48 protein-coding genes and 1 other RNA gene (1 of these 49 cut by a window edge) are annotated in these 57,671 nt (G+C 48.1%); 20 read left to right on the plus strand and 29 right to left on the minus strand.

Translation table 11 applies throughout. The features are described 5' to 3' along the window. Positions 1–118 carry the start of a DUF3078 domain-containing protein gene (locus tag BUC30_RS12385; protein ID WP_244536630.1) on the minus strand. The gene continues 755 nt to the left of window position 1, outside the view, so the window shows 118 of its 873 coding nt (coding positions 1–118); its start codon is at positions 116–118; its stop codon lies beyond the left edge, outside the window. Between the two features lie 117 nt (positions 119–235). Between BUC30_RS12385 and BUC30_RS12390 the strand changes: the two genes are divergently transcribed. Further along, entirely contained in the window at positions 236–784 is a 549-nt protein-coding gene (locus tag BUC30_RS12390; protein ID WP_073425220.1) for a hypothetical protein, read from the plus strand. A gap of 73 nt (positions 785–857) precedes the next feature. Here the strand turns inward: BUC30_RS12390 and BUC30_RS12395 are convergent, their stop codons facing one another. Further along, a complete protein-coding gene (locus BUC30_RS12395) occupies positions 858–1,562 on the minus strand; it encodes a fibrobacter succinogenes major paralogous domain-containing protein (protein WP_073425221.1) in 705 nt (234 codons plus the stop codon). 128 nt (positions 1,563–1,690) lie between these two features. Beyond that, entirely contained in the window at positions 1,691–2,959 is a 1,269-nt protein-coding gene (locus BUC30_RS12400) for an argininosuccinate synthase (RefSeq protein WP_073425151.1), read from the minus strand. Positions 2,960–3,125: 166 nt separating this feature from the next. Here BUC30_RS12400 and BUC30_RS12405 point away from each other — a divergent pair, with 166 nt between their 5' ends. Both BUC30_RS12405 and BUC30_RS12410 read left to right on the plus strand, forming a co-directional pair. Continuing rightward, positions 3,126–4,142, plus strand: a complete 1,017-nt coding sequence (locus BUC30_RS12405; protein ID WP_073425152.1) for an MlaD family protein — start codon at positions 3,126–3,128, stop codon at positions 4,140–4,142. Continuing rightward, positions 4,143–6,236: an ATP-dependent DNA helicase RecG gene (locus BUC30_RS12410; RefSeq protein WP_073425153.1), complete on the plus strand. Its 2,094-nt coding sequence runs from the start codon at positions 4,143–4,145 to the stop codon at positions 6,234–6,236. Positions 6,237–6,239: 3 nt separating this feature from the next. On the opposite strand, the gene BUC30_RS12415 is transcribed toward BUC30_RS12410, so the two are convergent. Beyond that, positions 6,240–6,596 (minus strand): hypothetical protein, encoded by a 357-nt coding sequence (locus BUC30_RS12415; protein ID WP_073425154.1) that lies wholly within the window; start codon positions 6,594–6,596, stop codon positions 6,240–6,242. Between the two features lie 33 nt (positions 6,597–6,629). Then, positions 6,630–8,354, minus strand: coding sequence for a BamA/TamA family outer membrane protein (locus BUC30_RS12420; protein WP_244536631.1), 1,725 nt, complete (start codon positions 8,352–8,354; stop codon positions 6,630–6,632). A gap of 103 nt (positions 8,355–8,457) precedes the next feature. Between BUC30_RS12420 and rnpB the strand changes: the two genes are divergently transcribed. Then, positions 8,458–8,836, plus strand: an RNA gene (rnpB, locus tag BUC30_RS12425) — RNase P RNA component class A. A 97-nt stretch (positions 8,837–8,933) separates the two neighbouring features. Here rnpB and BUC30_RS12430 read toward each other — a convergent pair. After that, the gene (locus BUC30_RS12430; RefSeq protein WP_073425156.1) at positions 8,934–9,578 is read right to left on the minus strand and encodes an ABC transporter permease; all 645 of its coding nucleotides are present in this window, start codon (positions 9,576–9,578) and stop codon (positions 8,934–8,936) included. A 459-nt stretch (positions 9,579–10,037) separates the two neighbouring features. On the opposite strand from BUC30_RS12430, the gene BUC30_RS12435 reads away from it, so the two are divergent. Continuing rightward, complete coding sequence (locus BUC30_RS12435; RefSeq protein WP_073425157.1) at positions 10,038–10,373, plus strand: hypothetical protein; 336 nt, start codon at positions 10,038–10,040, stop codon at positions 10,371–10,373. Between the two features lie 346 nt (positions 10,374–10,719). On the opposite strand, the gene ettA is transcribed toward BUC30_RS12435, so the two are convergent. The 4 genes from ettA to BUC30_RS12460 form a co-directional block, all read right to left on the minus strand. Further along, positions 10,720–12,414, minus strand: a complete 1,695-nt coding sequence (ettA, locus tag BUC30_RS12445) for an energy-dependent translational throttle protein EttA (RefSeq protein WP_073425159.1) — start codon at positions 12,412–12,414, stop codon at positions 10,720–10,722. A gap of 54 nt (positions 12,415–12,468) precedes the next feature. Next, positions 12,469–13,098 carry a DUF4405 domain-containing protein gene (locus tag BUC30_RS12450; RefSeq protein WP_073425160.1) on the minus strand — a complete coding sequence of 210 codons (630 nt, stop codon included), beginning with the start codon at positions 13,096–13,098 and terminating at the stop codon, positions 12,469–12,471. 8 nt (positions 13,099–13,106) lie between these two features. Then, positions 13,107–13,685: a flavodoxin gene (locus BUC30_RS12455; protein ID WP_244536632.1), complete on the minus strand. Its 579-nt coding sequence runs from the start codon at positions 13,683–13,685 to the stop codon at positions 13,107–13,109. Between the two features lie 126 nt (positions 13,686–13,811). Continuing rightward, positions 13,812–14,456, minus strand: coding sequence for a CatB-related O-acetyltransferase (locus tag BUC30_RS12460; RefSeq protein WP_083555832.1), 645 nt, complete (start codon positions 14,454–14,456; stop codon positions 13,812–13,814). A gap of 314 nt (positions 14,457–14,770) precedes the next feature. Between BUC30_RS12460 and BUC30_RS12465 the strand changes: the two genes are divergently transcribed. The 4 genes from BUC30_RS12465 to recQ all read left to right on the plus strand — a co-directional run bounded on the left by BUC30_RS12465 (position 14,771) and on the right by recQ (position 20,683). Next, positions 14,771–15,772, plus strand: a complete 1,002-nt coding sequence (locus BUC30_RS12465; RefSeq protein WP_073425161.1) for a hypothetical protein — start codon at positions 14,771–14,773, stop codon at positions 15,770–15,772. Beyond that, a complete protein-coding gene (locus BUC30_RS12470; RefSeq protein WP_073425162.1) occupies positions 15,766–16,512 on the plus strand; it encodes a nucleotidyl transferase AbiEii/AbiGii toxin family protein in 747 nt (248 codons plus the stop codon). The genes BUC30_RS12465 and BUC30_RS12470 overlap by 7 nt, the downstream gene beginning before the upstream one ends. 83 nt (positions 16,513–16,595) lie before the next feature. Further along, on the plus strand, positions 16,596–18,770 hold the full coding sequence (locus BUC30_RS12475) for a DUF262 domain-containing protein (protein WP_083555836.1): 2,175 nt from the start codon (positions 16,596–16,598) through the stop codon (positions 18,768–18,770). Positions 18,771–18,841: 71 nt separating this feature from the next. After that, positions 18,842–20,683, plus strand: a complete 1,842-nt coding sequence (gene recQ / locus BUC30_RS12480; RefSeq protein WP_073425164.1) for a DNA helicase RecQ — start codon at positions 18,842–18,844, stop codon at positions 20,681–20,683. Between the two features lie 128 nt (positions 20,684–20,811). Here recQ and BUC30_RS12485 read toward each other — a convergent pair whose 3' ends face one another. Then, positions 20,812–21,327: an OmpH/Skp family outer membrane protein gene (locus BUC30_RS12485; protein ID WP_073425165.1), complete on the minus strand. Its 516-nt coding sequence runs from the start codon at positions 21,325–21,327 to the stop codon at positions 20,812–20,814. Between the two features lie 18 nt (positions 21,328–21,345). Next, on the minus strand, positions 21,346–24,087 hold the full coding sequence (locus BUC30_RS12490) for a BamA/OMP85 family outer membrane protein (RefSeq protein ID WP_244536634.1): 2,742 nt from the start codon (positions 24,085–24,087) through the stop codon (positions 21,346–21,348). A 362-nt stretch (positions 24,088–24,449) separates the two neighbouring features. On the opposite strand from BUC30_RS12490, the gene BUC30_RS12495 reads away from it, so the two are divergent. Continuing rightward, on the plus strand, positions 24,450–25,787 hold the full coding sequence (locus tag BUC30_RS12495) for a phenylacetate--CoA ligase family protein (protein WP_073425169.1): 1,338 nt from the start codon (positions 24,450–24,452) through the stop codon (positions 25,785–25,787). A gap of 14 nt (positions 25,788–25,801) precedes the next feature. Beyond that, entirely contained in the window at positions 25,802–26,227 is a 426-nt protein-coding gene (locus BUC30_RS12500; RefSeq protein ID WP_015732209.1) for an ACT domain-containing protein, read from the plus strand. Between the two features lie 145 nt (positions 26,228–26,372). On the opposite strand, the gene BUC30_RS12505 is transcribed toward BUC30_RS12500, so the two are convergent. After that, positions 26,373–29,465: a CotH kinase family protein gene (locus BUC30_RS12505; protein ID WP_244536635.1), complete on the minus strand. Its 3,093-nt coding sequence runs from the start codon at positions 29,463–29,465 to the stop codon at positions 26,373–26,375. A gap of 212 nt (positions 29,466–29,677) precedes the next feature. Between BUC30_RS12505 and BUC30_RS12510 the strand changes: the two genes are divergently transcribed. From BUC30_RS12510 to BUC30_RS12540, 6 genes are all read left to right on the plus strand, one after another. Next, positions 29,678–31,093 (plus strand): chloride channel protein, encoded by a 1,416-nt coding sequence (locus BUC30_RS12510; RefSeq protein ID WP_083555850.1) that lies wholly within the window; start codon positions 29,678–29,680, stop codon positions 31,091–31,093. 529 nt (positions 31,094–31,622) lie between these two features. Continuing rightward, positions 31,623–32,153, plus strand: coding sequence for a nitroreductase (locus tag BUC30_RS12520; protein WP_073425172.1), 531 nt, complete (start codon positions 31,623–31,625; stop codon positions 32,151–32,153). Between the two features lie 361 nt (positions 32,154–32,514). Next, positions 32,515–35,277, plus strand: coding sequence for a valine--tRNA ligase (locus BUC30_RS12525; protein ID WP_073425173.1), 2,763 nt, complete (start codon positions 32,515–32,517; stop codon positions 35,275–35,277). A gap of 52 nt (positions 35,278–35,329) precedes the next feature. Further along, the gene (locus tag BUC30_RS15915; RefSeq protein WP_139260846.1) at positions 35,330–35,485 is read left to right on the plus strand and encodes a hypothetical protein; all 156 of its coding nucleotides are present in this window, start codon (positions 35,330–35,332) and stop codon (positions 35,483–35,485) included. A gap of 144 nt (positions 35,486–35,629) precedes the next feature. Then, the gene (locus tag BUC30_RS12535) at positions 35,630–35,824 is read left to right on the plus strand and encodes a 4Fe-4S dicluster domain-containing protein (protein ID WP_073425175.1); all 195 of its coding nucleotides are present in this window, start codon (positions 35,630–35,632) and stop codon (positions 35,822–35,824) included. After that, positions 35,814–37,001 (plus strand): NAD(P)/FAD-dependent oxidoreductase, encoded by a 1,188-nt coding sequence (locus tag BUC30_RS12540; protein WP_073425176.1) that lies wholly within the window; start codon positions 35,814–35,816, stop codon positions 36,999–37,001. Before BUC30_RS12535 ends, BUC30_RS12540 begins: the two co-directional genes overlap by 11 nt. A 473-nt stretch (positions 37,002–37,474) precedes the next feature. Here BUC30_RS12540 and BUC30_RS12545 read toward each other — a convergent pair whose 3' ends face one another. The 4 genes from BUC30_RS12545 to BUC30_RS12560 form a co-directional block, all read right to left on the minus strand. Continuing rightward, a complete protein-coding gene (locus BUC30_RS12545; RefSeq protein WP_254900049.1) occupies positions 37,475–38,539 on the minus strand; it encodes a branched-chain amino acid aminotransferase in 1,065 nt (354 codons plus the stop codon). A 200-nt stretch (positions 38,540–38,739) separates the two neighbouring features. After that, positions 38,740–39,078, minus strand: a complete 339-nt coding sequence (locus tag BUC30_RS12550; RefSeq protein WP_014545428.1) for a type II toxin-antitoxin system RelE/ParE family toxin — start codon at positions 39,076–39,078, stop codon at positions 38,740–38,742. After that, positions 39,068–39,343 (minus strand): type II toxin-antitoxin system Phd/YefM family antitoxin, encoded by a 276-nt coding sequence (locus BUC30_RS12555; protein ID WP_073425179.1) that lies wholly within the window; start codon positions 39,341–39,343, stop codon positions 39,068–39,070. Before BUC30_RS12555 ends, BUC30_RS12550 begins: the two co-directional genes overlap by 11 nt. A 98-nt stretch (positions 39,344–39,441) precedes the next feature. After that, a complete protein-coding gene (locus BUC30_RS12560) occupies positions 39,442–40,446 on the minus strand; it encodes an acyltransferase family protein (protein WP_073425181.1) in 1,005 nt (334 codons plus the stop codon). Positions 40,447–40,916: 470 nt separating this feature from the next. Here BUC30_RS12560 and BUC30_RS12565 point away from each other — a divergent pair, with 470 nt between their 5' ends. After that, entirely contained in the window at positions 40,917–43,301 is a 2,385-nt protein-coding gene (locus tag BUC30_RS12565; RefSeq protein ID WP_073425186.1) for an HD domain-containing phosphohydrolase, read from the plus strand. 76 nt (positions 43,302–43,377) lie between these two features. Further along, positions 43,378–44,016, plus strand: coding sequence for a hypothetical protein (locus tag BUC30_RS12570; RefSeq protein WP_139260847.1), 639 nt, complete (start codon positions 43,378–43,380; stop codon positions 44,014–44,016). 80 nt (positions 44,017–44,096) lie between these two features. Here the strand turns inward: BUC30_RS12570 and BUC30_RS12575 are convergent, their stop codons facing one another. From BUC30_RS12575 to BUC30_RS12600, 6 genes are all read right to left on the minus strand, one after another. Then, positions 44,097–45,386, minus strand: coding sequence for a citrate synthase (locus BUC30_RS12575; protein ID WP_073425189.1), 1,290 nt, complete (start codon positions 45,384–45,386; stop codon positions 44,097–44,099). A gap of 31 nt (positions 45,387–45,417) precedes the next feature. Then, on the minus strand, positions 45,418–46,713 hold the full coding sequence (locus tag BUC30_RS12580; RefSeq protein WP_073425191.1) for an aminotransferase class I/II-fold pyridoxal phosphate-dependent enzyme: 1,296 nt from the start codon (positions 46,711–46,713) through the stop codon (positions 45,418–45,420). 198 nt (positions 46,714–46,911) lie between these two features. After that, positions 46,912–48,798: an HD-GYP domain-containing protein gene (locus BUC30_RS12585; protein ID WP_073425193.1), complete on the minus strand. Its 1,887-nt coding sequence runs from the start codon at positions 48,796–48,798 to the stop codon at positions 46,912–46,914. A gap of 48 nt (positions 48,799–48,846) precedes the next feature. Further along, positions 48,847–49,887, minus strand: coding sequence for a hypothetical protein (locus BUC30_RS12590; RefSeq protein WP_073425194.1), 1,041 nt, complete (start codon positions 49,885–49,887; stop codon positions 48,847–48,849). A gap of 17 nt (positions 49,888–49,904) precedes the next feature. After that, on the minus strand, positions 49,905–50,732 hold the full coding sequence (locus BUC30_RS12595) for a TIGR02147 family protein (protein WP_073425196.1): 828 nt from the start codon (positions 50,730–50,732) through the stop codon (positions 49,905–49,907). Between the two features lie 78 nt (positions 50,733–50,810). Continuing rightward, positions 50,811–51,989, minus strand: a complete 1,179-nt coding sequence (locus BUC30_RS12600) for a tRNA dihydrouridine synthase (protein WP_073425197.1) — start codon at positions 51,987–51,989, stop codon at positions 50,811–50,813. Between the two features lie 105 nt (positions 51,990–52,094). Between BUC30_RS12600 and BUC30_RS12605 the strand changes: the two genes are divergently transcribed. Further along, positions 52,095–52,469 (plus strand): HU family DNA-binding protein, encoded by a 375-nt coding sequence (locus tag BUC30_RS12605; protein WP_014545436.1) that lies wholly within the window; start codon positions 52,095–52,097, stop codon positions 52,467–52,469. Between the two features lie 162 nt (positions 52,470–52,631). Here BUC30_RS12605 and BUC30_RS12610 read toward each other — a convergent pair whose 3' ends face one another. From BUC30_RS12610 to BUC30_RS12635, 6 genes are read right to left on the minus strand one after another with little or no spacing between them, the layout of a single operon-like run. After that, entirely contained in the window at positions 52,632–53,336 is a 705-nt protein-coding gene (locus tag BUC30_RS12610) for a pseudouridine synthase (RefSeq protein WP_083555841.1), read from the minus strand. Next, the gene (locus BUC30_RS12615; RefSeq protein ID WP_244536636.1) at positions 53,336–54,250 is read right to left on the minus strand and encodes a hypothetical protein; all 915 of its coding nucleotides are present in this window, start codon (positions 54,248–54,250) and stop codon (positions 53,336–53,338) included. Before BUC30_RS12615 ends, BUC30_RS12610 begins: the two co-directional genes overlap by 1 nt. Before the next feature lie 47 nt (positions 54,251–54,297). Further along, the gene (locus tag BUC30_RS12620; RefSeq protein ID WP_073425200.1) at positions 54,298–54,876 is read right to left on the minus strand and encodes an MlaC/ttg2D family ABC transporter substrate-binding protein; all 579 of its coding nucleotides are present in this window, start codon (positions 54,874–54,876) and stop codon (positions 54,298–54,300) included. A gap of 18 nt (positions 54,877–54,894) precedes the next feature. Beyond that, a complete protein-coding gene (locus BUC30_RS12625) occupies positions 54,895–56,271 on the minus strand; it encodes a TolC family protein (protein ID WP_244536637.1) in 1,377 nt (458 codons plus the stop codon). A 40-nt stretch (positions 56,272–56,311) separates the two neighbouring features. Beyond that, the gene (locus BUC30_RS12630; protein ID WP_073425203.1) at positions 56,312–56,998 is read right to left on the minus strand and encodes a lytic transglycosylase domain-containing protein; all 687 of its coding nucleotides are present in this window, start codon (positions 56,996–56,998) and stop codon (positions 56,312–56,314) included. After that, on the minus strand, positions 56,988–57,662 hold the full coding sequence (locus BUC30_RS12635; protein ID WP_073425205.1) for a hypothetical protein: 675 nt from the start codon (positions 57,660–57,662) through the stop codon (positions 56,988–56,990). The genes BUC30_RS12630 and BUC30_RS12635 overlap by 11 nt, the downstream gene beginning before the upstream one ends. Positions 57,663–57,671: the final 9 nt, after the last annotated feature.

Genomic DNA, 57,671 nt, shown 5'->3' on the forward strand with positions numbered 1-57,671 from the left:
CGACCACATCAGCAGTCATGTTTTCGGGAAGCCAAGCTTCGAACATGCCCCCGTCAGCAAAAGCTGTCGATGCAGAAATGAGTGCTGCACAACCGATTGCGAATAATGACTTTTTCATATTACTTCCTTGTTTATGGTCCTTCTTTCCCATAGACCTTATTGTTTGGCTTAAAGATAACATTTTTTTATAGAAAAAACGGAGCGGTTGCAATTTTCGATTGCTATTATTACAAACATGTTACTCAAGCGCCTCGCCATAGTGTCTTTCTTGATTTTTTGCACCGGGTACGCCCTCGCAGACGAAACTGTCAACGTGAACGAGAACAAGCCCGCCATCTCTGAAAAATCGCCTTGGACATTTGAAGTAGGAATTTCAGCGGGGCGCCCCACCCCGATCATGGCAAATGCAGGTATCGGCTACAAGAACATCTTTTTCAGGGCGATGGGCGGAGGAATGCGCTTTGGCGCTGACGACTTTTGGGTCGGGTACCGTGGCGGGCTCGCCTGGGAATTTTTCCGAGAATTGCCATTTACGCTAGACCTCGGAATTGGGAGCGGATACTCTTTTGCAAAGGCGCCCAACAAGTATTTCAAGGCGCTGAACAGGGCGAACAAGGATCGCATGGTGCGCTCTTACAACTACAAGGAAACGCTCGACATTTCCGCAGAAGTGCGCGCCTGCATTTACGGGGTGTTTACGGACCTCGCAATTCCGCTACATTACTTTATGAAGCACGACGAACCGACCGTGCTTTGGCAAATCGGTTATACGTATAGGTTCTGATTAGACGAGAGAATTCTGAGATGTCCGAAATGTCTCTACATTAATTTATCACAAGCAATTATTTATCAATCGTTTAGTCTTTGACGCAACGAACTGAAAAAGCCATGAACTTGGGACGATAGTCCACATCCGCATTGTCATTCCTATTGATCAAGCGCATAGCATACGCATACTCGTCACTCTTCTCTATAGAGATCCAAAAAGTTGCTTCGTTGCCCACATAGGTATAATCACCCCCACCATCCCTGTAGCCGACAGGCAAAGCCGAGAACGCGTAATCATCCGAGCCGTTGCCGCTAGCTTTGGCAAAGTTCCAGCCACTTGTTGATTTAAGCATCTTGCCCGCAACAGAGTCGCCGCCAACAGCAGAGAACAATGTTTCAAACTCCGCTTTTGTCGGCAAGTGCCAGCCATTCGGACAAACACCACGCACCGGGGACATCGCCGAACATTCCGATTTATAGCCGCACCCCTTGCCGTTCGAGCTCCACTCGCCTGCGCTGTCCATCGCCGCAGCCCATGTGTACAGGCGACCGTACTTGGTGCAGTTGGAGGAATCGTCATTGAAACAGAATGATTTTTCCGTTTCAATGTTCAAGTTCTGAGCCATCCACGTCTGTTTTCCGATAACGACAGTCTTATAGGTTTGACCATCGCGGGAGTCCGTCAAAGTCGGTAAAGACTCCTTCCCCGAAGGGCTAGTTACAGAACTATCATCGCCGCAGGCAGCAAGGAAAAGTCCAATCCAAAGAGAAGCACAAAGAACAAATTTTTTCATATTACGAATATAAAAAAGAATTCCCACAAATGTGAGAATTCCTTAAAAGTAATGGATCCTATCGACCCTGCGGGTCGTGAGGATGACATGCGAAGTATTGATGACAGCCAAGACGGCTGTCAAGAAAATTACTTCTTGAGGCTCGGAACGCCACCGAAGTCGACGTTCGTCTTCTTGCCGAGCAAGAGGGCGCGAGTCTTGAGCGGGAGGCCGTAGCAACGGATGAAGCCAGTAGCATCCTTCTGGTCGTACATGTCAACGTCCGTGAATCCACCGAGGCCCATGTCGTACAAGCTGTACGGGCTCTTGATGCCGGCCGGGATGATGTTGCCCTTGTAAAGCTTGAGGGTAACTTCACCCGTCACAACCTTGTTCACTTCATTGAAGAAGGCGTCCATAGCCTGGCGGAGCGGAGTGAACCACTGGCCATTGTAGACAAGGTTTGCGTATGTCATAGACATCTTCTGGGCTTCGAACAAAGTTTCCTTGTCGAGCACGAGCTGCTGCAAGCATTCGTGAGCCTTGTAAAGGAGCGTGCCACCCGGAGTTTCATAAACACCGCGGCTCTTGAGGCCGACGAGGCGGTTTTCAACGATGTCCAAAAGACCGCAAGCGTTCTTGCCACCGATTTCGTTCAAGAATTCGAGAAGTTCAACAGCGCCCATCTTCTTGCCGTTGATAGCGACCGGATTGCCCTTTTCGAAGGAGATCGTCACGTGATCAGCCTTGTTCGGAGCCTTTTCATAGGTGTTGGTGTGCTTGAGGAATTCGTACTTGTGTTCCTGTTCCGGGAATTCCAAGACGCCACCTTCGTGAGAGAGGTGCCAGAGGTTGCCGTCTTCGGAGTAGATCTTCTTCTTGCTGATGCCGTTGAGCGGAATCTTGTGTGCAGCAGCGTAGTCGATAGCGTCTTCGCGGCTGTGGAATGTCCAACGCGGGTCCTTCCACGGAGCGATGACTTCGAGCTTCGGGTTGAGTGCGGCGTAGGTGAGTTCGAAACGGACCTGGTCATTACCCTTACCGGTAGCACCGTGAGCAACAGCGTAAGCGCCTTCCTTTTCGGCGATCTTAACCTGGTACTTAGCGATGAGCGGACGAGCAAAGGACGTACCGAGGAGGTAAGTGCCTTCGTACTTTGCACCGGCGCGAACGGTCGGCCAAACGTATTCTTCAAGGAATTCCTTCTTGAGGTCGAGAACGTAGCACTTGGAAGCACCCGTTGCAAGAGCCTTTTCTTCGAGAGCCTTTGCGTTCGGGAAGTCATTCTGACCGAGGTCGGCTGCGAATGCAATCACTTCGACGTCGTAGGTTTCCTTGAGCCAAGGAATGATGATGGAGGTGTCAAGTCCACCGCTGTAAGCGAGGACGACTTTCTTCTTGGATTCTGTTTTAGCCATTTTTAATGTCCTTATGGAAAATTTTAGACGTTGTAAATATAGAATAGACAAGTGGCGAGAGAACAGAGGAACGAAAAATTTTTATTAAAAAAAGCATCCCCATTTTACTTGCAACAACAACGGCTTCAGCAAAGCATTCAACTCTATTTTTTCTATTTTCGAAAACATGAAACTTTCGGACAGAGCGCTTGGTTATATTTCTTTCATTGTATTTGCCTGCATTTTTGGCGGCATCTCTTTTGGCATGTGGGCGGCGCATCAGAACGTACGCCAAACGGCGATAGTCGATTTTAACGAGCTTGGCTCTTTGCAACCCGAAGATCCCGTGGTATTGCGCGGCTACCGAGTCGGCACTATCGGAAGCGTCACCTGGCTCAAAGACCGCTCCCGCGTCGTCATCCACTTTACCGAACCGCTCAAGCTCCGCGAAGGTACACAATTCAACAACGTGAACTACGCACTCATGGGGCAACGCCGCCTCGAAATCATCCCGTCAAAGACGGGAACCCTCATGCCCGAGAACCACGTGTTCCAAGGACATTTTGAACCGGGCATAGCAGAAACGTTGCGCCTCATCGAAAACGTAAACGAACAACTCGAAGCTGTACAGAAGACGATTCTGCTGCTCGCCCAGGGAGATTCTTCGCACAAGTCCGCTCCGGAAATTTATGAAGAAGCCATGCACTCCATCGAGGACATTTTTGCCCACACCGAAAAGACGGTCGGCACGCTCGGTCCCAAGATGAACAAGCTCTTCAAGCAAATGAATTCTTCGAGCAAGGCGCTGACCAAGACCGCACTCCAAGCAGATACAGCCATCAAGACGGCTACTGCGACAGTGAACGAAAAGCTCTCGCTCGTCGACTCCGTCGTCATCTCGCTTACAGAAAATGCTAAGAAGACAAACGATGTTATCACGAGCATCGAAAACGGAATCGATTCCGAAACACTTTTGCAATCCAAGGAACTTGTAGAAAAGATCAACGACATTATCGCAAGCCTCAACAGTGCCGTGCAAGCCATCGATACGAAGAATCTTGGATTCAAGGATAAATACGGCAAGCCGATTAAGCTGATTACCTGGAAGAACATGAACATCATCGGTGATAACGCCCGCGACAAAGCTCGCAAGCGTTTAGAAGAAGCCAAGGCGCAACAAGAACAAAAGAAAGCAGGCAAGTAAATGGATTTATCGAACCTGCCCGGACTTGGTCCCAAGAGACTTGAAAAGCTGAACAAGTCCGGCTTAAGCACCATAGCCGATCTTTTATACAACATTCCGCGCACCTACCTCGACCAGACCAAGGTTTCAAAGATTGCAGACTTACACGATGGCGATCGCGCGGTCGTGATTGGGATTATCACGCGCGCAGGGATAGTCAAAGGGCGCATGTCGCGCTTTATGGCAGTCCTCACAGATGGTTCCGCCGAGATTTCGCTTTTATTTTTCCGCGGCACAAGGTTCATCGCAAACCGCGTGAAGCCGGGAACGCGTTGGCTTGTTTCAGGGACGGTCGGTTCGTACCGTGGACTGCAATTAGTGCATCCGGACATGCAGCCATTCGACGAAGGCGAAGCGTTTAACGGACAAATTCTCCCCGTCTACCCGATTAGCGAAGTTTGCCGCGAAGCCAAAATGGAACAGCGGTTCTTCCGCAATTTATACAAGACGATTTTCAACTTTCCGGGCCTCACGCTCCCGAACGCTTGCCCGCGCGAGCTCACGGACTATTTGCATTTTGCACCTGTAATGGACAACCTCCGTACGCTCCACATGCCGAAAGATTTTGATTCCATTTACAAGGCGAAGCGCGAGCTCAAGATTTTGGAGCTTTTGCCGTTTTGTCTGCGCATGGTGAAGCGCCGCGAAAATCAAAAGATTCGCGGGCATGAACGCCAGATTGATTTGGGGAACGTGATGGCAGCGAAAGCGCGCCTCCCGTTCCAACTGACCGCAGGTCAGGACGCGGCGCTGAATACAATCATTGACGGTCTCAATGGCAAAAAGCAGTTCCACGCACTGTTGCAAGGCGACGTGGGCTGCGGAAAGACCGTCGTCGCCATGCTCGCCATTATGGCGGTCTGCGGAGCAGGCGAACAATGCGCTTTGATGGTCCCGACTGACATTCTCGCACGCCAGCATTTCAAATCGCTCAAGCCGTTCTTTGATGCGGCTGGCATCCGCGTGCATTTGCTAGTCGGGGCAACACCCGCCGCCGAGAAGAAGGTGATTCTCGGTGAACTCCAGATGGGGCTCTGCAACGTCGTCATCGGAACGCATGCGCTCTTTAGCAAAGATGTTTTCTTTGCAAAACTCGGGCTCGTGATTATCGACGAACAGCACCGTTTCGGCGTAAGCCAGCGCGAAGCGCTGCTCGCCAAAGGCGACTACCCCGACATGCTCGTCATGAGCGCCACTCCGATTCCACGAAGTCTCGCAATGACGCTTTATGGCGATTTAAAAGTCATCAGCATCAAGGAAAAGCCGGCAGGCCGTAAGCCTATCAAGACGCGCCTCGTGAATACAGCAAAGCGCGAATCGATGAAGCAGTTTATTTGCAAGGAAGCCGCCGGCGGAAATCTCTGCTACTGGATTGCAAGCCGCGTGAACGCCGATGGCTCAGACAGCACCGACGAAAGCAACGCCCGCAGTGTCGATGACATCGTGAACGAAATGCGTGCCTTTATCGCCGCCTTCGGCCACACCGATGTGAGCATTGCAAAACTCAAAGTCGCAGGCGTCCACGGTCAAATGGACGATACGCAGAGAGACGAAATCATCAAGCAGTTTGCCGCAGGCGAAATCCAAATTCTCGTTGCTACAACCGTTATCGAAGTCGGCGTGAACGTCCCTGCCGCAAATCTCATGGTCATCGACCAGCCAGACCGATTCGGTCTGGCGCAGCTCCACCAGCTGCGCGGCCGCGTAGGCCGTGGCAATCAAGAAGCTTGGTGCTTCTTGATGACGCCCGAAGGCGAAGCCGCCGAAACAAGCATGGAACGCCTCTCGCAATTCGCCGCTACCGAAGACGGCTTTGAAATTGCAGAACTTGACCTGAAAACCCGCGGCGCCGGAAACCTCGAAGGCAACGAACAGAGCGGAGCCTGGGTATTCCGCTGGTTCGACTGGATTCACGACCAAGAGCTCATTTCGCAAACGCTTGAACGCGCAGAACACATATTAAAAGACGGTTCCGCATTCAACGAAACCGCCAAAGAAAAAATCCAGACCTGGTACAACGAAAAGCCCTCGGCAAACGAGGACGGCGTCCATTAAAAATTAGAGCAAGCGCGTCATCGTTCCGACAACAAGGGCAATCAAGACAACGTTCAAAAAGAACATCGCTCGGCGTACAATCAAAAAGAAAATAGACTGCCAATGGAAAATGTGGTCAGTCGGGTTGATAAGTTCCTTCGCCGCCAAGAACACATTGATACCACCCGTCATCACGAGCATCAAAGCCCCCGGGAAATAGCCCTCGTTCCATACGAGAACCGTAAGCCACGCACCTGCAATCATGGCGATAATGCCGATGATAATTTCGACACGCATAAAAATGCGCTTGACTTCGCGAGCACGCTTCCGACGATTCTCGCGAGCAGCCTCGTCTTGATTCTTTTCTTCATCCGTCGCCATGTTCAAATACCTTCAAAAAGTTTATCTACAAAATTACAATGTGTATGATGTCGTCACAGAGTAATGCGCATCGCCCTTGCGTTTTCCATTCAGTGGGAAGCTCACATCAAGCTTATTGATCAAACGGGTAATAGACTTCGTTTGAGCCAAGCGGATGCCAAAGCCCGCCACATAAATCAAATCCTTACGATTAATGTCTTTTACGCAAGCAGCCGTTTCGCCAACGCTCCCAAAAGCAACCACAACCGGAGCCAACGTCAAAATTTCAAAATCAGGGAACCAGCGCTGTTCCAAGTTTCCATAAACGCGAGCTTGCCCAGAATAATACCCCGTCGGGAAACCGACAAATCCATCAGAGCCACCAAGCGTCAACTGGTAACCAAGCTTGGCATCGTCATACAAATCCAACTGTCCCGACAGCGCCGTCGAAAAACGCGTACTCGGATGGAAGATGTATTCGCCATTTACACGGCCATAAAAGTCATGACGTTTACCATGGTCCAGATAAAACTTCATATAAGACTTAAGCGTCAAATGATGATTATCACGACCAAGATAAAGGTCTGTCCAAAAATCTAAACGGATATCGTTGTTATCGGAACCAAGTTGTTCGTAATTCTTCGAAATTTGAGCCTTGACGGAGAATCCCTTATCAATATCTTCGGTCCACCTGACATTGTGGAAATTCTTGATCCTTTCGTAACGAATATTGGAGTACATCACATAAAAACCAAGGCGGGAATCCTTGCGTTCTGGCACCCAGTCATTCGCCGCAACAGCAGAATCAATGGCATACGTCTTTTCGTCATCAACAAATTGATAGCGCCCTACATGACCATTATCAGCCGTTTCGCGCAAGTAATCATACGTTGCGCCCAAGTAGAACTTACGCTGTGTACCACCAAAAGAGCGGCTCAAACGGAAGCTCAGAGAATCGTTAATGAAGTCTTTCAGTTGCATCAACTTCACAGACTTTTTCCCATTGAACTGCTGCAACGAATCCAGACTCTTTTTCGGCAGAACTTCGACCGCGCCATGCGGCAAATCGCCATTTCCATAGATATACGTTATCCGCTTATTTTTCAAGCCCTCAAGTGTGTACGCCCACTGGTTCACGCTACGGCTGAGGAACGGCACGTACATTTTCCAACTCGCCAAATAACCATCCGTATTGTAGCTGTACAAAAGGTCTAAATGGTTGTAGCGGAAAAGGAAATGCGGGTCGCCATATTCCAACTGCCACATGTCGCGGAACTCGTCATGTCCAAAGTAAAAGCCAAGCTTTTGACCAAGCCCAAGGAAATTGCTTTCCTGAACGCCGACACCCCAAACCAGGTTGTCATAGCTCCACTCACTTCCCGAAAAACCTAAAGCAAAAGGAATCGTAAGCGTCCAGTTATCACTCGTCTGGACTGACACGACATTTTTGCCATCTTCCCCAGCAACAGAGATGCTGGCATCAGAAAGAAATTTCTGATCACGCAAAAAACGTTCCGCTTCCAAAAGCAAGTTCAAGTTGACGAGGTCACCTTTGTCAAAAAGCAAAAGCTTACTCACCGTAGATTCGCGGGTTTCGATATGCACCCAGTTCAGAATGTCATACGCCCACCGGTCGTACTTCGTATGCGCCTTGGAATCGTCAAAGGCATCGCCAATATTGTAGCGGATTTCGTCAACACGGAAAACGGCATTAGAATCGACCACATCCGCAAAGGATGCAGCCGCAAAACTCAACAAACAAAATATCAATTTTTTCACGGCAAGAATATACAATTTTAGACGATAGAAGAAAGACGAAAGACGAGAGATTTCGTCTATTTCTATACTTGCACGTTCCCGTCGCTTTTTCTACATTTTGCCGCGGGTAGCGGATGGCCGCCGGCAACGAGCAATCAAAGCTGGAGGAAAGTCCGGGCACCGCAGGGCATGATGCTGGATAACGTCCAGGCGCGGTAACGCGACAGAAAGTGCAGCAGAGAATAGACCGCCCGCAGCAATGCGGGTAAGGGTGAAACGGCGAGGTAAGAGCTCACCGCACGACTGGTGACAGGAGTGGCATGGTAAACCTCATCCGGTGCAAGACCAAGCAGGATTCCGTTCGAAAGAACCTGGTGCGGCCCGTGCCAGCTGGATATCCGGGTAGGTCGCTTGAGGCGGTCGGTAACGATTCGTCCAGAGAGATGGTCATCGCTCCGATGGCAACATTGGAGTACAGAACCCGGCTTATAACTACTCGACATGAAAGCCTCCGCCAAAAGCGGGGGCTTTCTCCTTTTTAGACAAGGGAAGGCTCCGCCCTCCCTAAAACTCACCTATTCCAAAAGCAAAGGTGTAGACTTACAAGCTAACGAACTTGCGCATGCCCGCGAAAGTGACTGCAAGGCTAACAATCACAGAAACAGCCAACACAATCAGCGGCACAAATAAATTGCTCAAAAAAGCTTCGTGACCAAGCTGTACAAGCAAAAGAAGCGGAATAATGAAAAAGAGCGTCATGTGGGTCGCTGCACGGACAGTCTTTACACGAAGCGAAACCATCAGAGAAAATGCAGTCGTCAAAAGCACCGCCGAAAGTGCTCCGAGCATTGAAGCCACCGCCGCCGTCACCGTAATTTCGGAATGCGAGAACCAGTAGCCAAGCTGCGCCAAAAGCGCAAACACTAACGGGAATGGGAGAATTGCAAACAACTTACCCCAAAAGAGTTTCGCAGGCGCAATCGGAGAAAGCTGCAAAAGTTCCAGCGAATTGCGTTCACGCTCGCCCGCAAAAGAATCACCCGCCAAGGGAGCGCCCATCGGAGCCATCAGGCAACCGAGCAAAAGCATCATGTAGCTTTCCATGCCCTGCATAATCTCGCCACCGTAACGCGACACCGCAATCGCCTGGCTCGCCGCGAGAATCACCGGCGGGATGATGAACGGAATCCAGAAACGCGGATCCCGGAATATCAGGCGAAGTTCGTGTTTAAAAACGTGGAGCATATCAGTAGGAAGTTAGAAGTCGGCTGTACAACGTCATTGCGAGTTCCCTATAAGGGGACGCGGCAATCCAGCTTAGAACTTAGCAAAAAAGAGCTCAAGCAAGGACGATTTAAATGCACGCAAAGTGCGATTTCGTTCATTTTATGCTACTAATTTTAGATTTTTCCATTTTCAGTAGCATAAATTCTACTTTATCCACAACATTTATAGATAAAAACACTTTTCGCGTGCTACAAAATTCGCATTTTGACCTTTTTTGTAGTACAAATCCAGCGGACAAGCTCAAAATCGGCCTACATTTCACTTAATTTGTCCCAAAATTATGCTACAAAAACGGAGAATTCCCCCATTTAGTAGCATATTTCTGCATTTTCCGTATCACTTTTCGCACCAATTTGCTTCAGAGTACACAAAAAAGTATATTAGCATATACTCTTAAACATAAACACACAACTTTTTATGAGCGACAATTTTAAAAACAAACTCTCCGTGTGGGCGGTTTATAGTGCCGGCGGGCTTATATTTGGGGCTTTTCTAACTCCTCTTTTCGGCTTTAAAAAAGCGCTCTACATATTCCTTGCATATTCGCTTTTTTCTGCAATAAGTATTTTCGTTTTTGGGAAATTTCCCGGACGAAGGAACATATTCAAGAAAACCGATAATATGTACATCGACGATTATTTTTCGGAAGAAGACAACCACGGCGACGAAACCGACAAATTCGACGAAATTATGGGCATAAAGGAAAAAGAAAAATCCTTTGACGAGCTCATCGCCGAAAGGAAGAAAGAATGATTTACTTACTTTCATTTTGCTTGTTCACTTTTTTGCTGATAGAAGCGCTTATTACTAAAGAAATAAAACTGAAGGGACCACGAACAACTTTAAAAGACAATCCAAATACTTACAAGCTATTTGTTATTACCTATTCCGCTTTAATTTTATTTTCTTTAATAACCTTTTTCCTAGACTTATTCGGATTGATCGAATAAAAGCTTAAAAACAAAAAGGGACTCTTTCGAGTCCCGTTTTTTTTAGAATGGCGACCCCGGCACACTTCGACAAGCTCAGTGACCTGCCGGGGATCTCTCGTCTTTCGTCTACAGCCACATTGTGGCGATCTTTCGTCTAATAGCGCGACTTAGTCACGCTTGAGCGTCTTGTACTTGATTGGCTTCGGATTGTCGGCGTCTTCGCCGAGGCGTTTACGACGATCGGCTTCGTATTCGCTCCAGTTGCCTTCGAACCACACGACCTTCGAATCACCTTCGTAAGCGAGGATGTGCGTTGCAATACGGTCGAGGAACCAGCGGTCATGCGAGATGATCACAGCGCAGCCTGCGAACTTAAGGATAGCTTGTTCCAAAGCCTGCAATGTTTCGATGTCCAAGTCGTTCGTCGGTTCGTCGAGGAACAAGAGGTTGCCCGGCTTCTGCAAGTTCTTTGCCATGAGCACGCGGTTGCGTTCACCACCAGAGAGCTGCGAGAGCTTCTTCTGCTGAGCTGCACCCGTGAAGTTAAAGAGACCGCAGTAAGCACGGCCATTCATCTTGCGGTCGCCCACCAAGATTTCGTCGTTGCCACCCGTGATGGATTCCCAAACCGTCTTGGAATCGTCCAAGCTTTCGCGGCCCTGTTCCATACTGATGATTTCGACAGTTTCGCCAATCTTGAGCGTACCGCCATCCGGCTTTTCCGTGCCCATAATCATCTTGAACAAAGTCGTTTTACCAGCACCGTTCGGACCGATGATGCCCACAATACCCGAACGCGGCAAGCTGAAGTTCAAATCGTCGAACAACACCTTTTCGCCAAAGGCCTTCTGCAAATGTTCCGCCTGAATGACGACATCGCCCAAGCGCTTGCCGTTTGCAATGTGGATTTGAGCCACCTTGATCTGTTCCTTGGAATCTTCGGCCAAGAGTTCTTCGTAAGCCTTGAGACGAGCCTTGCTCTTTGCCTGGCGAGCCTTCGGACTCTGCTTGACCCATTCCTGTTCACGAGCGAGGCGCTTCTGACGGTCAGATTCACCCTTCTCTTCGTTCTTCATGCGTTCAAGCTTCTGGTCAAGCCACTGGGCGTAATTGCCTTCCCAAGGAATGCCGCGACCGCGGTCAATTTCCAAAATCCAGTTCGTTACGTTGTCAAGGAAGTAACGGTCATGCGTCACGAGAATCACGGAGCCCTTGTATTCGCGGAGGTGGCGTTCGAGCCAAGCAACCGTTTCGGCATCCAGGTGGTTCGTCGGTTCATCCAAGAGCAACAAATCCGGTTCTTCGAGGAGCAGGCGGCAAAGAGCCACACGGCGCTTTTCACCGCCGGAAAGGTTTGTCACCGGCCAATCGCCCGGCGGGCAACGGAGAGCGTCCATTGCAATTTCAATGTTGCGGTCGAGGCTCCACAAATCCTGAGCGTCGATGATGTCCTGAAGCTTTGCCTGTTCGTCGAGGAGCTTGTTCATCTCGTCGTCTTCCATCGGTTCAGCAAACTTCATGGAAATTTCGTTGAAGCGGTCAAGCACAGCCTGCTTTTTGGCCACCGCCTGCATCACGTTTTCCTTGACGGTCAAGTTCGGGTCAAGCTGCGGTTCCTGCGGCAAGTAGCCTGCGGTGCGGCCCGGTTCAATCCAAGCTTCGCCTTGGAATTCCTTGTCGATACCCGCCATAATGCGGAGGAGCGTCGACTTACCGGCACCGTTCTGGCCGATAATACCAATCTTTGCGCCATAGTAAAAGCTCAAAGAAATGTCCTTCAGCACCTCTTTGTTAGGCGGATAGGACTTGGTCATTTTGTACATGTAGAAAACGAATTTTTCTGCTTTGTTTTGTTCGGCCATATTTTAGTGATTAATGGTTAGTGATTAGAGGTTAGCGGCCATGCCGCAGTTTAATTATGCATTCCTAATATAGAAATATCTGTTCAAAGCCTGCATTACAAGCTGCATCGAGACTGCGAATAGCGCCATAATAGCGATGTAATCCAAAGTAAATAGCAAATACCCATGCTCCAAATCCAAAGCATAGAACGGCTGCTGAAGCGTCATGTATTTCCACAAGCCTCGTTCGATAAAGGCATATATTCCATAAACGCCAAGAGCCGAGACCACACCCATCGCAACCTTTCCGCGAACAAACAGCGACAAATGGAGCCCAATGTGAAGCGAAACAAAAATCAAATACCAATGGCTCGCAAGCAGGTGCGACGTGCGGGCAAAGCTCGTACAGCTTTCAATACCAATCCACGCGAATACGTGATTTGAAAGTATTACCCCACTAATCATCAAGAAAAGCACACATAAAACAACACCGCCATTAATGACAGTCCGCACAATCCGCAGTGCATTGTACTTTCCATTGAGCAATCCCTTGATCCACGCACGATTCACAACAAGATGCGTTACCCAGAGCACGAATAAAATCACACCTAGAATTTCATGAACCAGGTCGCTATCAAAAGACTCGTCAAAAGCCTCATAAAAAAAGTTACAACCACCCATTAAAACCAGGGTGAGTGCAGCCATCGCAATATCTAAAGCACACCGAGAAATTTTAACCACTTATCCACATCCTTCTGAGCTTTTTTACGATTATTCTGAGCAATATGCCCATAGATAGAAAGACCTTTCGTCACAACAGCTCCCGTTGCAGCCTTTTTCAGTTTTGCAATGGCCGAAAGACCACTCCCCTCATGTGTCACGAACGGATGAACCAACTTTCCTTTCAGATTATACTTTTCAAGGAAAGTATACATCAGCATAGGCATATCGTTCAACCACACTGGATAACCAATATAAATTTCATCAAACTCCTCGGGATTCACTTCCACAGGCTTAATCGCCGGGCGTGCATTTTCTGCGCGATCCTTTTTCGCTGCACTGAGGCATTCATCATAGGTCCTGGGGTATTCCGTTTCTGGCATCACGCGCAAAAGCGTAGCGCCCGTCTTTTCCGCAATCATCTCGGCAATGATTTCGGTATTACCTTTGATAATTGTACCGACGCTGACGTTTTCGCCAATATGGGAAAAATAGGCGACGAGGATTTTCTTTTCGGCCGCCATGGATACACCAATGAGAAACATCAATAGAATTAAGACTATTTTACGCATGCTCCGCTCCTGTTCTCAATTTTTTACCATTAACTAAAAATAATATAAAAAAACAAGAGAAACCACACGCAATTAGAACAATATGGTATACGTTTGAGCTAAAGCACACAAAACAGCATCAATCCACTAAACATCCGCCAGAAACTGCTTAATTTTCGCCTTAACAAAATTCAAATTCGGATTTGTGATCACCGGAATGAGCGTATTAATTTCTTCGACGGACTTGTCCCACCATTTCCACTTAAGCAAAAGCATCGTCAGTTCCTCGTCGAAACGGTTGCGGATATACTGCGCCGGGTTACCCGCCACAATCGTATAAGGCTCCACATTGCTCCCCACAACGGCATTTGCACCGACAATCGCACCATCGCCAATATGCACGCCCGGCAAAATTACCGCGTTCTGCCCAATCCACACGTCGTTCCCAATCACCGTATCGCCCTTGAGCGGCAAATTTTCCTTCGCAGGAGGAGCCATATTCCAGCCTTGCAAAGTGTAAAACGGAAACGTTGAAACCGCATTCATCTGATGGTTCGCGCCATTCATCACGAACTCCACCCCTGCCGCGATTTGGCAGAATTTTCCGACAATTAACTTGTCATCATTCCACGGATACAGATGCGTCACGTGACTCTCGAAATCGCTATCGGCAATGTAGGTGAAATCGCCCACGACAATCTGCGGATTCTTGAGCGTCGGCTTCACGTAAATTTCCTTGTCGTACCCAGCAATCGGGTGGACAGTCATCGGATCAGGGAGTGTATTTGGCATAGTGACCTCCGTGGGTGAGATATGGGAAAAGGTAATAAAAAGCAAATAAACCAGTCTTTTCCGAATTGGTCGGGAATCTTCTTTTCGCGATCCATTCACAAAAAGTCATTTTATGACATTAAAGAAACATATATTAATAAAGAAGAATTCAATGAAGGACTTTATAAACTGGGATAAGAAAACAATTATTTTTAAACAATATATCAACATAAATTTTGCAAAATTAGACAAAATTCACTAATTATAACATTTTTATTAGTTATTAACATTTTAAAAAGTTATATTACTATATAAATGTTATAAAGGAGCAGATTATGTCTTTTTCCATACAGAAAGTCATTGACTCAATCAAAGGAATCTTTGAATATTTCGGTTTCGACAGTGAAGTCAAACAAGCTCAAAAACCGAAGGAACTCCCCATGTATCTGACCTCAAACCGTGATTTTTTTGATGTAAATATTTGTGGCATGAACTTTACCGCCATCGTTCCGAATAATGGCGAGACGTTCTCCGCAGAAGCGTTGTCCAAACAAATCGAGAAATACAAACAGGCTTTTTCACAACCAACAGCCTTCTTTTTCGAAAACACCACTGCGATCCAACAAAAAGCACTCATTGAAAACCGTATTCCATTTTTAGCTAATCCAACCATCGTATTTTTACCCTTTCTCGGCATCGCCATGCAACAGCGACGGAAATCGAGTTCCGAGTACTCCATACAAAAAGAAAAAATGAGTCCCCAAACGCAATTGCTCTTTTTATACATGCTTTATAAAGTCAAGGATGCATATGTATCACGCACGCAGGCGGCACAAGATTGCGGACTCAATGTCATGGCAGTTTCAAGAAGTGGCAAAGAGCTTGCTTCATACGGTTTAATAAAACAGGAAGAACACGGCAGAAGTGTCTTGATGACTTGCGCGTTAAACGGGAAGGATCTTATACAAAAAGCCATGTCCTACCTAATAAGTCCTGTGCAAAAAAATATCATTGTAAAAAAGACCGATTTAAAAGCCAATTTTCCAATCGCAGGAGAGACCGCACTTTCTTCAATGACAATGCTCGGCTCACCAAAAATAGAAACCTGTGCAAATGCAAAAAAAGAGATTTCCCCAAACATTGTGGACTATACAAAAGACGCACGGTGGCTTGCACCTGAAACATTGACGAACGTGCAAATATGGAAATACAATCCAACGCAGTTCACAAAAAATGGATGCGTGGATCCACTTTCACTTTACTTATCAATGAAGGATTCAAAAGACGAAAGAATTCAGGCTTGTCTAGACGAAATGATGGAAAAAACAAAATGGTAAACGGAATAGAAAAATTTAGAGAAAAATTTGAAAAATTCAACGACGGCTATGCAGTTATCGGCGGCACAGCTTGTTCCGTCGTTATGGAAACAGAAGGCTTGCCATTTCGCACTACAAAAGACATTGACGCAATCCTGATTGTTGATGCAGACAATTTCACCGAATTTGCGAAAGAATTTTGGAACTTTGTCAAAGAAGGCGGATACAAATGCGGCTGGAAAGGTGACGAAAACCCGCATTTTTACAGGTTTACCGAACCACATGCAGGATACCCCTCGCAGATCGAATTCTTTTCAAGAAGTGCATATCCGCTGACAATCCCCAAAGGAATAACCCCCGTGCACGTTGAAGACGATATATCCAGCCTTTCAGCAATCGTGTTGGACGATGACTATTACAGTTTACTGAAAAATGGATGCGAAAAAATGAACGGAATTCGCATTCTCAAAGCGGAATACCTAATCGTTTTTAAAATGTATGCACGAATTAATTTGGAAACAGAAAAGGAAGCAGGAAAACTGGTTAATGACAAAGATTTCAAGAAACATAAGAACGATGTTTTCCGATTATTGCAGTTGATTCCACCAGACTTAAAAGTTTCGTTGCCTGAAAAAATCAAGCGCCATATTGAACAGTTTTTGAATTCCATGCAAAACGAACCGCTTGACGAACAGGTGCTAGGAATGATTAGTAAGAGCGAAGCGTTAAGAGTGTTGAAGGAAGTGTATTTGTCTAAATAGCTAAATCATTTTTTAATATATTTTTTTACAAAAAAATCTTCACTATCTATACAAAAAATCATTGATTGCAAAGGATAAAAATCATGGCAAGAAAACCATTGGAACCTAATTTATGGACTATTGGAGACACATTCAAACACATGTATTCCGTACCTGTGTACCAACGTCCATATTCCTGGGAATCTACACAAATCAATGTAATTTTGGACGATATTTTCAAAGCTTATAAGCAACCCGAATCAGATCGTGAAGAAGGCTACTTTATAGGAAGCATCTACATACACGATAAAAATGAAAAATTAAAAGGACTAATTCAAAAGTATGAAATCATTGATGGGCAACAGAGATTAACAACCATATCGTTGCTTTTATTATCAATATATTCGCTTGCAGTCCAGTACAATATTTCAGAAACCGAACAAACATTTCTCAACATCAAAGCGGCTCTTTGGAAATATATAGATCGATCTTACGATAAACAAAATAGAGCGGTTTCGTTAAACAGCATCGAAAAGAAAAGCTTTGAGGATCTTTACAACACGTGTTTTGAAAAACCAAATAAAATACTAGACTTTTGTAACCAATATAAAACAAATAATAATTTTGAAAAACGTGTAATAGAGAATTTTAGAACTATTTACAACTACGTTGAAAAAGAATTTCCCAAGGGAAAAAATAACGACCTTCTGAATTTCGCAGATTTTCTACTAAACTTCGTACAGATTATAGCTATTGATTCAACCTGCAGCATAAGCAAGGCTTTTTCAATATTTGAATCCATAAACAGTAAAGGAAAGCCCCTAGACGAGATTGATAAAATAAAAACATATATATTCTCGGAACTAGACGAAGCATCCTATGATTACTATTTAGATCTATGGGGTAAACTGATTATCGAAACAAATGACCAATTGTACGACTATATGTACAACTACATTAAAGCGTACATTTCATTCTATCGACAAAATATTAATGTTGATAATTTCAAGTCGCTAAGTCGGAATGAAATACAAGTATATTTCAAGAAAAACAGCATTACAGAAGCTCTCAAAGCAATTCTTGACGACATGTACAAAAAAGTCAAGTTCTACAACATGCTTGGGGACGTGAACAAAGCGAATGAGCTCGTAAAAAACAATGAATTTCGATTTTATTATACAATATTCAACCAAATCAACTACAAGCATCCAAAGCCACTATTTCTCCGTTGCATAGAAGAATATGCATCAAAAAAAATATCAAAAGACAATTTAGTGAGTATCATCCGTGAAACGGTAAAATTCATGTTTGAATTCCTTACAATTAGCGACCGAGATAGCAAGGATGCAATCACAATGTTTTCAACAATAATGAATGACATATACATTCGTTCAAGCGTAAATAAAGACATTGTGATTAATGTAATTGCAAATGAAATGATTTCTAAAGCAGTCACTACAGATAGAATAAAATCCAATTTAGCAAACATGGATGCATATGAACAAAACAAGAAAATAGCCGTAGCTCTTCTAGCTCTATACGAATCCACAAGCATCGACAAAAAAGGTAAAGTCAAAATTTCCTATGACAAGGCATACACCCTACTTCATAATTACGGACAGACATTCAGCTTAGATCACCTATTGGTTCAAACACCAGCTCCGAAATCTGAATTTAAATATTATCGCGACGCCAATGATAAACTAGTCTTAAAAAAAGGACATGACTTCGAACCAGGAGTAGTTATTCCAGGAATGGAGTACGATCAATTTACCAAAATAGTATTAAACAAAATCGGAAACCTTCGTTTATGGTACAAAGATGAAAATTCTTCACGACAAAACGATGCTATACAAATAAACGCCTATACTGGATTTAATACATACAAAAAAATTCAAAATAGAAGTAAAAACATAATTGATACATTAGTCGATAAATGTTTGCCAATGTCCAACTACAATCCAAATTTAAAGCTTATTTCAGACCTAAAAGAGAACGCACTTCCTAAATTAAACAAACTTATCGAATACGGATTACTTCATATCGGCGATAAATTATACATTACAACTGAAAATAACAATTCAGAAGCTACACTATTAGACGGCTCATATGTAGAATACAAAGGGAAAAAAATGAAAATCAGTGATTGGGGTTGTAATGTTACTGGAAAGAAAAATGTAAACATCTACACAATTTCAGCACTTGTTGGAGAAGATGAAACTTTACAACAAAAAAGAATCAAATATACGATAAATCATAATGAAGAAACCCTAGGATAATTCCATATACAAATTACATCCTTTTAAAATATACACACGCTTTTCCGTACTGTACAAACAACACACCCGCTATGCCCACCGCTCACGAAATTTTAAAATCTGTTTTTGGCTACGATGCATTCCGACCCATGCAACAGGAAATCATCGAGCACGTCGTATCGCGAAAAGATGCGCTCGTGCTGATGCCCACTGGTGGCGGAAAGTCCATTTGCTACCAGATTCCTGCATTGATTTTCGATGGAATTACTGTCGTTATTTCGCCGTTGATTTCACTGATGAAAGACCAGGTGGACGCGCTGAATGCAAACGGCATCGGGGCAGATGCGCTCAACAGCAACAACGAAGAAGGCGAAAACGCGGCCATCCGAGAGCGCTGCAAAGCGGGCCAAACCAAGATTCTCTACATCTCGCCGGAGCGCTTGCAGCGGGAAATTCCGTGGTTGCAACAGCACTTGAACATTTCGCTGTTCGCTATCGACGAAGCGCATTGCATTTCGCAATGGGGGCACGATTTCCGCCCGGAATACACGCAGCTCGGCATGCTGCACCAAGCATTCCCAAGCGCAACAATCATGGCACTGACGGCAACGGCAGACAAGCTCACAAAAGAAGATATCGTCCGCCAGCTGAACTTGCGAGACTTTAGACTTTTCGTGAGTTCGTTCGACCGCCCGAATCTGAGTCTCGATGTGCGGCGCGGTTTTTCCACTCCCGAAAAGCTGAAGGCGATATTGTCCATCATTTCAAAGCACAAGCACGAATCGGGAATCATCTATTGCCTTTCGCGCAAGAGCACCGAAAAAGTTGCCGACGAACTCATCAACGCAGGCGTTTACGCAAAGGCATACCATGCGGGGCTTACCGCCGAAGAACGCAACAACGTGCAAGAGGATTTCATCAACGACAATATCGATGTCGTGTGCGCGACAATCGCATTCGGCATGGGCATCGACAAAAGCAACGTCCGTTACGTCATCCATTACAATCTCCCCAAAAGCATAGAGAGTTTTTACCAAGAAATCGGGCGCGCAGGCCGTGACGGCCTCACCTCCGAGACGGTGCTGTTCTACAATTTCCAGGACATCATCACGCTCCGCAAATTTGTAATCGAAAGCGGCCAACGAGATATCAACTCCGAGAAGCTCGACCGCATGCAGGAATATGCCGAATCGCAGGTTTGCCGTCGTCGCATTTTGCTCAACTACTTCGGCGAAAACAACAGCAGCAACTGCGGGAATTGCGACATCTGCAAACACCCACCACAGCGTTTTAACGGCACAATTCTCGTGCAAAAAGCACTCTCAGCCATAAAGCGCACAGGCGAGCACATAGGCTTTTCAATGACCGCCGACATACTCAAGGGAACGCTCAGCGACGAAATCGTCCAGAAGGGTTACGACAAACTCAAAACGTTCGGTGCCGGCAGCAAAACAACGCTCAAGCATTGGCACGACTACCTTTTGCAAATGCTGCAACTCGGTTACATCGAAATTGCCTACAACGAGAATAACCACCTTAAAATAACCGAAAGCGGTAACGAAGTCCTCTTCGGGAAGAAAACGGCAGAACTAGCCATCGCTGCAAAAGTAGAAGCCAAAGAAGACGCAAAACCGAGAAGTGGGCGCGCAACATTCAATCGCGGCGGCAATTCACGCACTACATTTACGCACACAGCCGACGACGCGGAAGACAATTCCCTTTTTGAAGCTCTGCGAAAAGTCCGCAGGCAAATCGCTGATGAAAACAACTGGCCGGCCTACGTCGTGCTCTCCGACCGCACGCTAAGAGATCTCGCCTACAAGGCGCCCACATCCATCAACGAACTGCAAGACGTATTTGGCTTTGGTGAAATGAAAATTCGAAAATTCGGGCAGCAATTCGTGGACGCCATCCGCGATTACATGAAGCAATAAAAAAATCCCGCAGCGCTCTAAACTGCGGGATGTTCTTTTTCAAGATTTAACTGGATCCTTCGACTTCGCTACGCTCCGCTCAGGATGACGGTGCATCATGCTTTCGTTCAGGATGACGCTTCCAGTAACTATCTATTATTCAGATAATTCAGCACCTTGTTCGTAAGGTCGTTTTCCTTCTTCCAGAAGAGAACGGCACCGGTAGCACGGTCAATGACCATGTCATAGCCTTCCTGCAAAGCAATTTCGTTTACTGCCTTGCGGATAAGCTGGATAATCGGGGCACTCACCTTTTCATTTTCAGTGATGAGCTCACCGTTACGGCCATAGACGCGGTCGATGAACGATTTGAGTTCCGTATCCTTCTTGTTGTACTCGGCTTCAAGTTCGCGCTTCTTTTCGTCCGAGAGCATCAGGACTTGCTTATCGAGCTTTTCCTTGATAGCGGCAAGTTCCTTCTGCAAGAGGTTCGCCTGCTGTTCCCACTTAGCCACCTGGCGGTCGTATTCTTCCTGAGCCTTCTTGGTGCCCTTGAATCCGTCAAAGATAATCTTTGAATCCACATGAGCAATGCGAAGACCATCTTCGGCAAAGCTAGCGCATGCAAAGACTACCGAAAGTAAAACGATCAACTTGCGAATCATAGAGCTCCTCCACTCAGGCTAGAATGCCTGACCAATGACAAAGTTGAATTCCATATCGCCGACACTGGTGTACGATCTACCATAGTAGTCTTCACCCGGATCAAGCGGCCATGCAAAGTCGAAACCGATAATACCAAGCATCGGGACAACCACGCGGAAACCAAAGCCGATATCCTTCTTGAGCGTTGTCGGATCCCATTCGGTAAGCGGGTTCTTCGACGGCTTTTCAATACGTGCATCCAGATCAATGCGCGGACCAAACACGTTACCAGCGTCAAAGAAGAACGGCAAGAGGTAGAATGTCTGCGGCACAAGGGCAAGCTGGAGTTCGGCACCAACATACTGGTAGCTGCGACCCAAGCGGCTGTAACCGATAGAGCCAGAGCCGTAACCACGGAGCATACCATCATAGCCAAGCACACCACCCATTCTATACAGAGTGCGGTGCTGCAACTTGTCACCGAAAATCACGCCGTATTCGTTTGTAAGGGCAATCGAGAGACGGTCGCGGAAGAGCGGGAACCACCACTTGATGGAGAGGTCAGCCTTCACGAATTCGAAGTCACTACCAAAGGCGGCGTTTGCCCACTGCACGTCGAGCACATAGCGGGAACCTTCCGTCGGGAACTGCGGCAAGTTCTTGTCGTCACGCTGGATGCGGAAGTTGAATGCCGATTCAATACCCGTGTAAACCACATAGCTATTGTCGATGTTCGGGCCCTGATCGTTCATGAGCCAGCTATAACCGATCTGACCGTAGAAGTAGTCGTCCGGCCACTTGAGGCGCTTACCGGCAAAGATGCTACCACCATAACGGGTAATGTCATGTTCGTAGGAATCTTCCATGTTCCACCAGGAGTAGCTGAGGCTTGCACCCACCGTAATCGGCTTGTCGAGGAACCACGGTTCCGTAAAGCTAATCGTCGCACTCTTCTTGTCAGCACCGTATTCGAGGTTCAAGGCAGCCTGCTGGCCATCGCCCATACAGCAGTTCGGGATGGAGATGCTTGCCGTACCGACAAAGCCATCGCTTTCGCTGTAAGAAACGCCCAAGCTGAACTGACCCGTACCCGCCTGCTTTTCTTGCACGGCAAAGTCGAGGTCCACTTCCTGTTCGCCCACGACCTTGATATCGGGCACGACCATGTCGAAGTAATTGAGCTGCATAATGTCGCGGAAGCTACGTTCCAAAGCGGACTGGCGGTAAGTATCGCCCGGGTACAGACGCACTTCGCGGCGGATCACCTTTTCGTTCGTCTTGGTATTGCCCCGCACATGCACCTTGTGGATCTGAGCCGGCAAGCCTTCATTCATCTTAAACGTGAGGTTCACGGTAGAATCGTTTTCGAACGTTCTTTCTTCATCGAACTGGGCAAAGAGGTAACCGTCTTCGCGGTAAGAATCAAGCAAAGCCTTACGGGATGCTTCGTAGACATACTGGTCAAACACGGCACCGCTATCGAGGCGGAACACATAGCCGAGCATGACATCGCTCTGGACTTCGTTACCCGTAAAGTGGAGCCCGCCCATGTAGTAACGGCGACCTTCGGTCACGTCGATGTGAACGATAATATCGCTAGAAGTCTTGATGTTATCGTACTTGTAGAGTGCCGGAATCATGTCCTCAATCATGTAACGCACAAGGAGCTTGCTTTCGTAAGCGGAGCGCTTCTTGATTTTGAGGAGGGAATCAATCTTCGGATTATTCCACTTGCGGTCTGCCACCAGGTCAATCCATTCCTTGCGGGCACTTTCGTAGCGGATAATGTCGTTCAGGAGTTTCCAAGCGCCTTCTTCATCCTTGACTTGCGGCTTGCGTCTTGCAAGCGGATACTTGTCGCCCGCCTTGCGCATGTTCCTATAATAGTGAGTCACTTCCATCGTTGGCTTGCCCGCAATCTTGTAAAGCGGGTTCGTCGAGTCGGACATAGCCTCGTTCAACTGCGTGTAAAGCGGAGCCAACTTTTCTCCAACCGGCACCATGCGTCCAAGATAGAACAGGCAGGTCGAATCCGGCAGGTATTCGGCGTGATAGTCATTAAGTTCGGCATCCAAGAAACCGAAATGGCGGAAGACGTTCAGCACGGTATCGCGGTCGGCTTCAAAAACGTTTTCCTTGAATTCACCGCCACCCCACCACTGGTTTTCTTTCGAAAGCATGTGGTCCGTGATTTCTTCGACCGGCACGTGATCATTGCCCTTGACGTCAAAGCCACGAATGCGAACCTTGGAGCCTTCGCGAATCACAAAGGTCACCTTGTTCTGGTATTCGTCCACCGGTTCTTCGCGGTAGCCCACTTCGGCAAGGAGGAACCCTTCGGAGCGGTAATGGTCGAGCATAGCCTGGCGCGTGCGTTCCAACTGCGCCTTGCTATAAACCTGACCTGTAATCATGTGGATTTTCAAACGGAGGTCATCTTCGGAGACTTCGTCGCAACCATCCAAAATAGCGGTATCAAGTGCCGGGAGTTCCTTCACTTTGAACACCAGGTCTACATAAGAATCATCATCGCCAACGTAATCCACCCAAGCGGTCACATCGTCAAAAAGACCCGAAGCATAAAGCGAACTCACAGAGTTTTGGACTTTTTCAGAAAGCGAGGTCGGGGAATAGCTTTGCCCCGTACGGATACCGATACGTCCGAGAACCGAACGTTCGTCCATGTGATGGGTACCCTCGACACGAATCTTGTTGATCTTATTCTCAACCATATACTTGTCGGAAATCTGCGACATGTCCAACAATTGGGCATTCGACATACCGACCAAAGCAAGAACAAATAAAAGCGAACGGGAACGCAGAATAGACCTACCTATAAAGCAGTTTATTTTAATTTCTGCCCAAAAATACAAAAATTACACTCCCCCGCCCACACGACTTTTTTAAAAAAGCCCAAACGGCCGACGAATAAACCGTAATGATAGAATAAGGGTTATATCGTCCCGATTTTTACACTTTTTGAAAGCGTTACGCTATGGGCTATAGAGTTCCATATATATGGATAAAGGCAAGCCGGGCAATTTCGCAAAGAAAAAGAAACGCACCTAAATTAAACGCAACGCAAGCGCATTATATATATTTAAGGCGAAAATTTTAACCTAACCCTCTATTGAAGGATACTATGCGATCTACAGCCTGGAACGACGAAGAAAACAAGATCTTGCCCGAAATGGCGCTTGATTTTATGCCCGAAGAAAAATTGCGCGAATTGCAGTTGCAGCGTTTGCGTGCAACCGTGAAGCTCGCCTACGAGAAGGTCCCGCTGTTCCACGACCGCATGGTCGAAAAGGGTGTTACGCCCGATGACATCAAGTCTTTGAAGGACATCGTGAAGATCCCGTTCTCCATGAAGAAGGACTTGCGCGACACTTATCCGTACGGTCTCTTCGCTGTCGACATGAGCGAAGTCGTGCGTCTGCATGCAAGCTCCGGCACTACCGGTAAGCCGATTGTCGTCGGTTACACCAAGGAAGACATGGAAGTCTGGGCCCAGGTCGTGAAGCGCGGCCTCCTCGCCTGCGGTTTCCGCAGCACGGACATTGTGCAGAACTTCTACGGCTACGGCCTCTTTACGGGCGGTCTCGGCATTCACGGCGGTTTCGAAGCCCTCGGCGCCACAGTCGTGCCGATTAGCGGTGGCAATACCGAACGCCAGGTGATGCTCATGAAGGACTTCGGCGTGACCGCAGTCGGTGGCACCCCGAGCTACTTTGTCCGCATTATCGACGTTGCCGAAAAGATGGGCGTCGACATTTCCAAGTTGAACGTGAAGCGCGGCATCTTCGGTGCAGAACCGTGGAGCGATGGCATGCGCGACTACATCGAAGAAAAGACGGGCATCAAGGCTTACGACATTTACGGACTTTCTGAAATTGTCGGCCCGGGCGTGGGTTGCGAATGCGAATGCCGCGACGGCATCCACATTTTCGAAGACCACTTCTACCCCGAAATCGTGGACCCGGAAACGCTCGAACCACTTCCGGACGGCGAAGAAGGCGAACTCGTCATCAGTACGCTCAGCAAGCGCGCTATGCCGATCCTCCGCTACCGCACCCGCGACATCACTGCTATTGAAAAGACCAAGTGCAAGTGCGGCCGTACCATCCGCCGTATCCGCCGCATCGGCCGCCGCAGCGACGACATGATCATCATGCGTGGCGTGAACGTGTTCCCGAGCCAGATCGAAACGGCTCTCCTCCGCGCAGAAAAGGCTTTGCCGCATTACCAGATTGTGCTCGATACCAAGAACAACATGGATACGCTCGAAGTCAAGGTCGAAGTTTCTCGCGACATGGTGAGCGACTCCATGAGCGATATGGAACAGCTCTCCAAGAAGTTCAAGCACTCCATCGAACAGATCCTTGGCATCTCCGTGATTGTCACGCTCTGCGAACCGGATTCTCTGCCGCGTAGCGAAGGCAAAGCCAAGCGCGTCATCGACAACAGAAAGAAGATTTAAGAAGGAGAAAAAAAATGAAAATTCCACAGGTTTCAGTTTTCGTTTCAAACCGCCCGGGCCGTCTCCAGGCTGTTTGCCGCTCGCTCGCTGATGCAGGCATCAACCTCCTCTCGCTCACGCTCGCCGATTCCGGCGAATTCGGCCTTATCCGCCTGATCGTGAACGATTCTGAAAAGGCTGTCAATGTCCTTGCCAAGGCTGGTCTCAGCGCAACCGTTACCGACGTTGTCGCATGCCCTGTTGCAGACAAGGTTGGCGGTCTTGCAGACCTTCTCGACGTTCTCGGCGACTTGCAGATTGACTACATGTACGCCTACCCGTCCGAATGCTCGACGGCAACGAACGTCATGATTCTTCGCTTTAGCGATACCGAAAAGGCGCTCAAGGTCTTGGAAGAAAAGAACTTCAAGACTCTCAGCACCACAGAAATGCTGGGCTAAAATCGCAAGTTGCGCAGTCTGTGCAAGTCAAACGCGCAGACGAGATGCGCGAATGCGCGGACTAAACTACGCACGCTATTGCAAACAAAAACAGCTAAACGGTTTCCCGTTTAGCTGTTTTATTATGGATTTCAGTTGAGTGAAACTACCTGAACACGGCGGTAACCGACGTGACTTCACCCGGGTTCACCTTGCGGGTCATATCCGTGACGCCATCGCTCCAGCCCGTGAACGTGCTGCCAGAATTTGCCTGAGCCGTAAGCGTGACCGGCACATCCCTGTAAAGCGAGACCGTCATCGAAGACTTATCCAGAGCAAGGCCATCCACGAGAATCGTGCCAGAGCCCTGCGCCGTAAACGTCATTTCAACCGGAGAAGAAAGCGTAAAGTACGATTCCATCTGTTCACGGACTTTCGCCTGACGCGTCTGGGCAAAGCTCTTTATCGTTTCCAAAGCGTTGCTCATGCTAGATGCATTATAGCCCCAGAATTCCTGATCGCGAGCCACTTCAGGTTCCACCTGCGACTGCAAATCGTTGATGCGCTTGAGGAGCCTATCCGCCGAGAAGTTCATCGAAAGGAGCACGCTAAAGCGGTTGATAAACGCATTCTTGAAGCCCTCGTTACTGAGCAAACGAATCATGAGAATCGTGTGCGGAGAAATAGAGCCGTTCGTCACCTGCTGTTGGCCACCGCCCATGCCTCCCATGCCGAAGCCCATTCCCATACCCATGCCACTTGTGCCGCTAGCATTCGTCACATAGCTGAACACGTTTCCGGTCTGGGTATTGTAAGACACGCCGAAGCCAAAGTCCGTATCGTACATGAACCATTTCCACTTTGTCTTCTGACTTGCGACACGCCACTTCTTCATATTGTTGTGCGGCCAGTCGCTATTGTTCAAGAACATTTCAGCCTGCATGTAATTCATGTAGTTGTCGACATCAACCTGGTCAGCAATCTTCTTGTAGTTTGCATCCGATTTCAAATCGTTGTTCTGCAACCAATCCAGCATAGATTTGTAATCCGCAGAAGAACCAACACTCGCTTCATCTGTACCGCTAGATGTTGTTGCAAGAAGGTCAATATCGTTCGGGTCATAGCCGTACTTGGTTTCATAATAGTATTCGTTATTGCGTTCGCGCAAATCGTGGATACCGTAATACTTGCCATTGTAATACACGATAACATAACGGCCACGCTGGTAATCAACGCCCAAGCCTTCCGTCATCGAAGTACCCACACGGTCGCGCACGTAATCGTCGCCGGAATTATTACCAAAGTTTCTGAGCGAGAAGGCCTTGAACTTCTTGAGTTCCGGATAATCCGGGAACAGCGTGTATTTCAGGCGCTTTTCGCCATACTCTTCGCGCAGCGTCACCGCAAAGGACTTCTTTTCTTTTGCGCGGCTGTACTGGCCAGAAATTTTGTAGTCGCCCATCACGCCAAATGCCGGAGCCTGCGGCTTGCCAGGTTCAAACATTTCCACATAAACCGGGAGTTCTCGGTTGCTCCAGAAGTTTGCGCCCTTCTTCGGGTCCATCATCGATGCATTATTACCCGTCATGTAAAGGCCGGAATCGGGGCTGAACATCGAAAGCGGATCCGTAGTCACAAAGAGTGCGGCAAGCGTGGGCTGCTTTTCGAAAACGTAAGTACGGATAATTTCTTCACTCGGATAAGAGCCACCGACATACGCACGGCAACGCAAAACCGTCGTAGCGCTAATCGTCACCGTAGTCTGCACTACCGGAGAATTTGTAGTCGGTTCAGCACCTCCCTGTTCGCAACGAGTACCTGCCGGGAATGTCGCCGTCACCGCAGACGTGTAGAAACCAGAAGGTGGAATGTTCACTTCGGCAACTTGAACTTGTTCTGCAAAGACCTCGCCTGCCGTATTGCCATAAGGCGACGGAGTTGCAAAGCCCCACTTGCCGGCACCATCACGAGACCAAGAAGCGGTCGTCGGAACAGCCCCAAAACGAACAGAATCCAGCAAAGCGCCTTCGGCATTTACAAAGTACAAAGCACCGCCATCCTTGTCCACCTTGAACGAAGCGTGCGGTTCATGGCCGCGATTGCGAGCAATGTACGACGTAATCTGAATGGTCGTCGATTCACTTCCCTGAGTTTCAGTTGCAAAAGTCGTTGCAGTCACATTATTGCGCTTGAGGTCCTTCGCATTATCATCGAGGCGAACATAGAACACCGATGACAAATCACCTGTACCGCGGAGATTCTTGCCGCTCCAATTGCTAAGCGAATCACCTTCCTTAAAGTTCACACGGATTTTGTGATTTTTGGTGATAAAGCCACGGACAACAAGCTGGTTGACCTTGCTAAGGCTAGACGCATTATTGGTCTTGACAACCACACGGGAGTAATCCCCCCCTTGGGCAACCTTCATCACAGACCCAATCTGGACAGAGCCATTTTCGCTAAAGCAGAGCGAAGACTTACCTTGCAAATTTTCGACATTGTTGCCAGATGAAGCAGCACCGGTATTGCCACCCATACCGCCCATGTTGCCGCCCCAGCCGCCGCCACCCCAGTTGCCCATTCCGCCACCGAAATCGCCAAAGTTAAAGCCGCCCATGCCACCCGATGCAGATTCAGAACTGCAATCCGAGCTCATCATATTAAGCGAATCAGAAGGCAAGACATAGTCAGGATAATTCTTGCCCGAAAGGAAAACGATCATGAAACTTTTGGCAGGAACAGTCGCATTGCCAAAGACCCAACGACGCGGATTAGACAAATCATCCGTAAGCGCATACCCATTCAAATTGACGGGAGCATCGGACGAGTTGTAAAATTCAACCCATCCCGGATCGTTACCGTCATTGTCCTTGAGATTTGCATTTGTCGGAGAAACTTCCGAGAAGAACACCGGGCTATTCCCTTCGAAATGCGGAATAACAGTAGCGGCGCTCGAAGCCGGCGGAACCTGCGCACTAGAAGAGAGAATACCTAATGCAGAAGAAGATGACTGCGCAACAGGAGACGACATTCCCGGAACACCCGCGGAGGAACCTCCCGGAATGCCAGCTGAAGAAAGTCCCGAAGCAAAAGACGAACTGGACCAACCGCCCAATTGACCGTCATTGGAATCGGAGCTAATTTCACCAATTCCCGGAGCCGCCATGCCAAAATCCGAAGGAGTCGAATCACCGCATGCGGATAAAACCAAACCAAAACTAATCCCAAATAACGCTACACCAGAAAAGTTTTTTTTCATGTCTGATCCCTTAGAATTGAGCGATACATTTTGAGCGCCACACCAATCCAATCCTTGAGTTAAGTATATATTTAGCCGCGTTGCAAAAGCCTCTTTTTTTAATTTCACGTTGTAAAAGGATTGAGCATTTGACAACACGCAAAAAAGCGGAACAAGGCGTTCCGTTTTACTATTTTTGTCGTGAAAAATTTTTAACAAAAACAGGATTTTACATGAATTTCAGCGACTTCAGCAAGGCGAGCCAACAGTTCAATCAGTTCAGCCCCGAGATGAAAGAACAGATGATGAAGATGGCAAAAGCCCGCGTTAAGGAAAAGTTACTCAAGTGGCTTGCGACACCGACATTCGTGCTGCTCGGAATTGTTCTCGGTGCAGTCATCGGCGCGCTCACCGCATGCTTCGGCGACATCAGCGACAGACTTTCTGCCATCCGCGATGCAAACCCATTGTACTTTATCCCCGCCCTCGCCATCGGCGGTGCCGCAATCGTGTTCGCTTATAAGAAATGGGGACGCTGGACGGAACGCGGCATGGACCAGGTCTTCGCCGTAGGACTCAACAAGGAATCTGACTTTCCGCTCGTCTCTATCCCGATGGCCGCTGTGAGCACTTGGCTTACGCAACTCTTCGGCGGAAGCGCAGGCCGCGAAGGTGCCGCCATGCAAATCGGCTCCGCACTCTCGTACAACATAAGTAAGAAGTTGCCGTTCGAAAACGCAGCACACATTATGCTCGTGACAGGGCTTGCCGCAGGCTTTGCAGGAATTTTCCAAGCCCCGATGGCAGCTACCGCATTTGCTTTGGAAGTTCTGCTCGTAGGGCACTTGGAGCTTGGCGCATTGCTCCCCGCCGCGGCAGCCGCATTCACCGCCTGCAAAGTATCGAGCATGCTCGGATTCCACAAGTTCAGCGTGGACTTGAGTTCGCTTCTCGATGCGAGCGGATTTTCGGCAAGCATCTTCACGAACGAAGGCGCACTCGACGGCAAGTTCCTCGTGAAGCTTGCGCTGATGGGCGTGCTCTTCGGAGTTGTCGGTGGCGGATTTGCAAAGCTCCTCGGACTCTCGCAAAACTTTTTTGCTAAGAAGTTCCCGAACAACATCAAGCGAATCGCCATTATGGGCGTTGGAATAAGCGCTTTGCTGCTCGTATTTTTCCAGGGCCGTTATGCAGGACTTGGAACAAACTTGTTGGATATGTGTTTTGCTTCTGCGAATGCTGCCGGTGATGCCGCGAATGCTGTTGGAACCGCCGCCGATTTAGGGAATGCTACGGGGAATGCCGCCGGGATTGCCGGGTATGACTGGATTCTGAAATTCGCACTCACAATCCTCACGCTCTCCGCCGGATTTATCGGCGGTGTCGTTACCCCGCTTTTCGCCATCGGCGCAACCTTCGGAATCTTCATCGCAAGCATGTTCGGAATGCCAGCCGCCCTCGCCGCAGCACTCGGCTTTGCAGCTGTGTTTGCAAGCGCTAGCAACACGCTCTGGGCCCCCATCCTCATCGCCGGCGAAATCTTCGGATTCAATTGCCTCCCCGCATTCTTCATCGTCTGCACAGTCGCCTACATTTGCAACGGCGGACAATCCATCTACAAGCAGAAGAAGATTAGGATAAAGATTTAAGAAAGACTAATGCTAAAGCGCCCCGCCAATGAGCGGGGCATTTTTGAATTCGATTTCAGCACGAAGTTCCATGACAAACTGGACAAGTTCTTCTTCGTTGATTCCTATTACTATTTCCCTAAGACTAGTCTCTGTTGTATATCCCTTGTTGTGGGTATAATCACCATTTTCTTGAATTCATTCTCATTAACCAATTCGGTATTAAGCTGAGAATCCAAAGAACCAACATAAATCTGAAATTCTGAAATTCTGAAATGGCGTTCATATAGTTTCTTTAATTTATAAATTTTTGCGGGCATAAGCAGTTAAGCCTCAAAAAAATCACACCGCCGTAAACGGCAACGATTCAGTGACACTATTTTAAAATTACTAGAATCGTACCACATCAATACATACTCCGTATAGGTATGATTTATCACACTTTTTTGCAGTCAGCTCAAGCTTTTTGTTAAAAAAAACATGTCATTTTTTTTCACTTTTTCCTATATTTTTTGTAGATTACCAAGAGACAAAATACAATAGAGGTCTTATGAACGAAACAATCAAATCCTTACTTTCACGTAGGAGCATCCGCAAATTCAAATCTGACGCCGTGAGCAAGGAGCTCATTGCACAAGTCGCCGAAGCGGGCATCTACGCCGCAAGCGGCATGGGCAAGCAGGCCGCTACCGTGGTCGCCATCACGAACAAAGGACTGCGCGACCGCATCTCCGAAATGAACCGCAAGATTGGCGGTTGGGACGAGGGTTTCGACCCGTTCTACGGAGCACCTGTAATTCTTCTCGTCCTTGCGAAAAAAGAAATTCCGACCTACCTGTACGATGGTTCGCTCGCCATGGGGAATCTCATGAACGCCGCTTACAGCCTCGGGCTCGGCAGCATCTGGATTCACCGCGCCAAAGAAGAAGTCGAAAGCGACGAGGGCAAGGAAATTCTCAAGTCACTGGGCCTGAACGCTGACGAATGGGTTGGTATAGCTCACTGCGCTTTGGGTTATGCCGACTGCGAACAGCCCGCAGCACACCCCCGCAAGGAAGGCCGCATCGTCTGGGCGGAATAATTATCTGGCGGAGTAATTCAAGCAAATTAACTTTTAGAGCTGTTGCATTTTTGCAGCAGCTTTTTTAGCCCGGGGCGTTGCGGGGCGCGGCGATTGAGCGTCCCGCTCGAAGGGGTAGCGGAAGCCGAAAGGAGATTCCCGGTCAAGCCGGGAATGACATTCGGCTGAAGCGAGGGGAAGGCGTTCCCCCTCCTACCCTTTTTAATTGCTTTTTCAATTGCAATTCTCTCGTCTCTCGTCTTTAGTCTCTCGTCTATTTTACTAAATTGGCGCCCTTCGGGCGATTTAGTACGGCTCGGTCATGACAATTCGTGCAAGCACGATTGTCGCGGCGCTCGCCTTTTACTAAATTTGGCGCATTATGGAAATGGAAACTCGTTATAATCCGAAAATTGTAGAAGACCGTTGGCACGACCAATGGAACAAGAATAATGATTTTGCCCCGAGCGGAAAGGGCGAACCGTTCTCCGTCGTCATTCCGCCTCCGAACGTTACGGGTGCTCTGCACCTCGGCCACGCTCTGAACGACACGCTGCAGGACATTCTCGTCCGCTATCGCCGTAAGACTGGTCGCGACACGCTCTGGATTCCGGGCACGGACCACGCCGGCATTGCCACGCAGGCTGTCGTCGAAAAGAGACTTTTCCAGGACGAACACAAGACACGCCACGACATTGGCCGCGACGCCCTCGTGGAACGCATTTGGAAGTGGAAGGACGAATACGAAGCCCGCATCACGAAGCAGCTCAAGAGCCTCGGCGTCAGCTGCGACTGGAGCCGTCAGCGCTTCACGCTCGACCCGGTTTGCGCAAAGGCTGTCCGCCACGCATTCTTCAACCTTTTCAAGAAGGGTCTTATCTACCGCGGCAAGCGTCTCGTGAACTGGGACACCAAGCTCCAGACGGCTGTGGCAGACGATGAAATTTATTACGAAACTGTGAAGGGTCATTTCTGGACGTTCAAGTATCCGTTGGCAGACGGTTCGGGATTCATCCCGGTTTCGACCACGCGTCCGGAAACGATTATGGGCGATACGGCTCTCGCTGTGCACCCGAACGACGAACGCTACAAGCAGTTTATCGGCAAGATGCTCAAGGTTCCGTTCGTGAACCGCGAAATTCCGGTGATTGCAGACGCAATCCTCGTCGATATGGAATTCGGTACGGGTTCCGTAAAAGTGACTCCGGCTCATGACCCGAACGACTACGCTACGGGCCTCCGCCACAAGCTCCCGATGATCAACATCATGAACGACGACGGCAGCCTCAACGAAAACGCCGGTCCGTTCCAGGGGATGAAGGGCCAGGCTGCACGTGACGCCGTGGTGAAGGGTCTCGAAGACTTGGGCCTCCTCATCAAGGTCGAAGACCACGAAATGCAGGTGGGTCACTCCGACCGTTCCAAGACTGTGATTGAACCGTACTTGAGCGACCAGTGGTTCGTGAAGATGGACGTCCTCGCCGACAACGCGATGAAGGCTGTCACGAGCGGCGAAATCAAGATTATTCCGGAACGTTATGCCAACAAGTACCTCGACTGGCTCAAGGAAAAGCGCGACTGGTGCATCAGCCGTCAGCTCTGGTGGGGCCACCGCATTCCTATTTGGCACGCCGACGAAACGACGACCGAAGAGGATTTGAACAAGGCATTCGCAGGCCGTAACGACATTTACTATTACAAGGCACAGAACGGCATCTGGCTCATCTGCTCCGAAGAAGAAAACTTGAAGGAAGATGCAGTTGCCGGTCACAAGATTGTGCAGGAAGAAGACGTGCTCGACACGTGGTTCTCCAGTGGTCTCTGGCCGCACTCCACGATGGGCTGGCCGGAACAGACGGACACGCTCAAGAAGTACTACCCGACTTCCGTGCTTGTGACGAGCCGCGACATCATTACGCTCTGGGTCGCCCGCATGGTGCTCTTCAGCCAGGAGAACATGGGCACGGTTCCGTTCCACACGGTGTACATCCACCCGAAGATTTTGGACGGCAATGGCATGACCATGAGCAAGTCCAAGGGCAATGGCGTGGACCCGATGGATATCGAAAAGAAGTACGGCACGGACGCTCTCCGCTTCGTGATGGCAAGCCTCTGCACCGACAACCAGGACGTTCGTCTCCCGGTGAAGAAGGAAAAGCAGGAAGATGGTTCTGTCATCAACACGAGCGAAAAGTTCGAAATTGGTCGTAATTTCTCGAACAAGCTCTGGAACGCTTGCCGCTTCTTGTTCCCGCACTTGGAACAGGCTGGCGCACTTTCCAAGGACATGCTCCCGATGGATTCTTCGATCTTCGCACTCGAAGACCGCTGGATTCTCTCTCGCTTGAACTCCACCATCCAGGACGCAACGAAGATGCTCGAAGAGTTCCACTTTGCTGAACTCGCCGGCTTCCTCTACCGCTTTGTCTGGGACGATGTCTGCTCCAGCTACTTGGAAATCAAGAAGGCCGTGATCAACAGCGAAACGCTCACCGCCGAAAAGAAGAACGCTATGGCCATCCTCAGCCACGTGCTCCGCGGCGTGATTGACCTGTTGCATCCGGTGATGCCGTTCATCACGGAAGAACTGAACGCAACGCTCTTCCCGGGTTCTGAACGCGTGATCAACAGCGCATGGCCGAAGGCTGACACAAGCCTCATCGACGCCAAGATCGAAGCCGCATTCAACCAGGCATTCGCTGTCGTGGAAAGCGTGCGTGGCGTGCGCGGTCGCTACAACGTAAGCCCGGCTACCAAGCTCAAGGCTGTTGTGAGCGTCGATACCGCCGAAACCGAAGCAAGCGTGAAGGACTGCCAGGCCATCATCACCGAACTCGGTGGACTTGAATCGTTCTCTGTAGCCGTGAAGGCCGCTAAGCCGAAGTTCAGCGCAAGCTCCGTGGTGCCGGGTGGCGAACTCTACATCCCGCTCGAAGGTATCCTTGACCCGGCTGCAGAAATCGCACGCCTCGAAAAGGAAATCGAAAAAGCCAAGGCATTCGCCGCTTCTATCGAGAAAAAACTTTCTAACCAAAAGTTTGTCTCAGGAGCACCGGAGGCCGTTGTCAATGCTGAACGTGTAAAGTTGGCTACTCAGCAGGATATCATCGCCAAAAACGAAGCGGCATTGAAAGAACTAAAGTAGCTCTCCAATGACAAATGCGTAGGGCGAGAGTCGCGGGCAAATTTATTTGCACATGACCGAGCCCAGCATTTGGTACTTGAGCGAAGCGAAAGTACCAAAGTTCGTCAATGGCGCTCCGGAAGCTGTCGTGAACGCCGAACGCACCAAGCTCGCTACACAGCAGGACATCATCGCTAAGAGCACAAAGGCTCTCGAAGAACTTCGCTAATAGCGAGCTCGCGCAATCGTCAAAAAAAGCTCTTTCATTTCAAGCCCCGACCAATAAGTCGGGGTTTTCTTTTTAAGCAACAAGTAACCAATAACTACTAATAATAAGCAACCGACCTCAATCTTTTTTTATATATTCACGCTTATGAAAGTTCTCGTTCACGATAGAGGTGTTTGCCTGGAATGCGCCGGCTGCGTCGGCGTGTGCCCCAAAATGGCGCTAGACATGTATGGTCTAGATTTGCAAATCGATCAGGAAAAATGCATCAAGTGCGGTCTCTGCACAAGAGCATGCCCCGCAGGCGCCCTCAAAATCCAGGAGTTGAACGATGTTCTGTAATAACGAATATGATGTCGTCGTCATTGGCGCAGGTCCCGGCGGAAGCGTAGCCGCCAGAAATCTTTCCCGTGCAGGCCACAAGGTTCTCCTTCTCGAAAAGCGCGAGAAGATTGGCTACCCTGTGCGCTGCGGCGAAGCGAGTACCAAGCTTTCGGACTTGCAGACCTACGGCCCGATTGACGAAGACTGTATCGAAACGATTATCAACGGACTTTATATTTACGGCCCGAACGGCGTGAACATCGACCTCGCGCAAAAGGGCACGGGCATCATGCTCAACCGCGAAAAGTTCGACCCGTGGCTCGCCCACCTCGCCGCAAATGACGGTGTAGAAGTCGTCACCCGCGCCCGTGCAGAATTTGTCGGAGATGTCGAAAGCGGAACCCGCCTCGTACGCGTGAAGCTCGGCGAAGGCGCCGGCGAAACGACCGGAGAAGTCCGCGCCAAGATGGTCATTGCCGCAGACGGTGTGGAAAGCCGCATCGGACGCCAAGTCGGTCTTGATTGCCTCCAGAAGCCTGCATTCACCTGCACCGGTGTCGATATCCAGGTGCAAGGAATCCTCACCAAGCCGGACTACCTCACATTCTGGCAAGGTCATGACTTTATCAACGACGGCTACATCTGGAGTTTCCCGAAGGTCAAATCCAACGTCACGAACTTCGGCGCCGGATTTTTGATTTCGAACAATCACGGTTCAAACGTCTTGGACATCACGATGGAATGGCTCTACAAGCTCTTCCCGGGAGCGCAAATCAATCACGTTGTCGGAGGCGTCATTCCCGTCTCGAGCGTTCTGAAAGATTACACGCTGGACCGCTTTGCCCTCGTTGGCGACGCCGCCCATCACACGAACCCGCTTACAGGAGGCGGCATCGCGGCCGCCATGCGCGCCGGACGGTTCTGCGCCCAGACCGTCCATGAGGGCTTCGAATGCGGTAACTTAAGCAAGGAATTCCTCAAAACGTACGAAAAGCGCTGCTACGATTACTTTGGTCGCATGCACGACTTTGAATACAAATTCCGCCGTTTCCTCTTGAACGTCAACAAGGACGAACAGACAGAACTCTACAAGGTTCTCCAGAACTTCGCAAAGCACGGCTGCAAAAAGCGCGCCTTCTTGCAAACGCCTGTTTCCTCTGCGAAAATGCTTTACAAGTTCTTAAGGTTCAAGTAGCCCGCGCGTTTCCGCACATTCCGCGCACTTGCTACGCGCACTCATACATTCCGCGCACTTGTCATGCCCCGCACCGACGTCTTTGACTACTTGCAGCTATGCAGCTTAGTAGTCATGATCCGCGTATGGGGAGGGCATCTCCTTTTCTAGCCAAAAGCCGGTTTAACCCGGCTTTTTTGCGATTTTATGCTACTAAATTGCAGTTTTCACAATTTTAGTAGCATGTTTTCTACTTTATCTATAAAATTTTAATCTGCGTTCTGCAGTTTCATGCTACTAAATTCGTTTTTTTCAACTTTTTGTAGCACGCCAAACCCAAACAACCCCGAATTTTCACCCCAAAAACTTAATTTATCTAAAAATTATGCTACTAAATTAAGGATTTTCGAGTTTTAGTAGCACATTTTTGCAAAAGCGCCCCTAAAAAAAATCCCGCAGCACTCGCCACGGGATTCTCGAAAAGACTCATCTAATTAAAGATCAACAACTTCAGTCCAGCCGAACGGATCTTCAGCTTCACCGAACTGGATTGCCGTATACTTGTTGAAAAGTTCCGTGCAAACCGGACCCGGATTCACGCCGTCACCGTAAGTGAATTCCTTGCCAGCGACCGGATCCACAATCTTCTTGATCGGGGTAATCACGGCAGCCGTACCGCATTCAGCCGTTTCGCTGAATTCAGCAAGTTCTTCGAACGGAACCTGGCGACGTTCCACAGTGTAGCCGAGGTATTCAGCCAACTGCTGCAAGCTCTTGTTCGTAATAGACGGCAAGATGGATTCGGACTTCGGGGTCACGTAGGTCTTGCCCTTGATGCCGAAGAAGTTTGCCGGACCGCATTCGTCGATATACTTCTTTTCCTTTGCATCGAGGTAAATCGTGCTGGAGTAACCGAGCTTCTTGGCTTCAGCAAGAGACTGGAGGCTAGCAGCGTAGTTGCCACCGACCTTCACCGTACCCGTACCCTGCGGAGCAGCGCGGTCGTAGTTGCGGCTGATCATCATGTCCACCGGCTTGAACCCGTCCTTGAAGTACGGACCCACCGGAGTCACAAACATCATGAGCAAATATTCATCAGCCGGCTTCACACCCACTTCCGGGCTCATACCAATCAGGAGCGGACGGATGTAGAGCGTTGCGCCATAACCATAAGGCGGAACAAAGCGCTTGTTCAATTTCACCACAGTGTGGACCATTTCGCGGAAAAGTTCAACCGGCGGAACAGCCATCAAAATTCGGTTGGCCGTATTCTGCATACGCTTAGCGTTTTCTTCGACGCGGAAAATACGGACCTTGCCATCCTTGCCCGTGTAAGCCTTGAGGCCTTCAAAACCTTCCTGGCCGTAATGCAAGCAAGTAGCGGCCATATGGATGCTGATGTCCTTGGAAGAAGATACTTCAATCTTGCCCCATTCACCATTGCGGTAGTAGCAGCGGACATTGTAATCGGTATCGTAATAACCGAAGGGGAGCGTCTTCCAATCGACAGTATTCAAATCAACTTGCATAGTATTAACCTTTTTTGCAAATGTGCATATTTAAAGGTATCATTCGGTACCGCTTGAAAAATACAATTATAAACGCCCTTTTGGCATCCCTTGTTCAAAAATTTTGCAAAAAAATGCCCCCTATAATAAAGGGGGAAGCCTCCCCCTCGCTTCAGCCTTGGCTCCGCCAAGTCTTACGCTACCCCTTCGAGCGGAGGACACCCCCGCAACACCCCCGATTACTCCAAAGCTTACATAAACGGATACATCATACGATTCCAAACAGCATCTTCTAAATCACGCCTAGAATCAACAACTGCAACCACAACAACCTTATTATTCTCCTTGCGATAGATAACACGCCATGGAGAAATCACAAGTTCACGGAACCCTCCGATTTGCAGTTTATCCAATTCATTAGGGACCTTCCCTAAATCAGGAAAACTTTCTAGAACAAGACTCTCTTTCTTTATTCTAGCAAAAGAATCTTTAGCATTCTTTTTGCTTTCCTTTGCAATATGAAAAACAATAGACCTTAAATCATTGGATGCCGATTCAGACCATTCAACCATAAATTTTTTAGAGGGCATCGAGTTCTCGCTCCAAAGCATCAAACAGGTCTTTTTGACGAATAACTTTTCCTTTTGCTATTTCAGCTTCACTTTGCGCAATAAGCTTGAAAAGTTTCAGAGCATCTTGCATTGTCTGAAAAGTTTCCGTATCGACAATCACGCCACGAGCTTCCCCATTTTGTGTAACTATGTAAGGAGCCCGAGTTTCATTCACATGATCTAACACTTTTGCCGCATTAGCCTTGATATACGATATCGGTTTGATATTTTCCAATTTCTGCATAAAACCTCAAAAGACTACATTCAGTACCAAATATAGTCCTTTAAAATGTTAAAGTCAAGGGCCCCTGCAGAGCCCTCAATCCAACCCGCAAGTTTCCTTTAGAAACGGATTTTAACCTTTTCAAGAAATTGAGCCCAAGCCATCGTCAAAACGACAACTAAAATTGGATGGATCCAACTTAATAAGCCCACATGTAAATCAATATTCAAAAGATATCTGCTACAGACAATATATAGAACGCTAGAAACTAACATATGGAATATATAAACATTCAAGGACAATTTATCTCCAACATATTCCAATGGTTTACAATATGATTTATCAGGAATTTTAATAGCCAATGTAAAAATTGCAAGAGAATAGATAATATTCCCTATACATGAAATCTTTATTGGAAAATCACAAAGCAAAGGAATTAAAGAAGCAAGACTTCCAACAACAATTACCAACAAAACGGACGAATAACGAAAAGACTTGAAAAATTTTTCTTTTGATCGAAGATAATATCCAAAAAGGAAATATGGCATCGCTCCTGTTAAAAAATTTATATGGAACATCCAAGGCAAATCTTTCGTTGCACAATATGTAGTCAAAACAATCTTAAAAACAAACAACAATGGCATAATAAAAAGAACTCTGTTCTCCTTTTTATGCTTAACAACAAAATGCCAAACAAAGTATGTTTCAGCCATAGCAATCAAATACCAAAGAGGTATTGCAAAATCAATCGTGCAGAAAACAGCATATTTAATAGGAGTCGTATATTTAAAATTTAACGACAGCCACTCTACAACAGAGCCCCGAAGAACTTGAAAAAAAACATTGTAACCCAGAAAACAGAGATAGCCAAAAGCAAATATTTTTAAAATTTTTATCATTCTTCTCTTTATAACGGCTTCATCCTTTCCAAAGGCAAAATACCCTGCAATCATAAGAAATGAAGGAACAGCAAAAGAAGCCAAAGACTTCCAAATAATGATGCCGACAACTCCCGGGAAATGAATGTGGATAAAAACCACAGCTATACAAGCAAGTCCTTTAAGTAAATTAAGAACTTCATTTCTCTTTGCGACTTGCCCCAATTGGGCTGTACTATTTTCCATATTTTTCTCCTTAAAAACAAAGAGCTAAATGCTCTTGCTTTTGCGGAGACTTTTGCCCCAATAGTCATAAAACAAAAAAGGCGTGGAGTCGTTTCAAATGCTTACTAATCCTGAGGGCTACCACACCCATCTACCTAATAAGCACAAACGACCCACGCCCCATAGGGACGTGAGCGCTCGCCTTATTCTCAGGTAGTTTGAAAGTGGTAGTTTCAGGATTGAGAATAAGAGCAAATACTCTAAATCGTACGTTCTACACCTTACGGCATAAAACTATGTCAAAAGACATTTTAGCAAAATGAATTTTGACCGTCAATATGGAGACTCCACCATACCATCCATATCGCGCAAAATCACATTTTCGCCCCAAAAATCCCTCATTTCAACATTTCCTTAGCCACATCCGGCCTAGAAATGATATATTATCTAAGTCGAATTACGCTTTGGCGTAACAAGAAGGGGAACCCGAAATGAAAAACAGGATTTTTGCATTTAACGATGCAGCTACGTTTGAAAAAGAACTGGCCCAGTTTAGCAACTGGTGCAAAGAAAACGGCTCGCCCACCGTATGTTTCCAAATCCATTCCGAAGAGTTGGACCCCGGAAAACTGAGACCCGTTTGGGAAACATTGGAACGCGTTTTCCCCAAAGTACCGTGGTTCGGTAACTCCACCAGCGGAAACATCGTGGACTGCGAAAAGGCAAGCGAAATTTCCATATCCGCCATCATATTCGAAAAGCCGACAACAAAAATTCAAATTCACCAGTACGACTTTTCCAACAAGTCCATCAGCGACATCGCCCGCGAAATCGTGGAAGAAGCCAAGCAGAACCCCTGGGTAAAAGCGGTTGAAATCTACCACTGCATTTCGCCGTTTTCGACAACGAATCTTTGCGAAGGGCTCGACGCCTTGGCCCCGAACATCCAGATTTTTGGCGGCATCGTCTGCTCCCCCGACATCACGAGCCCGAATTCCTGCGTATTTTCATCCGTGGGCGGTCACACCACATCAGGCCTTTTAGTGGTGTTCTACGGCGGTCCGGAATTTTATGTAGAATCCCGCAAAATCAGCGGATGGAAGCCCATCGGCCGTAACTTCCACGTCACCCGCTCCAAAGGGAACGTCCTTTACGAATTGAGCAGCCTCCCCGCTTACGAAGTGTACAACAAGTACCTGAACATCAAAAACGACAACAACTTTTTCTACAACGCGCTCGAATTCCCGATGCTCTACGAGCACAACGGAATTTCCATCGTGCGTGCAGCAGGAGCAAGCAACCCCGACGGCTCTCTCACCATGTCTTCGGATATCGACGAAGGCTCAATGGTCCGCCTCTCGTATGGTGAGCCGCAACTGATTCTCGAAAAAATCAAAACCGAAAGCGAAAACGCCGAACTGTTCGCCCCCGAAGTCATGCACATATTCTCCTGTGCGGCTCGAAAGGCATTTTGGTCCAAGCACAAACCGACATACGAAATTACAGCGTTCAAGGGGCTCGCCTCCAGCACGGGATTTTTCTCGCACGGTGAATTCTTGCGCGAAAAGGGATTTTTAAACCAACATAACATCACGCTCGTCATTGCATCAATGCGCGAAGGCGCCATTACAAAACGGGGACACGCCAAAGGCGTCACAATTCCGGATGAAAAATCCACCCGTTTGCCACTCGCCGCCCGCATGGCCACATTCATTCGCGAAACGTCGTTTGAACTGGAACAGATCAACAGCAGGTTACGTGTCATGAACGAGCACCTGCAAGATGTCGCCACGACGGACAGCCTGACAGGACTCGAAAACAGGCTCGCATTCGATGCACTTCTAGAAACAATCAACCAGGAAGACTCCCAAGAAAATTCTTGGACCATGTTCTTGATGGACGTGAACGGCCTCAAATACGCAAACGACACCTTCGGCCACCAGGCCGGTGACGAATTGATCAAGGCCGCCGCCAAAGCCATCAAAAACACCTACGGCACCAACGGCAACTGCTTTAGAATCGGTGGCGACGAATTTGCCGTCATCACACGAGCGCCGCTAGATTCGCACTATCCGATGTATTCCATACTGCAAAAGAACATCAACGAATACAATAAAAAGGCGCTTTACCATCTGTCGATAGCTGTAGGCGCAAGCCGCCTGCGCAGCGATTCCGGAATTCGCAAGTCCATCAGCGACTGGAAAATGGAAGCCGACTTGAACATGTATCGCGACAAGGTGCGTTACCACAAGCCGGTCGAAAACGACGAAAACCAGAACCTCAAGGACTTGATTTCCTGCCTGATTTCAGTCGAAGAAGCTAAAGATTCCTATACGGCTCACCATTCTGAACGCGTAAAAGCCTACTCTGAATTGATAGCACGCTCTCTAGGCCTTTCAGAAAGTTCAATATCGCTGATTACTCACGCGGCACACCTGCATGATATCGGCAAAATCGGCATTCGCGACAATGTGCTCACCAAGCCGGGAAAACTTACCGATGAGGAGTTCGAAATCATCAAGCAGCATCCGGTCATTGGCGCAAAGATTCTAATGCAGTCGAACTACACGCACGAAATGGTGCAAATAGTGTTGCACCACCATGAACGCTACGACGGCCGTGGCTACCCGGAAGGTCTTAAAGGCGAAGACATCCCCATAGGCGCCCGCGTCATTGCCATCGCAGACTCCATTGACGCCATGACGAGCAAACGAGTTTACCGCGACGCCATGTCGCTAGACTACTGCCGTGAAGAAATCGAAAAAAATCTAGGCAAAATGTACGACCCCGCCATCGGCAAAGTCGTTCTGGAACACTGGAACGAAATGGTCGATTCCCTATTGTCAATGCATACCGGCCGCCCCAAAGTCGTTTAAAGACAAACAAACTCTATACCAAAACGGCTCCCGGTCAATCCCGAGAGCCGTTTGTATTATTTTCTATATTCGACTTATGAAGTTTCTCACACTACTCATTCTTTGCCCTTGCTTACTTTTCGCACAACTGATGCCCAAATATTTCAGCAACACGCACAATTTCACCTCAGTCTCTTCCACGATCAACAACAAATTCAACGAAACATCAACAGACAAAGCTATAGATGATTTCCAAAAAACAGATATAGATAAAATTGATGCAAGCAATCCCCAAAGCGACAGCATAGCAAAAAAGAAATACGAGAAAAAAGTGTATGTTGATTCTTCTAAAATCATATACAGTTGGGGAGAAGGTCCTCCCTTTATTATGCGATATTGTATGGGAATAAACAATTTCAAAAAAGAACATTATTCTATGGGAAGCGGAGAAATTCTCAACATCTTAGAAAAAGATATAAAAAAAAGGAATATGCCCAACAAGTTCTATAATACAGCCAAACTACATTACCGCATTGAAACTACCATTCTTTTTACCTCCATTACATCAATTGTCGCAGGCATAATTATGGGTAAAAATGGATATAAACCAGGTTATTATATTTCATTAGGTGGATTAATCACCCTGCCACTAAATAGTTTTGTCTATAGCCTAATATGGCAATGGATGTATCTAGACGACGCCATCAACGAATACAACAAAAACTTAGCTTATTAGCATACAAAAAATCTCCCGGAGCTTTTCCGAGAGATTTTTAAAAAGGCGACCCCGGCACAGCGGCCGGGGTGACAAAAGCATTATCGTTTGTCGCGATCAATCCACGGGCGTTCCGTCTTGCCAGTGTAAATCTGACGCGGACGGTTAATCTTGCTCTGCGGATCGTCGTGCATTTCCTTCCAGTGGGCAATCCAGCCCGGCAAACGGCCAATCGCGAACATCACCGTAAGCATGTTCGTCGGGATGCCCATAGCGCGGTAGAGAATGCCGGAGTAGAAGTCCACATTCGGGTACAGCTTACGTTCGACGAAGTAATCGTCCTTGAGGGCGGCTTCTTCGAGCTTGATAGCCACATCCAAAAGCGGATCGTGCACATGTTCGCGTTCAAAGACCTGGTACATAAGCTTCTTAAGCACCTTGGCGCGCGGGTCGTAACTCTTGTAAACGCGGTGACCAAAACCAGAAAGACGGAACGGATCGTTCTTGTCCTTAGCCTTTGCCATCACCTGTTCAATCGTCATGCCGCTCTGCTGGATGCGGAGAAGCGTTTCGAGCACAGCCTGGTTTGCACCACCGTGGAGCGGACCCCACAAGGCGCAAATGCCGGCGCAGATGCTTGCATAAAGGTTAGCCTGAGAGCTGCCCACCATACGAACGGTCGAAGTGGAGCAGTTCTGTTCATGGTCCGCATGGACAATAAGGAGCGTGTTGAGAGCCTTTTCCATGATCGGATCCGGGTGGTACGGGCGAGCCTTACTGCTGAACATCATGTTAAGGAAGTTGCTGCAGTAGCTGCGTTCCGCTTCCGGGTACACGAACGGTTCACCGATACTTGCCTTGTAGGCAAACGCGGCAATCGTGCGGATCTTGGAAATGAGACCAGCGGTCGTGAGTTCAAATGCACTTGCGATGTTTTCGTCGTCGTAAAAACGCGGCGTGAAAAGGCCCACAGCGTTCACCACGGACGAGAGAATACCCATCGGGTGGGCTCCCGGCGGCATTTCGCGGAAGAAGTGCAGCAAGTTCTCGTGCAACAAGGCATTTTCGGTCAAGAGCGTGCGGAAATGGCTCAACTGTTCCTGATTCGGGAGTTCACCGTAAATCAAGAGCCATGCGGTTTCCGGGAACGTCGCCTTTTCAGCGAGATCCTCGATAGAATAACCGCGATAGCGCAAAATTCCCTTTTCGCCATTGACGTATGTGATGGCACTCTTGGTACTACCGGTATTGAGGTAACCGTAGTCCAGCGTGACCAATCCAGTATCCTTGCGGAGTTTGCTTACATCAAGACCATGTTCGTTTTCAGTACCAGTTACAACGGGAAGTTCGTACTTCTTTCCGTCGTAATTCAGTATTGCTGTATCGGACATAAATCCTCCGTTTTGCGCGGCATCGCCGCAGTTAGGCTTTCATCGCTACAACGCAATTATAGATATTTTCAAAGAGCTTGCCGAGCTTTTCGGTCGGAACTGCGCTGAATGCAATGCGGATAAGGCCCGAGAGCATGATCGTGCCCGTGCTGTAATCCTTGATGAGCTTCTGGCGGAGTTCTTCGGCGTCAACGCCCTTCGGCTTGATGCACATAAAGTAACCGCTGTTGCACGGCATCGGGTCAAAGGCTTCCTTGTATTCCGGATGTGCGGCCAAGACTTCCTTGATGATGTCGTAACGCTTCTTGAGCGTTGCATACTTTTCAGCCTTCTGCTGAGCGTATTCGGCGCTCTGGTAAGCAGCGAGCAAAATCTTCTGGCTGATGGACGGAGCATTTGAAATGTTGCCACGGACCGTACCGGCAGCCTTGTCTTCGAGAGCCTTGAGCTGAGCTTCGGTAGCACCCTTGAAACCGAAGGACATAAAGCCAACGCGGAAGCCCCAAACGTAGTCTTCCTTGGTCGGACCATCGAGCTTCACAGCGAGGAGGTTTTCGTGAGCGTCCACGAGCTTCACGAAGAGGGATTCCTTCGTCACGCCTTCTTCGTAGACAAGTCCAAAGTAAGCGTCATCGAGGAGAGCGACAACCTTGTTACCGGCAGCAGCGCATTCCGTGAGGATCTTTGCGATTTCGACCGCTTCCTTTTCTGTAGCGGTATACCCCGTCGGGTTGTTCGGGAAGTTGAGGAGAACGACCTTCTTGTCGGACTTGCTTGCAGCAAGAGCTGCCTTCAAAGCTTCCGTATCAAAGCCACCATTCTTGAAGGTGTTGAAAGTCTTGATCTTTGCGCCACGGGCATTTTCGAACACGAGTTCGTAGTTATCCCAGTAAAGATCCGGGATGATGACTTCATCGCCTGCGTCGAGGAACATGTAACCGGCGCAGCTGATAGCGTGCGTCAAAGCGGCCGTCACGACCGGGTTGCTGAACTTCTTGGTAGCGAGCGTCGGGTTCTTCTTGATGTCCAGTTCCTTCCAAGCCTTGCGGAGGTCCGGGTTACCGAAGCTCGGAGCATAGAGGAAAGAAGTCTTCGGAAGATTGAGGGACTTGAGAACGCAGTCCAGAACGAGCGGAGAGCCGTCATCTTCGAGAGCTGTACCGATTGTCGCATTGATGTCGGAGCCCTTGGCTTCGGCACCCTGGCCGAGAATACCCTTACGCGGGAAGAAAATGGCCTTGCCCTGTTCAGAGAGCATATCAAGAACGCAGCAACCGTTTGCAGAAAGTTCAGCGTTCAAAGATTGAGCGAGAGGATTGTAGTTCATTCTCAATGTCCTGTTTTGAAATTTCCGCGGGGCAATTTAGAAAAATTGCAAGCCCCCCGCAAGATTAAAAGGACATCAAAATTCGTCATTGAACGTTAAAAAAGCGTCAAATGAAGAGCTTTACAAAAATTGTATAGGAGCTTGCAAGCGACCACGCAGTTCCCAATGACCAATGACTATAAACCAATAACCATCACGTCAATCTTCGAACTTGGTTTTCATGATTTGTTCGACGGTTTCGCGGTTTTTCACGAAAGCATCGACCACTTCCGGGTCAAAGTGCGTACCACTTTCCTCGGTAATAATGCGGAAAGCCTCATCCACCGAGAAAGCCTTCTTGTACGGGCGTTCCGAAACAAGCGCGTCATACACATCCGCGACTGCCATAATGCGAGCCGAAAGCGGAATATCCTTACCCTTCAAGCGTTCCGGATAACCACGCGAACCATCCCACCATTCGTGGTGGCTGTAGGCAATTTCCTTTGCCATCTTGAGGTAAGCAGTCTCGCCCAAGTTCTTCGATGCACGCACGAGCATATCACGGCCATAAACCGTATGCTTCTTCATTTCTGCAAATTCTTCATCCGTCAGCTTGCCCGGCTTATTCAAAATCACGTCAGAAATGTTAATCTTACCAATATCATGGAGCGGAGCCGCCACCGCAATCGTCGAAACAAAAGCATCGTCAATTTCAGGTTCCTTGCCATCGCGCTTCAACTGCTGGGCAATCAATTCGGCATAAGCCGCCGTACGGCGCACATGGCCCCCCGTCGTCTCGTCACGGTTTTCCACCATGTCGCCAAGCACCGTAATGATGTTCGTCTGGAGAGCCGCAATCGAGGCCGCCTGATATTCGGACTTGTTGATGTACAAATCAATTTCTTCGACCGCCTTGATAATCGCCGAATGCAGATTCTCGATTTCATTGCCCGTCACCACTTCAAGACCCTTGATTTGCTCAATCGACGTCCGACGCCCAACGCTACTATCGTAGGCAAAATGGTCCATTTCAAGCGTCATTTCGTGAATCGGGTAAACCACTCTGCGGTTAGCAATCAAGATAGCCGTAAACACGATTGCGAGCAAAAGTCCAAACAGCGTCGAAAAAATTTTCGTGCAGAACAGCACCACGCTAATGCGAATCGCAGCGAGACTGAACTTGGTGCAAACCGGATTCGGAGCCTCAGTACAGACAATCGAGACATCCCACTTGCCCGTTTCGTGCATGCCCGGCGTAATCGTCAAAATGCGCGGATGCTTGCCTTTGAGATCATGAATGTACTCGTGAAGCGTCGCCGAATCCGCATTCTGGATAGCGTCCGACACAAGCCTGTTCACCGATTCCGCCAAAAGCGTTGTCTCATGGATTTCCGCTTCGGAATACGTCTTGTAAGCGACCGCCGTAGCCACCACCGCAAGCGCAAAGCTCGACACGAACAAGAGCGCCGTCACCTGGGCCTTAAGCGTATGGATTTCGTTCTTGGAACGGTAACGGTCTTCGTGCGAACGGCCAGAAACAGAATCAAACGCCTTGGCAAACCAGCGAGGCGTCAAGCGAATCAGCACATAAGCCACAATAATCGAAATGGACTTATCTGGAATTTCCGTGCAGAAGTCCGCCAAAATCTGCGACAGAAGAACCGGAAGCCCGCTTTCGTGCAAAGCCGTCGCAATAGGCGTCACCACATTTTCGGCAATCTTAAAGTCAAAAAGGAAATACGAAAGCACCGAGCACGGAATGCTCAAAATCATCAGCATTCCAAGCAGCAACGGCAAACGGGTTATCCTATTGAACGCCCCACGCTTCGCCGCAATCCCCGCGCACACGGCAATCATCACGTTAATCGTGCCGTAGTAGAACGTCGAAGAATCAACAAAACCGCCAATGAAGTTCGTCAAGAACCCGACAATCGCACCCGGGCTAAACCCGCCAATCACCGCCACGACAATCGTACCCACGCTATCCAGGTACAGCGGCAATTCAAAATGAATGGCTAAGTCGGCAAGCAGTCGGTTGATGACTATACCGATGACAATCAGGATAATAATCTGAACGAGCTTATGGGCAGAAACAAAAGTTTTCACATTCTGTATATAGAATATTTTTTGAACTTTTGCAAAAAGAAGCGTGATTTATTTAACGTTTCCCTCCCTAGAAACAATAAAATCAGGGACATGCTTATTTCCAAATCCATCGATATCAATTCTATAATCGCCTTCAGGCAGACCAAAAAAGACGATATACCCATTCTTACGGTCTTCATCCGTCACCTTATAGCAAGGATAGAATAAAGACGGAACAAACCGAACACCTGGGGGAAGAACAACTTCATTCAAGGCAACGCAAATACCATTACCATCTTCCCCGAGATTTTTCGTCATATTCTCATTCCATTTTTCATTATCGATTTCATCATATTCCGAAGTACTATCCACTTCATTCGCAAAAAGAGAATCCAAATAAAATTTTGCCGTATACACGGGTTCCACAACTATTGTTCCTAAATCTGCCACAGGTTCATCATCAACAACATCAACCGTAGCTTTCGAAAATTCCTTAAAGACATTTGCACCTAGACTAAAGTCTGCAGAAAGTGCGCGCAACTGGACCAGTTCATAATCAGGAAGATATCTATTTTCAGGACCATCCATTTGCAAATACGTAAGGTAATGTACGTTATCTATGTAGAAATAACCATCTTTATCGGTAACATGCTGACAACGTTCATCATCAAAAGAACAATAATTTTCATAAACAATCGCCCCCTCTACAGGCAAGCCTTCAGAATCAACAATCTGAGCTTTTATCTTTATATACATATAAATATCATCATGAGCACCACAGGCAACACGATAATAGGGAATAGAATCCATCACCTCAACAATTTCAACGACCTCAAGACTATCATCTTCACTTACACTATCCGATTCTTCATCATCAGCACTCTTAGGAAGAACCACATAGCAGGGATTTTCACCTTTATGAACAACCTTGTGGATATAGCTCGTATCCAATTCGGCAATAGGCATTCCCGGTCGAATCACAGGCTTGCCCGTCTGCGTTTCACTGTACGATGATGCCACACCGCCATCACTCTCACTACAGGACGTAAACAAGCCAAGACCAAACACAGCCATAGCAACAACCAACTTTGCAAATTTATTAGAAGTCATAACAAATCCTCCTCGATTTACTTCTTCAAATTTGTAAACAAGTGAATATTCAACTGGTGTACACCAGTCGCCTCTTTCTTGTCTTGCATAATAATCTTGCGCACCTTGGCTTTCAGATTCTGAATTTCCAAGGCAATTTCTTTATAGGCATCGTCCGAAACACTAAACGTGAACGTTCCCATGTCCGACGGATTATCGTCATCAGCAAGCAGCGCCTGCTTCGAAAGTTCAAAGCATTGCAACTGGTATTGACGCACCAAGTCATTATTGTTATAAGCACCGCTACTCACCGAATCGCGCGAGCTTTTCCAGAAGCCTTCTTCATTCTTGCGTACAAAGCCAATGCGTTCTAGCAGTTCGAGCGAACGTTTCAAAGTTCCCACGGAGACCTTCGGGAAAATGCGCTTCTGGATCGGTTCAAGGTCATCCGAAACATCCATCACATCTAGCGCCGTAAACAACACGCTATTATACCAGTGGTTGTAATACTCGTAAGCATCTTCATTCAAGATGTGGTGCGGATCCGGATGTTGCTTGATGAGTTCATCAAAAAACGCATTGCGCTCCGTCGTCGTTTTCGCCTGGTCAAAATTCACCATCGTTTCAAAGTACTTGGCTTCTTTCTTGTTGAGTCCAAGAACTTCCACGAATTTGGGAATCATGCGCCCAGTAAGCTTTTTTCCTTTGACAATATCATTGTAGTAACTGCGAGTCTTGGGGAGCCCCAGCAAAGCGCAGGCACCAGCCCTAGTAAATTCAGGGTCGGTCTGCATACGAGCCGCCTGGTATTCATCCAAGTACTTGCGGAAATGAGTAAACTGGAATATGTCAACAAACTTGTCCATGCTCCAAATGTACTCAAATTTTGACTCAAAGTCAATGGGTTAACGTAAATTTTTGAGATTTTTTTTGAGTACTTATTTTTATCGGCCTTTAAACTGGTCACCAAACTTCAGTTCGGTTTCTTTGGCACCGTTAAGGTTCACTAGGCGTTCCGGCTCAAAGACCATTTCACGGGCAACCCCGTCCTTGAGCTTTTCAACTTGGTCGAGCATTTCCGCTGCCGATTGACACGTCAAAAGCGCCTGCCGCACCGACATCGCGACGTTATCGCTCTCTTGGATCCTATCGCCTTCGGCTCCAGGATGACAACATTTCACGTCCAAACAAAATCCCTTACATAAACGCGCGGCGAGCTGTTTCATGCGGCCCATCGCATTCATTTCCGTCGCCCCATCCTCAATCTTAAACTTGTAATAGAGCGGAAACACATCAAGCGCTTCTTGCGCGGTAATCACATGCTTTTCGCGACCTTCCCACGCATCTGCAATCTGCCCGAAAATCCACGGATTATGCATCGCCCCACGCCCAATGCTCACGCCCGAAACACCGTAAGTATTAATGCGTTCGCGTGCGCATTCGACGCTATTCACATCGCCATTGCCAATCACGGGAATCTTTGCCGCAGCGGCGACTTTGCCAATCCAGTCCCAGTTCGCGAGACCGTTATACCCCTGCAAACGCGTACGGCCGTGAACTGTAAGTAACTCAACGCCCTCGCCCTCGGCGATCTTGAGCGTTTCCATCACGTTGATGCTATCGTCGTCCCAGCCAATACGGCACTTAAGCGTAAGCGGAATCTCCGGCGTCTTTGCGTCCAAAACCGCCTTCACGTCGTGCAGAATCTCTTGCAAACGGGGCAAGTCCCGCAAAAGTCCAGAACCGCTCCCCTTGCCCGCCACCTTCGGCGCCGGACACCCCGCATTCACTTCGATGAATTCCGGGTGGTAACGCTCGGCAATCTTGCCGGCTGCTGCCGCCATGCGGTCCGGGAAACGCCCAAAAATCTGGATGCCAAACGGGCGCTCTTCCGGGAAAAACTTCAGTTGCTTGTGACCATCCGGGTTGAACACTGCATCGCCATCCGTCGGAACAAACTCCGAAACCAAAAGACCCATGCGGTCGCCCGAAAGCACCCGGCAAAGCCTCCTGAACGGAGCATCGGTCACTCCATCCATCGGACTTAAGATAGTATTGGGGAAAATCTCCTTGTTTCGGAGATTAAAACGGACCTTTTTAGGCAAATTATCAATCTTCAACATTTAAGTCACAACTATTCACAAATATTCCGCAATGTGAACCCGAAAAAGATATTTAATTTCGCTTTAACCATCACTCTAAGTCTATGTTAAACTTATATTTAGTGCGTGGCTAATATAACTAAACAATCTCTTATTCAGGAAATCGCCAAATCCACCGGATTTGTGCGCAATGATATTAAAATTGTTGTCGAACAGTTCCTTGACCTCCTCGGCGAGAAGCTTATCGAAGGCAATACTATTGAAATTCGCGGTTTCGGCACGTTCGCCTGCAAGCCCCGCAAGGCTCGCCCGGCACGCAACCCCCGCACTGGCGAAACAGTCCTCATCGACGAACGCTTGGTCCCGACATTCAAGTTCAGCAACGACATTAAGGACAAGATCAATTCGCTCGAAGGCATCCTCGGCGAAGCTTCTGTACAGCCGGAACTCGAAACTGAAAACGAAATCGTACACGTCGGTAGCGACGACGATTCCATCTAAACGAACGTTGAACCTATTAACTCAGGCTACGCAAACGCCTGATACGAAAGAGCCGGCTTGAACGCCGGCTTTTCTTTGTCATGCCCGCCTCCGAGCTCTTTGATCACTTAGTGCTTTAGCACTTATGTGAGCATGATCCGCGTATGGGGAGGGCATCTCCTTCTACGATAACGAAGCGACTTCTTCTTCGGTAAGGAATCGCCAACCGCCCTCACCCAACGTACGATCCAGAACAACCGGTCCAATCGCAATGCGTTCAAGCGTCTCGACGTGATTGCCGACCGCAGCGAACATGCGGCGAACCTGGTGGTACAGTCCCTCGCCTATCGAAATGTCCACCGCATTACCATTCACTTCAATCTCACGAGCCAGCACCGGACGTCGTTCGTCCTTGAGCATCACGCCCGCCAAGAGTTCCGCCTTCTGCGCATCCGTAAACGGGCGTGCAAGCGTCACGCGATACTTTTTCCAGAGTCCCTTCTTCGGGCTTTCGACCTTGTGGATAAAGTCTCCCTGATTCGAGAGCAACAAGAGTCCCGAAGAATCCGCATCCAAGCGCCCGACAGACTGGAGGCCCATCGCGGTAAAGCGTTCCGGCAGCAAATCATACACGGGCTTGTGGTCACGAGCGTTGTGGCTGCATTCCACATCCGTCGGCTTGAAAAGCATCACGTACAACTTCTCGACCGTCGGAGCTTCTTCGCCATTCACAGTAATGTATTCCGGACGCGTCTTGAATTCCATGAACGGGTCATCGAGAACCTTGCCATCCAGTTCCACAAGGCCCATGCGCACTAACCCACGCGCATCCTTGCGGCTGCCAAAGCCCATCGAAGCCAGCAAACGTTCCAAAGTCAAAACAGCCATCAGTCCTCCAAAATAAATCCAAGAATTTTCCTGCGGATAAATCCGAGTTCAGGAAGTTCTTTTGTTTTAATCACATGTGCGCGACGGCGCCAAAAGCTAAACGCCAAAATTCCAGTCAGCACAAGCGTTTCCAAAGTAAAGCAGAAAATGCGGAGCAACGTTATGCTCAAGCGAACCGAGCCAACTGCGCGGAGTTCCTTCTCGCTACACCAGTCCATTCTCAAGTCCCAATCACCAACATACGGGTATGCCTTCAAAAATCCGTTCACCGCCGCAATATAGCCCATGGTCTGGTAATCCGTGCGGATACCTTCGACAAAGCAATCGCTAAAGCGCACTCGGAAGAGCATAAGCACCGCCTTCAAAATTTTCAGAATGTACTTGAACGCCCTAGCATCAAAATCCGGCGTTAAAATGATGGTCCAAAATTCACGATCCGAGAGTTTGCGTTTTTCCTTCTTCAGCTTTGTTTTTTTCGCAGGCTTCTCGGATTTTTCGGAATCACGATTCTCGGATTCCGAGACTTTTGCATCAGACGAAACTTCAACTACCGGTGAGGATTTTACTTTAGCAGGTTGCGCACTCTCGTTGATTGCGCTAGACTTCACTGGATCCCCTTCGCTTTGCTTCGAGGATGACGGAGGCAGCGATTCTCGCTTTTCGGGGGTGTCTTCGACTTCACTCCGGATGCTAGGCTGTTCCGCACTAGTCTCTAAATGTTCTGTCTTTGGAGTTTCTGCAGGCTTTTTCGCAACAGCTTCAACTGCCGGCGCATCTCGTTTCTCGTCTAAACCATCCTTCCACTTCTTCTCGCACTCGTAAACCTTCTTCTTGAAAAAAAAGAAAAGCGCCCGCGCACCGCGCTCCCCGACCTCGAAATCAATTCGAAACGCAAACGGGAAAAGCAGTAGCACAAGCGCTACAACGAAAATTGCACAAAAGAGCCAGGAAAGAAAGCCCATTACTTTTCGGCTTCGTCAGCCTTCTTGCTGATAATGTCGATCAATTCGGCAAAGCTCTTGTCCTTCAAGATTTTACTGAACTGTTCCTTGTAGTTGCGAGCTGTAGAAAGGTCATCGATGACCAAGTCCCAAGCCTTCCACTTGCCGTTCACAAGCGTCATCTTGTATTCGAGCACCGATTCCTTGCCCTTATTCCACAAGTGAGCCACAACGCGAGCATCATCCGAACCCTTCATCTTGGCCGGTTCGTAAATCGTGGAATCGGCGCGGTAAAGTTCCAAGCGGTTTGCACTAGAGTTGCGGACCATGCGCTGGAATTCCGTCACAAACTTCTGCTGAGAAGCTTCATCCTGAGCCTTCCAGTCGCTAGCAGCCAAAGACTTCTTGGCAAGCAAGGCAAAATCAAAGGAATCATTCAAAAGGTTCTTGACGCGTTCCGTTTCCTTTGCGGTACGCTTGGACTTCTTGATGATGTTCTGCAATTCAACGTCCTTGCTCTTCACAACAGACACCGGATCTTCGGCAGCAAAAGACAAGAGCGAAGCACAGGCAATAGCGATCAAAATTTTCTTAAACATCTTTGAATCTCCTCTTTTTTACTTAAAATACGTTTTATAGTCGCTAAGAGACAACCCCATCTTTGCCACTAATCCGGCAAATTCGACGTTATATCGGCAAACTGCGAAATAATAATCTTTTTGCATGGTTATATTCTGCGTATAGGCAGAAACAAGCGCACCCGTTTGGGACTTATCGAGGTCGTATTTCATGGCGGCATCTTTCAAAAGCGATTCCGTCGCACGGAGGCTTTCACGCAAAGCATCGAGCTTTCCCTTGGCAGCAACCACCTGATAATACTGTTCAATAGCTTTTGCCACAAGCCCATCCGAAGCGTAATTTTCTTTCAGCTTAAGCCCGCGATATTCCGTTTTCGCCTGACGATAGTCTTCCCAGCCTTTCCAGAAATTCAAGCGGTATCTCAAACCAACACCGATAAGCCCAGAAATCTTGTTCACTGCATCTTGAGCAAAGGCATTCTTCTGCAACACGTTACGGTTACCCGCCCAGCTTTTCACATACTCGAACTGCCCCATGACAAAGAACTCCGGAGCAAGTTTTGCTTCAGCCAAATCCATCTGGAGTCTGCGGGCTCGCACCCCAGCTTCAAGCTGCTTCAACTCCGGATTATGCTTGATGGTCCATTCGCGGACCTGTTCTTCCGTCGGCATCGGTTCCGGTCTCATCGCAAGGATTGTATCTTCGGCGGCAAAAGTATCGCCATCCTGCAAGCCAAGCGCAAAGCGAATCGCCAACTGCACGCGCTTCATGCCAAGGTCAGCCTCAATCACACCTTCCTTGACGGTGTGCATTTTAGCCTTCAAGTTCAAAAGATCCGTCTGTGAAACCGTCGGTTCATCTTCGTCCAAAGCTTCTTCAAGCTGGTCATACGCCTTATCGACCTGCTTTTGGGCATCGGCAGCAATGCGCTTCATTTCAAGAGCAAGGAGATAGTTGTAATAATAGCTCTGGAGTTCTACTTCTTTCTTGAGCGTCGAGTTTTCAATTTCAAAAGACTTTTGCTGTAGATCCGCTTCCAAAGCCAGCTTACCCGTTCGGTACTGACCCAAATTTAGCGGCTGGACAAACTTGGCTTCGACTCCCCAGAATGGACCCATTCTAGAGAAATCGTACTTTTCAGCTTTTTCAACGCCTAGCGTGTCCCCAGACTGATTAAAATAGTAATCGTTATATTCCTTGAGACCAGGAGCAGGTCCCACCATCATCGACACGTAAAATGTCGGCAAAATAACTTCGGACTTGAGCGACTTGATTTTATTTTTCTTGGCTTCCGTTCCATAACGCAGCTCTTCCATCTGCGGGTCACTAGCAAGCCCTTGTTCAACAAAGCGCAAACAATCATACCGGACTTCACCCGCCAAGGCGATCCCCGTCATTACAAGAACAAAAAACAAATTCCTAATCACAGCTAGAATTTAGAAAAAAATTTCCCTATTAAAAGGAACAGTGATGGACCAAATCCTTGTATCTCCTCACAACACCTTCATAGTAAGAAGTCGGGAGCGGAGCATTCTTTTCCAGCAGCTTGTCAACAGCAGTATGCCCCAAGTTATAAGCCACTAGCGCTTCCCTCAAATTACCGTACTTTCCGATAAGTCTAATCAGGTAAGCAGAACCAACAACCACATTCACATCCGGTTGCATCAAGTCATTTTCATTTTCAATAACAAAACCAAACCTGCGACCAATTTTTTTGGCAGTTTCCAATTTTATCTGCATTAAACCGAGCGCGCCCGAAAATTTACCCGTCTGGAATCGCCCACGAGCAAGCGGATTTCCACGGCTTTCCTGCGCCACCACAGCAAGGATAATCAGAGGGTCCAGAGAATACGACTGCGAAATTTGCCACAAGTGTTCAGCCAGAATGCGAAAGCTCACTTCGGAGATTCTATCGCCCAACATGTACGTGAGCGCCTTTTCAATTTTCACATAATCAAGCGTCCACTTGCCCACAACCTCCAAATGCTCCATATCGTTGTGGAGAATGCGTTCCTGATAAGCCAACTTTTCAAGCTTGCCCCTGTTGGAATACCATTCACTCGCAAAAAAGAAAAGGACTGCGAAACCGATGATGAACAGGACGGTTACGCTCATCGCGGAGAGTCGAACGCTATTTTTCACGTCGAGTCTTCTCCAAGTATTCTAGATACGAGACCCAATCCTGGATAGCGCCAAAAGAACTCAGCAAAGTCGTATCCTGCACAACGCCTAATTTACGCATCGGCCCAATTGCCGATTCCAAGCGGTCAATTTCGCGGATGTAGCGTGCCTTCTGGCTCTCTAGCGCCGTAATCTGCGCCTGCTTATCTGAAATTTCGCGACCCTGCCCAACAACGATAACAAACAACGTAATCGCCCAACCAATCAGGAACAAGGACACAGAAATTGCAAATCCAGGAGATAACGTAATGGACTTTTTATCGTAATGAAGTCCGACCACATGGACCTGTTTAGAGATACCGGACTTGCGATAATCCTCACGGCTCTTATATATTTCAAAGATATTGCGGTAACGTTCAAAATAAGCGTGCAGTTCTTCGCTGTCAAAAATCAAGATAAGCGAAGCCTTCTGCTGCTTGACCAAATTCAAGATTTCAAGGAAAAGCCCACGGTAAGCATCAGTCGTAAAACGAGCATTTTGGAGATTCACAAAGAAAAAAATGCCCGGACCGCGCACAAGCATTTCAAGCTTTTCACGAACAGACGAAAGCTGGTATTCGCCAAGAATGCCATACAGCGAAATTTCGACTTCCTCGCCGCGATCTTCTACCTGAATGTCAATCAAGTCCGCCCG

The organism is Fibrobacter sp. UWB7 (assembly GCF_900142945.1).
Classification (GTDB): Bacteria; Fibrobacterota; Fibrobacteria; order Fibrobacterales; family Fibrobacteraceae; genus Fibrobacter.

Coding starts and splice junctions, on each gene's coding strand:
- BUC30_RS12535 (WP_073425175.1), top strand. CDS start 35,630: ATGAAAGTTCTCGTTCACGATAGAGGTGTTTGCCTGGAATGCGCCGGC.
- BUC30_RS12570 (WP_139260847.1), top strand. CDS start 43,378: ATGAAGTTTCTCACACTACTCATTCTTTGCCCTTGCTTACTTTTCGCA.
- BUC30_RS12575 (WP_073425189.1), bottom strand. CDS start 45,386: ATGTCCGATACAGCAATACTGAATTACGACGGAAAGAAGTACGAACTT.
- BUC30_RS12405 (WP_073425152.1), top strand. CDS start 3,126: ATGAAACTTTCGGACAGAGCGCTTGGTTATATTTCTTTCATTGTATTT.
- BUC30_RS12455 (WP_244536632.1), bottom strand. CDS start 13,685: ATGCGTAAAATAGTCTTAATTCTATTGATGTTTCTCATTGGTGTATCC.
- BUC30_RS12435 (WP_073425157.1), top strand. CDS start 10,038: ATGAGCGACAATTTTAAAAACAAACTCTCCGTGTGGGCGGTTTATAGT.
- BUC30_RS12495 (WP_073425169.1), top strand. CDS start 24,450: ATGCGATCTACAGCCTGGAACGACGAAGAAAACAAGATCTTGCCCGAA.
- BUC30_RS12450 (WP_073425160.1), bottom strand. CDS start 13,098: ATGGCTGCACTCACCCTGGTTTTAATGGGTGGTTGTAACTTTTTTTAT.
- BUC30_RS12485 (WP_073425165.1), bottom strand. CDS start 21,327: ATGATTCGCAAGTTGATCGTTTTACTTTCGGTAGTCTTTGCATGCGCT.
- BUC30_RS12550 (WP_014545428.1), bottom strand. CDS start 39,078: ATGCCCTCTAAAAAATTTATGGTTGAATGGTCTGAATCGGCATCCAAT.
- BUC30_RS12565 (WP_073425186.1), top strand. CDS start 40,917: ATGAAAAACAGGATTTTTGCATTTAACGATGCAGCTACGTTTGAAAAA.
- BUC30_RS12400 (WP_073425151.1), bottom strand. CDS start 2,959: ATGGCTAAAACAGAATCCAAGAAGAAAGTCGTCCTCGCTTACAGCGGT.
- BUC30_RS12430 (WP_073425156.1), bottom strand. CDS start 9,578: ATGCTCCACGTTTTTAAACACGAACTTCGCCTGATATTCCGGGATCCG.
- BUC30_RS12590 (WP_073425194.1), bottom strand. CDS start 49,887: ATGACTTCTAATAAATTTGCAAAGTTGGTTGTTGCTATGGCTGTGTTT.
- BUC30_RS12555 (WP_073425179.1), bottom strand. CDS start 39,343: ATGCAGAAATTGGAAAATATCAAACCGATATCGTATATCAAGGCTAAT.
- BUC30_RS12395 (WP_073425221.1), bottom strand. CDS start 1,562: ATGAAAAAATTTGTTCTTTGTGCTTCTCTTTGGATTGGACTTTTCCTT.
- BUC30_RS12610 (WP_083555841.1), bottom strand. CDS start 53,336: ATGGCTGTTTTGACTTTGGAACGTTTGCTGGCTTCGATGGGCTTTGGC.
- BUC30_RS12390 (WP_073425220.1), top strand. CDS start 236: ATGTTACTCAAGCGCCTCGCCATAGTGTCTTTCTTGATTTTTTGCACC.
- BUC30_RS12465 (WP_073425161.1), top strand. CDS start 14,771: ATGTCTTTTTCCATACAGAAAGTCATTGACTCAATCAAAGGAATCTTT.
- BUC30_RS12520 (WP_073425172.1), top strand. CDS start 31,623: ATGAACGAAACAATCAAATCCTTACTTTCACGTAGGAGCATCCGCAAA.
- BUC30_RS12595 (WP_073425196.1), bottom strand. CDS start 50,732: ATGGACAAGTTTGTTGACATATTCCAGTTTACTCATTTCCGCAAGTAC.
- BUC30_RS12490 (WP_244536634.1), bottom strand. CDS start 24,087: ATGTCGAATGCCCAATTGTTGGACATGTCGCAGATTTCCGACAAGTAT.
- BUC30_RS12600 (WP_073425197.1), bottom strand. CDS start 51,989: ATGTTGAAGATTGATAATTTGCCTAAAAAGGTCCGTTTTAATCTCCGA.
- BUC30_RS12505 (WP_244536635.1), bottom strand. CDS start 29,465: ATGAAAAAAAACTTTTCTGGTGTAGCGTTATTTGGGATTAGTTTTGGT.
- BUC30_RS12560 (WP_073425181.1), bottom strand. CDS start 40,446: ATGGAAAATAGTACAGCCCAATTGGGGCAAGTCGCAAAGAGAAATGAA.
- BUC30_RS12500 (WP_015732209.1), top strand. CDS start 25,802: ATGAAAATTCCACAGGTTTCAGTTTTCGTTTCAAACCGCCCGGGCCGT.
- BUC30_RS12620 (WP_073425200.1), bottom strand. CDS start 54,876: ATGTTTAAGAAAATTTTGATCGCTATTGCCTGTGCTTCGCTCTTGTCT.
- BUC30_RS12460 (WP_083555832.1), bottom strand. CDS start 14,456: ATGCCAAATACACTCCCTGATCCGATGACTGTCCACCCGATTGCTGGG.
- ettA (WP_073425159.1), bottom strand. CDS start 12,414: ATGGCCGAACAAAACAAAGCAGAAAAATTCGTTTTCTACATGTACAAA.
- recQ (WP_073425164.1), top strand. CDS start 18,842: ATGCCCACCGCTCACGAAATTTTAAAATCTGTTTTTGGCTACGATGCA.
- BUC30_RS12540 (WP_073425176.1), top strand. CDS start 35,814: ATGTTCTGTAATAACGAATATGATGTCGTCGTCATTGGCGCAGGTCCC.
- BUC30_RS12580 (WP_073425191.1), bottom strand. CDS start 46,713: ATGAACTACAATCCTCTCGCTCAATCTTTGAACGCTGAACTTTCTGCA.
- BUC30_RS12415 (WP_073425154.1), bottom strand. CDS start 6,596: ATGGCGACGGATGAAGAAAAGAATCAAGACGAGGCTGCTCGCGAGAAT.
- BUC30_RS12470 (WP_073425162.1), top strand. CDS start 15,766: ATGGTAAACGGAATAGAAAAATTTAGAGAAAAATTTGAAAAATTCAAC.
- BUC30_RS15915 (WP_139260846.1), top strand. CDS start 35,330: ATGACCGAGCCCAGCATTTGGTACTTGAGCGAAGCGAAAGTACCAAAG.
- BUC30_RS12510 (WP_083555850.1), top strand. CDS start 29,678: ATGAATTTCAGCGACTTCAGCAAGGCGAGCCAACAGTTCAATCAGTTC.
- BUC30_RS12410 (WP_073425153.1), top strand. CDS start 4,143: ATGGATTTATCGAACCTGCCCGGACTTGGTCCCAAGAGACTTGAAAAG.
- BUC30_RS12475 (WP_083555836.1), top strand. CDS start 16,596: ATGGCAAGAAAACCATTGGAACCTAATTTATGGACTATTGGAGACACA.
- BUC30_RS12525 (WP_073425173.1), top strand. CDS start 32,515: ATGGAAATGGAAACTCGTTATAATCCGAAAATTGTAGAAGACCGTTGG.